42 protein-coding genes are annotated in these 45,745 nt (G+C 64.8%); 24 read left to right on the top strand and 18 right to left on the bottom strand.

Annotated elements, in window-relative coordinates; genetic code table 11:
• The 3 genes from Q3C01_RS24570 to Q3C01_RS24560 form a co-directional block, all read right to left on the bottom strand.
• Positions 1–2,258, bottom strand: a 2,258-nt coding sequence (locus tag Q3C01_RS24570; protein WP_458147876.1) for a chromosome segregation SMC family protein, incomplete at its 3' end; no start/stop codon positions are given.
• A gap of 197 nt (positions 2,259–2,455) precedes the next feature.
• A complete protein-coding gene (locus tag Q3C01_RS24565) occupies positions 2,456–3,112 on the bottom strand; it encodes a DsbA family protein (RefSeq protein WP_458147875.1) in 657 nt (218 codons plus the stop codon).
• 131 nt (positions 3,113–3,243) lie between these two features.
• Positions 3,244–3,723 (bottom strand): DUF721 domain-containing protein, encoded by a 480-nt coding sequence (locus tag Q3C01_RS24560; RefSeq protein ID WP_458147874.1) that lies wholly within the window; start codon positions 3,721–3,723, stop codon positions 3,244–3,246.
• Positions 3,724–3,874: 151 nt separating this feature from the next.
• On the opposite strand from Q3C01_RS24560, the gene mutY reads away from it, so the two are divergent.
• The 3 genes from mutY (at position 3,875) to Q3C01_RS24545 (ending at position 6,311) form a co-directional block, all read left to right on the top strand.
• Positions 3,875–5,014, top strand: a complete 1,140-nt coding sequence (mutY, locus tag Q3C01_RS24555) for an A/G-specific adenine glycosylase (RefSeq protein WP_458147873.1) — start codon at positions 3,875–3,877, stop codon at positions 5,012–5,014.
• 52 nt (positions 5,015–5,066) lie between these two features.
• Positions 5,067–5,486 carry a PaaI family thioesterase gene (locus Q3C01_RS24550; protein WP_458147872.1) on the top strand — a complete coding sequence of 140 codons (420 nt, stop codon included), beginning with the start codon at positions 5,067–5,069 and terminating at the stop codon, positions 5,484–5,486.
• Between the two features lie 387 nt (positions 5,487–5,873).
• Positions 5,874–6,311, top strand: coding sequence for a cupin domain-containing protein (locus tag Q3C01_RS24545; protein WP_458147871.1), 438 nt, complete (start codon positions 5,874–5,876; stop codon positions 6,309–6,311).
• A gap of 32 nt (positions 6,312–6,343) precedes the next feature.
• On the opposite strand, the gene Q3C01_RS24540 is transcribed toward Q3C01_RS24545, so the two are convergent.
• Positions 6,344–7,630, bottom strand: a complete 1,287-nt coding sequence (locus tag Q3C01_RS24540) for a flavin-dependent oxidoreductase (RefSeq protein WP_458147870.1) — start codon at positions 7,628–7,630, stop codon at positions 6,344–6,346.
• 126 nt (positions 7,631–7,756) lie between these two features.
• On the opposite strand from Q3C01_RS24540, the gene Q3C01_RS24535 reads away from it, so the two are divergent.
• Complete coding sequence (locus tag Q3C01_RS24535; RefSeq protein WP_458147869.1) at positions 7,757–8,377, top strand: glutathione S-transferase family protein; 621 nt, start codon at positions 7,757–7,759, stop codon at positions 8,375–8,377.
• A 100-nt stretch (positions 8,378–8,477) separates the two neighbouring features.
• On the opposite strand, the gene Q3C01_RS24530 is transcribed toward Q3C01_RS24535, so the two are convergent.
• On the bottom strand, positions 8,478–9,395 hold the full coding sequence (locus tag Q3C01_RS24530) for a LysR family transcriptional regulator (protein WP_458147868.1): 918 nt from the start codon (positions 9,393–9,395) through the stop codon (positions 8,478–8,480).
• Between the two features lie 91 nt (positions 9,396–9,486).
• On the opposite strand from Q3C01_RS24530, the gene Q3C01_RS24525 reads away from it, so the two are divergent.
• The gene (locus Q3C01_RS24525) at positions 9,487–9,930 is read left to right on the top strand and encodes a nuclear transport factor 2 family protein (RefSeq protein WP_458147867.1); all 444 of its coding nucleotides are present in this window, start codon (positions 9,487–9,489) and stop codon (positions 9,928–9,930) included.
• 316 nt (positions 9,931–10,246) lie between these two features.
• Complete coding sequence (locus Q3C01_RS24520) at positions 10,247–12,256, top strand: HAMP domain-containing methyl-accepting chemotaxis protein (protein WP_458147866.1); 2,010 nt, start codon at positions 10,247–10,249, stop codon at positions 12,254–12,256.
• A 62-nt stretch (positions 12,257–12,318) separates the two neighbouring features.
• Here the strand turns inward: Q3C01_RS24520 and Q3C01_RS24515 are convergent, their stop codons facing one another.
• The 3 genes from Q3C01_RS24515 to Q3C01_RS24505 form a co-directional block, all read right to left on the bottom strand.
• Positions 12,319–12,999: a glutathione S-transferase family protein gene (locus Q3C01_RS24515; protein ID WP_458147865.1), complete on the bottom strand. Its 681-nt coding sequence runs from the start codon at positions 12,997–12,999 to the stop codon at positions 12,319–12,321.
• Between the two features lie 131 nt (positions 13,000–13,130).
• Positions 13,131–13,457, bottom strand: a complete 327-nt coding sequence (locus tag Q3C01_RS24510) for a hypothetical protein (protein ID WP_458147864.1) — start codon at positions 13,455–13,457, stop codon at positions 13,131–13,133.
• A gap of 120 nt (positions 13,458–13,577) precedes the next feature.
• Positions 13,578–14,705 (bottom strand): site-specific DNA-methyltransferase, encoded by a 1,128-nt coding sequence (locus tag Q3C01_RS24505; protein ID WP_458147863.1) that lies wholly within the window; start codon positions 14,703–14,705, stop codon positions 13,578–13,580.
• Positions 14,706–15,108: 403 nt separating this feature from the next.
• Here Q3C01_RS24505 and ypfJ point away from each other — a divergent pair, with 403 nt between their 5' ends.
• Positions 15,109–16,059, top strand: a complete 951-nt coding sequence (ypfJ, locus tag Q3C01_RS24500) for a KPN_02809 family neutral zinc metallopeptidase (protein ID WP_458147862.1) — start codon at positions 15,109–15,111, stop codon at positions 16,057–16,059.
• A 149-nt stretch (positions 16,060–16,208) separates the two neighbouring features.
• Positions 16,209–16,772 (top strand): molybdenum cofactor biosynthesis protein B, encoded by a 564-nt coding sequence (moaB, locus tag Q3C01_RS24495; RefSeq protein WP_458147861.1) that lies wholly within the window; start codon positions 16,209–16,211, stop codon positions 16,770–16,772.
• Positions 16,773–16,873: 101 nt separating this feature from the next.
• Here moaB and Q3C01_RS24490 read toward each other — a convergent pair whose 3' ends face one another.
• The 3 genes from Q3C01_RS24490 to Q3C01_RS24480 form a co-directional block, all read right to left on the bottom strand.
• The gene (locus Q3C01_RS24490) at positions 16,874–17,023 is read right to left on the bottom strand and encodes a hypothetical protein (protein ID WP_458147860.1); all 150 of its coding nucleotides are present in this window, start codon (positions 17,021–17,023) and stop codon (positions 16,874–16,876) included.
• The gene (locus Q3C01_RS24485; RefSeq protein WP_458147859.1) at positions 17,023–17,991 is read right to left on the bottom strand and encodes a bifunctional helix-turn-helix transcriptional regulator/GNAT family N-acetyltransferase; all 969 of its coding nucleotides are present in this window, start codon (positions 17,989–17,991) and stop codon (positions 17,023–17,025) included. Before Q3C01_RS24485 ends, Q3C01_RS24490 begins: the two co-directional genes overlap by 1 nt.
• A 63-nt stretch (positions 17,992–18,054) precedes the next feature.
• The gene (locus Q3C01_RS24480; RefSeq protein WP_458147858.1) at positions 18,055–18,630 is read right to left on the bottom strand and encodes a glycosyltransferase family protein; all 576 of its coding nucleotides are present in this window, start codon (positions 18,628–18,630) and stop codon (positions 18,055–18,057) included.
• 507 nt (positions 18,631–19,137) lie between these two features.
• Between Q3C01_RS24480 and Q3C01_RS24475 the strand changes: the two genes are divergently transcribed.
• Positions 19,138–19,977 carry an RMD1 family protein gene (locus Q3C01_RS24475; protein WP_458147857.1) on the top strand — a complete coding sequence of 280 codons (840 nt, stop codon included), beginning with the start codon at positions 19,138–19,140 and terminating at the stop codon, positions 19,975–19,977.
• A 144-nt stretch (positions 19,978–20,121) separates the two neighbouring features.
• Positions 20,122–20,976: an adenylate/guanylate cyclase domain-containing protein gene (locus Q3C01_RS24470; RefSeq protein ID WP_458147856.1), complete on the top strand. Its 855-nt coding sequence runs from the start codon at positions 20,122–20,124 to the stop codon at positions 20,974–20,976.
• Positions 20,977–21,039: 63 nt separating this feature from the next.
• On the opposite strand, the gene Q3C01_RS24465 is transcribed toward Q3C01_RS24470, so the two are convergent.
• Complete coding sequence (locus Q3C01_RS24465) at positions 21,040–23,442, bottom strand: phosphoketolase family protein (RefSeq protein WP_458147855.1); 2,403 nt, start codon at positions 23,440–23,442, stop codon at positions 21,040–21,042.
• A 216-nt stretch (positions 23,443–23,658) separates the two neighbouring features.
• Between Q3C01_RS24465 and Q3C01_RS24460 the strand changes: the two genes are divergently transcribed.
• The 3 genes from Q3C01_RS24460 (at position 23,659) to Q3C01_RS24450 (ending at position 27,369) form a co-directional block, all read left to right on the top strand.
• The gene (locus tag Q3C01_RS24460) at positions 23,659–24,822 is read left to right on the top strand and encodes a PA0069 family radical SAM protein (protein ID WP_458147854.1); all 1,164 of its coding nucleotides are present in this window, start codon (positions 23,659–23,661) and stop codon (positions 24,820–24,822) included.
• A gap of 78 nt (positions 24,823–24,900) precedes the next feature.
• Positions 24,901–25,731, top strand: coding sequence for a ribonuclease HII (locus tag Q3C01_RS24455; RefSeq protein WP_458147853.1), 831 nt, complete (start codon positions 24,901–24,903; stop codon positions 25,729–25,731).
• A 129-nt stretch (positions 25,732–25,860) separates the two neighbouring features.
• Positions 25,861–27,369, top strand: a complete 1,509-nt coding sequence (locus Q3C01_RS24450) for a glycosyltransferase family 39 protein (protein ID WP_458147852.1) — start codon at positions 25,861–25,863, stop codon at positions 27,367–27,369.
• Between the two features lie 92 nt (positions 27,370–27,461).
• Here the strand turns inward: Q3C01_RS24450 and Q3C01_RS24445 are convergent, their stop codons facing one another.
• A complete protein-coding gene (locus Q3C01_RS24445) occupies positions 27,462–28,268 on the bottom strand; it encodes a uracil-DNA glycosylase (protein WP_458147851.1) in 807 nt (268 codons plus the stop codon).
• Between the two features lie 135 nt (positions 28,269–28,403).
• Between Q3C01_RS24445 and Q3C01_RS24440 the strand changes: the two genes are divergently transcribed.
• The 3 genes from Q3C01_RS24440 (at position 28,404) to Q3C01_RS24430 (ending at position 33,138) form a co-directional block, all read left to right on the top strand.
• Positions 28,404–30,065 (top strand): electron transfer flavoprotein-ubiquinone oxidoreductase, encoded by a 1,662-nt coding sequence (locus Q3C01_RS24440; protein WP_458147850.1) that lies wholly within the window; start codon positions 28,404–28,406, stop codon positions 30,063–30,065.
• A 283-nt stretch (positions 30,066–30,348) separates the two neighbouring features.
• The gene (locus Q3C01_RS24435) at positions 30,349–32,145 is read left to right on the top strand and encodes a tetratricopeptide repeat protein (protein ID WP_458147849.1); all 1,797 of its coding nucleotides are present in this window, start codon (positions 30,349–30,351) and stop codon (positions 32,143–32,145) included.
• A gap of 108 nt (positions 32,146–32,253) precedes the next feature.
• The gene (locus Q3C01_RS24430) at positions 32,254–33,138 is read left to right on the top strand and encodes a 4-(cytidine 5'-diphospho)-2-C-methyl-D-erythritol kinase (RefSeq protein ID WP_458147848.1); all 885 of its coding nucleotides are present in this window, start codon (positions 32,254–32,256) and stop codon (positions 33,136–33,138) included.
• Between the two features lie 101 nt (positions 33,139–33,239).
• Here Q3C01_RS24430 and Q3C01_RS24425 read toward each other — a convergent pair whose 3' ends face one another.
• From Q3C01_RS24425 to Q3C01_RS24415, 3 genes are read right to left on the bottom strand one after another with little or no spacing between them, the layout of a single operon-like run.
• Positions 33,240–34,127 carry an alpha/beta fold hydrolase gene (locus Q3C01_RS24425; protein WP_458147878.1) on the bottom strand — a complete coding sequence of 296 codons (888 nt, stop codon included), beginning with the start codon at positions 34,125–34,127 and terminating at the stop codon, positions 33,240–33,242.
• A gap of 11 nt (positions 34,128–34,138) precedes the next feature.
• Complete coding sequence (locus Q3C01_RS24420; protein ID WP_458147847.1) at positions 34,139–34,771, bottom strand: LysE family translocator; 633 nt, start codon at positions 34,769–34,771, stop codon at positions 34,139–34,141.
• 13 nt (positions 34,772–34,784) lie between these two features.
• Positions 34,785–35,792: a polyprenyl synthetase family protein gene (locus Q3C01_RS24415; protein ID WP_027524290.1), complete on the bottom strand. Its 1,008-nt coding sequence runs from the start codon at positions 35,790–35,792 to the stop codon at positions 34,785–34,787.
• A gap of 129 nt (positions 35,793–35,921) precedes the next feature.
• On the opposite strand from Q3C01_RS24415, the gene Q3C01_RS24410 reads away from it, so the two are divergent.
• From Q3C01_RS24410 to glyS, 6 genes are all read left to right on the top strand, one after another.
• On the top strand, positions 35,922–36,149 hold the full coding sequence (locus Q3C01_RS24410) for a putative signal transducing protein (RefSeq protein WP_027524291.1): 228 nt from the start codon (positions 35,922–35,924) through the stop codon (positions 36,147–36,149).
• On the top strand, positions 36,142–36,918 hold the full coding sequence (locus Q3C01_RS24405; RefSeq protein ID WP_458147846.1) for a tRNA1(Val) (adenine(37)-N6)-methyltransferase: 777 nt from the start codon (positions 36,142–36,144) through the stop codon (positions 36,916–36,918). Before Q3C01_RS24410 ends, Q3C01_RS24405 begins: the two co-directional genes overlap by 8 nt.
• Before the next feature lie 214 nt (positions 36,919–37,132).
• Positions 37,133–38,041: a S49 family peptidase gene (locus Q3C01_RS24400; RefSeq protein ID WP_458147845.1), complete on the top strand. Its 909-nt coding sequence runs from the start codon at positions 37,133–37,135 to the stop codon at positions 38,039–38,041.
• A gap of 104 nt (positions 38,042–38,145) precedes the next feature.
• The gene (locus Q3C01_RS24395; RefSeq protein WP_027524294.1) at positions 38,146–38,337 is read left to right on the top strand and encodes a hypothetical protein; all 192 of its coding nucleotides are present in this window, start codon (positions 38,146–38,148) and stop codon (positions 38,335–38,337) included.
• A 218-nt stretch (positions 38,338–38,555) separates the two neighbouring features.
• The gene (locus Q3C01_RS24390; protein WP_458147844.1) at positions 38,556–39,494 is read left to right on the top strand and encodes a glycine--tRNA ligase subunit alpha; all 939 of its coding nucleotides are present in this window, start codon (positions 38,556–38,558) and stop codon (positions 39,492–39,494) included.
• Positions 39,494–41,593: a glycine--tRNA ligase subunit beta gene (glyS, locus tag Q3C01_RS24385; RefSeq protein ID WP_458147843.1), complete on the top strand. Its 2,100-nt coding sequence runs from the start codon at positions 39,494–39,496 to the stop codon at positions 41,591–41,593. Before Q3C01_RS24390 ends, glyS begins: the two co-directional genes overlap by 1 nt.
• 251 nt (positions 41,594–41,844) lie before the next feature.
• On the opposite strand, the gene Q3C01_RS24380 is transcribed toward glyS, so the two are convergent.
• A complete protein-coding gene (locus Q3C01_RS24380; RefSeq protein WP_458147842.1) occupies positions 41,845–42,201 on the bottom strand; it encodes a DUF1236 domain-containing protein in 357 nt (118 codons plus the stop codon).
• Positions 42,202–42,451: 250 nt separating this feature from the next.
• Between Q3C01_RS24380 and Q3C01_RS24375 the strand changes: the two genes are divergently transcribed.
• A complete protein-coding gene (locus Q3C01_RS24375) occupies positions 42,452–42,607 on the top strand; it encodes a DUF3096 domain-containing protein (protein WP_458147841.1) in 156 nt (51 codons plus the stop codon).
• An 89-nt stretch (positions 42,608–42,696) separates the two neighbouring features.
• On the opposite strand, the gene Q3C01_RS24370 is transcribed toward Q3C01_RS24375, so the two are convergent.
• On the bottom strand, positions 42,697–42,933 hold the full coding sequence (locus Q3C01_RS24370; protein ID WP_458147879.1) for a hypothetical protein: 237 nt from the start codon (positions 42,931–42,933) through the stop codon (positions 42,697–42,699).
• On the opposite strand from Q3C01_RS24370, the gene ppdK reads away from it, so the two are divergent.
• Positions 42,842–45,703, top strand: a complete 2,862-nt coding sequence (gene ppdK, locus Q3C01_RS24365) for a pyruvate, phosphate dikinase (RefSeq protein WP_458147877.1) — start codon at positions 42,842–42,844, stop codon at positions 45,701–45,703. The two genes, Q3C01_RS24370 and ppdK, sit on opposite strands and share 92 nt — an antisense overlap.
• Positions 45,704–45,745 lie beyond the last annotated feature (42 nt).

Raw genomic sequence — 45,745 nt, 5'->3', positions numbered from 1 at the left:
CTGCGTACGGCGGCGAGCCGGACTTCGGTGTCTTCGCTCGACGGCAGCTCCGAGATCGCAGCCGCTGCGTATTCGTGTGCGGCCTCGGCCTCGGCGCGGTCGGCGGCGAGGCGGCTGTGCGCTTCCGACAGCGCCGACTTGCGCGCGGCGCGACGGTTGATCTCGCGCTCCGCCGTGGCATGGCGCTCGCGCGCGGCGTTAAGCTCGCGCTGCGCAGCGCGCCAGGCCTCACGTGTGGCGCCTTCCGTGCTGGCGGCCATCTGCAATTCGGCTTCCGCGTTCTCCAGCGCCTGGCGCTTGATCTGCGCGTCGATGCGGGCCTGCTCCAGCTCGTTCTCGATGTCCACGAGACGCGCGCGTTCGGCGAGCCGCCGCGCGGCGCCGGTCGGCGCGTGAGCCGCCGCGACAAAGCCGTCCCAGCGCCAGACATCGCCTTCCGGTGAGACCAGCCGCTGGCCGGTCTTGAGCTGCGAGACGAGCTCGGCGCCGCGCTCGCGCGGCACGACGCCGATCTGAGCCAGCCGGCGCGAAAGCTCGATCGGCGCCTGCACGTGGTCGGCGAGCGACACGACGCCCTCGGGGAGTGCCGGGTCGCCTTCGGTGACACCGGCATTGGTCCAGCGCATCGGCGCGGAGGGATCGACGGGCGCATCGAGGTCGTCGCCGAGCGCGGCGCCGATCGCCTTTTCGAAACCCTTGTCGACGGTGATGCCATCGATGATCGGCGGCCACAGATTCTTGGTCTCGCCGTTGACGATCTTGGAGATCGTGCGTGCCTCGGTCTCCAGCCGCTGCACGCGCTTGTCAGCCTCGTTCAGCGGCGAGCGCGAGGATTCCAGCGTCTGGCGAGCCGCGACATGCGCGGCTTCGCTGGCCTGCGCCGCGGCCTCCGAGGCCGCCAGCGTTTGCTCGGAGTTCTCGACGGCGGCGGTCAGCTCGTCGAGATCACCGAAGCCGCCGGTTTCCTCTGCGAGCTTCTGCTCCTCCGCCGCGACATTCGCGATCTCCTGGTCGAGCCGGGCGAGCTTGTCACGGTGGGTGCGGACGTTGGCTTCGAGTTGATTCCGCTTGGCGGTAAGGTCGGCAAGCGCCGTGGTCAGCTCAGAGAATTGCTGCTCGGCTTCGGCGAGCGTCGCCTCTGCCTCGGATACGCGCTCATCGACGCCGGAGCGCTTCTCGACGCGCGACTTGATCTCTTCCTTCAGCTCCAGATCCTCGGCGTCGAGCCGCTGAAGCGCGACGTCCGCGTCCATGGTCTGCTGCTGAGCGCGGGCGATGTCGCCCTCGAACTGGGTCAGCCGGCGCTCGAGCTCGGTGACGCGCTCCTTGGCGCGCTCTTCCTCGCGATCGAGCAGCTCGCGTGCATTGGTCAGCCGTTGCAGGCCTGCCGCGGCGCGCGCTTCCGCATCGCGCAGCGCCGGCATCCCGGCGGCGCGGATCGCCTGGATGCGGGCAGCTTCGGCCTGATGCTGGGTGCGCTCGGCCATCTCGCGAACCGCGAGATCATGGGTGCGGCCGGAATCATTGACCTCGGCATGCGCGCCGACCCAGCGCAGATGGAACAGCGTCGCCTCGGCCTTGCGCACCTTGGCCGCGACCTCGCGATAGCGCACGGCCTGGCGGGCTTGCTTCTTCAGGCCTTCCATCTGGCCGGAGAGCTGGCCGATCACGTCCTCGACCCGGGTGAGGTTGGTTTCGGCTGCCTTCAGCCGCAGCTCGGCCTCATGGCGGCGGGCGTGCAGGCCGGCGACGCCGGCGGCATCTTCCAGCACGCGGCGGCGCTGCTCGGGCTTGGCCTGAATGATCTCGCCGATCTTGCCCTGGTGGACGAGGGCCGGCGAGCGTGCGCCGGTGGCAGCATCGGCGAACAGGATCTGCACGTCGCGGGCGCGCACGTCACGGCCGTTGATGCGATAGACCGAGCCTGCCTCACGTTCGATGCGGCGGGAGATTTCGAGAAGCTGGCTGTCGTTCATCGCCGCCGGCGCGGTGCGATCGGCGTTGTCGATCGTCATCGTCACTTCGGCGTGGTTGCGCGCAGGGCGATTGCCGGAACCGGCGAAGATCACCGCATCCATATCGGCGGCGCGCAGCGATTTGTGCGAGGTTTCGCCCATCGCCCAGCGCAGCGCTTCGACGAGGTTCGACTTGCCGCAGCCATTCGGTCCGACGACCCCGGTGAGACCCGCTTCGATCAGGAAGTCGGTGGGCTCAACGAAGGACTTGAAGCCATGAAGGCGCAGGCGGGTGATCTTCATAAAACACGCTTCTCTGTTGGCAGGACGCGAATCTCCCTGCCGTGACAATACCATAGATGGCAAATGTCGGTGTCTGGGCTACCGCTACGAGCGGCTTATGCACAAGCGACAATGGCTGTGCCGGTGCTCAAGGGCAACCGGCCAGCAACGCTTTTCCCAAGGCTTTTGAGGCGCGAATCAGGATCAAAGCGTGAAGATCAGCTCTTCAACAGCGGATTGATCTTCTTCGCGAATTCCTCGAACGAGGCCTCGCCCTTGATCCTCTCGCCGTTGATGAAGAACGTCGGCGTCGAATCGACCTTCAGAACCTCGCTCGCATACTTCTGGTCGGCGGCGATCTTGTCGAGCAGCGCCTGGTCCTTCAGGCAGGCCTCGACCTGGCTCTGGGAGAGGCCCGCCTGCTTGCCGATCCGGGCAAGCGTCTCCGTGGTGTTCTTCGTCACCCAGTCGGCCTGCGAGCGGAACAGCATGTCGGTGACGGCGAAATATTTCGGCGCGTCGCCATTGGCGATGCAGCGCGCCAGCATCGAGCCGGCGGCGGCTTTGATGTCGAGCGGGAACTCGCGGAAGATGTAGCGCACCTTGCCGGTGTCGATGAATTCCTTCTTGATCTTCGGGAACACCTGCTCATTGAAGGCCGCGCAATGCGGGCAGGTCATCGAAGCAAATTCGGTGATGGTGACGGCGGCGTTGTCCGGACCGAGCGCCATGTCGGGCAGCGACACCGGCTTGGCGACATCGGAGGCACTCTGCGCCATGGCCTCGGTGATGAGCCGCAGCGGCGACAACCCGGCGGCCACGGCAAGTCCGGTCAGCGAAAGCATCGTGGTGAAGACGCGGCGGGTGATCATCAAAGGTCCAACTCCCGAAATTGGCGTGGGCACGCCCAAAGTTCCCCGATTGAGCGGCCTGTCGCTAGCTTGAAACGGCAATGGAGGCAATGGCGGGCCGCAACAACGGCTCCAGATTAACCGCGGAATGAGGCTCAATTTCGCTTGATTGCGGCACCCAGCCGGGCCAGCGCGTCACGCAATTGTTCATCTTCGATATTGCCGAGGGTCTCGGCTACCTTCGCCACCGCCCCGGCGTCAGGCGGGCGAGGCCGCGCCGGCCGGCCGCGGCTCGACAGGGGGGCCTGGCGGAAGGCGAGCCTGCCGACCGCGTTCCAGCCGAAGAAGCGGTTGACCCGCTCCAGTATCACGTCGGCGGAGTGCTGGATCTCCAGCGCCATCGGGCCCTCGACCCGCAGCACCAGCGTCGCCGGCTCCTGCGGCTGGCCCTCGACCGGCCGCGGCCATTGCATCTTCAACGGCTCCGAATGCGCGGCGATCTCGGATCCGGCGACCTCGCCCCAGCGCGTCACCAGTTCGCGCGCGGCAAAGCCCTGCTTGGCATAGGCTTCGGCAAAGACATCGTTGAGCAGAATCGACAGCGGCTTTGCGCTGATGGGACCGGGTTTGGACATGGGGCCTTATATCACCGGGCGATGCTGATCAGAAACTATCCGGCGCCCGCTGCGCTTTGTCCCGGCCCTTCACGCGAAGAAAGGCGTGGATGCCCGCGACAAGTGCGGGCATGACGTGGAGAGTTCGGTGCGACGTCGATACAGTGTCTGCATGAGCTCCAAACCCGCCCTGAAGGTGAAAGCGCAACCAGTTCAGCCGGAAGTCTCCGCGCGCCCTTTGGTGCTGCTCGAATGGTACGATCGCCATCGCCGCCGCCTGCCATGGCGCGCGGCAGCGGGCGAGACGCCCGATCCGTACCGCGTCTGGCTGTCGGAGATCATGCTCCAGCAGACCACGGTCAAGGCGGTCGGGCCCTACTTCGAAAAGTTCGTCGCGCGCTGGCCTGACGTCACGGCGCTCGGCCGCGCCTCGCAGGACGATGTGCTGCGGATGTGGGCGGGGCTCGGCTACTATTCGCGGGCACGCAATCTGCACGCCTGCGCGATTGCGGTCGCGCGCGAGCATGCGGGCATCTTTCCAGACACTGAGGAGGGCCTGCGCGCGCTGCCGGGGATCGGCCCCTACACGGCGGCGGCGATTGCGGCGATCGCGTTCGACCGCCGCGCCATGCCGGTCGATGGCAATATCGAACGGGTGGTGTCGCGGCTGTTCGCAGTCGAGGAGGAATTGCCGCAGGCAAAACCGTTGATCCAGCAACTGGCGGCGACGCTGCTCGCCGATTCTCGCGCCGGCGACGAGAAGTCTCGCGCCGGCGACAGCGCCCAGGCGCTGATGGATCTGGGCTCCTCGATCTGCACGCCGAAGAAACCGGCATGCTCGCTCTGTCCGTTGAACGAGGGTTGCGTCGCGCGGGCGCAAGGCACGCAGGAGACGTTTCCGCGCAAGGCGCCGAAGAAGAGCGGCGCGCTGCGCCGCGGCGCAGCTTTCGTCGTCGTCCGCGGCGACGAGCTGCTGGTCCGCTCGCGGCCCGAAAAGGGCTTGCTCGGCGGCATGACCGAGGTGCCGGGCTCGGACTGGCTCGCCGGCCAGGACGACAAGACGGCGCTTGCGCAGGCGCCTGAGATCAAGGGCCTCATGCGCTGGCAGCGCAAGCTGGGCGTGGTCACCCACGTGTTCACACATTTCCCGCTGGAGCTCGTGGTCTACACCGCCGAGGTCGACGGCCGCACCCGCGCGCCGGGGAGCATGCGCTGGGTCCCGATCGCAACCCTTGCGGATGAGGCGCTGCCCAACGTCATGCGCAAGGTGATCGCGCACGGGCTGGATCTTAAGCTCCGCACGCACTCCTGACAGCATGCTGGCAACAGCGCTGCCGTATCGGGAGGCGAAACGGAGGCTTCCGATGGTCAAGACCGCGCTCGACGATTTCAACATGCCGCCCTGTGCCAAGCTCCTCGGCTGGCGTCTCTTGGACGCCCGGCCCCACGAGGGCTGGATCAAGCTCGGCTTCGAGGGCAAGCCGGAGTTCTGCAATCCCGCCGGCTTCATCCAGGGAGGCCTGCTCTCGGCGATGCTCGACGATACGATGGGTCCGGCAGTGCTCGTGATGAGCGAGGGCAGGCTCTATACGACGACCGTCAGCATGACCGTGAACTTCCTCGCTCCGGCCAAACCCGGGCCGATCGTCGCTGAGGCCAAAGTCACCCAGCTCGGCAGGACGATCGGATTTGTCGAAGGTAAGCTGGTAGCCGAAGACGGCACGCTGCTTGCGACCGCCACCGCCAGCCAGCGTCTGCTCGATGCGGCAAGGGTGGTTCGCTGACAGGCGTAGTGGACCCTCTGCCCCTTCCTCGAGTAGGGCAAGGCCTCGGCACGTAATCGTACGGGGTCTACCCCCGCGTGCAACGAGAGGATTTGCTCGCCGATTCCTTGCGCTCGCAATGAGCGCGCCGGTCGGGGCCTGCTCAAACCGCGCGAGCATTTGGAATCGCGCATATTGTCGCAGCCGGAACAGAGACGGATGGATGCGGGGCAATCGGCAGGCAAATCGCGACGTTCGACGCATCGTCGGCATGGCTTGCGGCAAAGTGGCCACTTCATATTCTCTGCGGAAGCTTTGATTGTAGGTGGCTGTTGCCCGATAGAAAATTAACAAAAGTTAAACGGGGTTATTTTCAACCGTGCTTTATTTGAGGCCTTGAGGTGCGCCATGACGCTTGCGCTTATTGAGACCGGCCATTGCAACGTCGATCTCAAACCGTCCCCGATCGAGCCATCCTGGATCATTGAAGGAAACCCCGAAGCGCGTTCGCACCTGCTGTCGACCAGCGCGTGCGGCACCGCCACGACCCTGATCTGGTCCTGCACCGGGGGCAAGTTCAACTGGTACTACGATCTGGACGAGACGATCATGATCCTCGAAGGATCAATGGTGATCGAGAGCGACGGCATGCCGCCGAAACGCTACGGTGTCGGCGACGTCGTCTTTTTCCGCGAGGGTGCGCACGCCAAGTGGCACATCGAAAAGTATGTGAAAAAGGTCGCCTTCTTGCGCCAGACCAATCCGGTTGGACTTGGTTACGCCATCCGCGCCATCAATAAGCTCAAGCGGATGTCGTCGGTGTTGGGCAGTCGGCGCTCCACCTAACTCGCGCCCATCGACGTCATTGCGGATACCGCCTAGGTGCTCGCGCGCCTCGCATCGGCGGGCCGCGGCACGAGCGGCGGCTTGGCGTTGAGGGCCTCGACCTGGAAGCCGGCGACACGCTTGTAGTTCGCGGCGATGTCTTCCAGCTCCTTCTGCGACAGCACATCGGTGACGACCTCGTAGCCGTTGGGCGCGCGCTCCTCGACGAGCTGCATCACCTGCTCCGGGCCGTTCTTGCGGTTGAGCAGCACCAGATCGGTTGTCGCCGGCCGGCGCTCGGCCTCATAGGCCGATAGCGCTGCATTCGTCGGCCCGTGTGCAAGAATCTCGCGAGTGATGACGCGGGCATCGAGGATTGCCTGCGAGGCGCCATTCGAGCCGATCGGATACATCGGGTGCGCGGCATCGCCCATCAGGGTGACGCGGCCAAAGGTCCATTGCGAAACCGGATCGCGGTCGACCAGCGGATATTCGTAGGCGTGCGGGCAGTCCCTGATCAGGCCGGGCACGTCGAGCCAGTCGAACTGCCAGCTCTCGAACCACGGCAAGAACTCCTCCAGACGCGCGGTGCGGTTGTAGTCCTCCCGCCGCCACTGATAGGTCGGTGGCATATGCCGCTCGGCGACCCAGTTGACCTGGTGGTTGCCGGACGCGTCCGGCGCGTTGGTGATGGGATAGCAGACGAATTTCAGGATCTCGTGCCCGGCCATGATCATGGTGCGCCCGGAGAGGAAGGCCTTTGCCGGCGTCACGCCGCGCCAGAGGACGCGGCCGTTCCAGATCGGCGGCTCCTCCTGCGGGTAGAGTTTTTCACGCACGGCAGAGTGGATGCCATCGGCGGCGATCAGGAGCGCGCCTTCGTAAGCTCCGGCGGGCTTGCCGGTCGCCTTGTCGATGAACTCGGCGCGGACGCCGTCGGCCGTCTCCTGCCAGCCCGTGAGATGGTGGCTGGTCAGAATGTTCTCGCGGCCGAGCCGTTCGACCGCTGTGTCGAGCAGGAGCTGCTGGAGGATGCCGCGATGGATCGAGAATTGCGGCCATTTGTAGCCGGCCTCCAGCCCGCGCGGTTCGCTCCAGATCGGCTTGCCGTGCTTGGAGAAATAAGCGAGCTCGCGGGTGCGCACGCCGCTCGCATCGAGCTTCTCCATCAAGCCAAGCTCGATCAATTCGCGCACCGCATGCGGCAGCACGTTGATGCCGACGCCGAGCGGTTTCAGCTCGGCGACACTCTCGAACACCTTTGCAGGAATGCCGATTCCGTGCAGGCTGAGCGCAAGCGTCAGCCCGCCGATGCCGCCGCCGGCGATGAGGACCGTCATGTCAAAACCCCTCCGATTGGCGGCGTCTTCGCACGGGGAAGCCGCGGTGGGCAACAGCGAAGAGAGCGGCCTATGGACGCCGCGCCGACCTGCAGTTAACGTTGCCCTTTCGGTACGAGGTCTCCCATGCTCAAGCTCTACTACACCCCCGGCACCTGCGCGGTCGCTTCCCACATCGCCCTGGAAGAGGTCGGCGCCGACTACACGATCGAACGGATCGACTTCAAGGCCAACCAGCAGAACAGCCCGGACTACCTCGCGATCAATCCCAAGGGCCGCGTGCCGTCGCTGGTGACCGATCGCGGGGTCCTCACCGAGACGCCGGCGATGCTGGCCTACATCGCGCAAATGTTTCCCAAGGCCAAGCTCGCGCCGCTCGACGATGCCTTCGCATTCGCGCAAGCGCAGTCGTTCAATTCCTATCTGTGCTCGACGGTGCACGTGGCGCACGCCCACAAGATGCGCGGCGCGCGCTGGGCAGCGGAGGAGACTTCCTTCGCGGACATGAAGCGGATGATCCCGAAGACCATGGGGGCCTGCTTCTCGCTGATCGAGCAGAAGATGCTGAAGGGGCCGTGGGTGATGGGCGAGCAGTACACGATCTGCGATCCCTATCTCCATACGCTCTCGCTCTGGCTCGAAGGCGACAGCGTCGACATCAAGGCGACACCGAAGGTCGCCGATCATTTCAAGCGGATGTCCGAGCGGCCCGCCGTGCGCAAGGTGATGGACGCGCACAAGGCGTGAGAGACTTCGGGTTGTAGGGTGGGCAAAGGCGCGTAGCGCCGTGCCCGCCATCCCGCCTTGGCTGCAACAGAAGTGGTGGGCACGCTTCGCTTTGCCCACCCTACGAAGCTTTCCGCTTCTCCAAATCCCGTCCCGTCTCCAGCATCAGCCGTCGCAGCCAGATCGAGCCCGGATCCATCTGCGTGCGGGTCGGATAGAACATGAACTGCTCGTCGATCCCGGGATCGAGCGGCGGCGTCACGGTTGAGAGCGCAAGTTGCCTCGACAGCGCCGCGATCAGCCGGCGCGGCACGAAGGCGACGAGGTCGGTGCGGGCGGCGACATGCAGCGCCTCGAGATAGCCTGACACGACGAGCGCGATGTGCCGCTCGATGCCTTTGCTGCGCAGCCAGGTGTCGATCAGGTCCTCGCCCTGGCCGCGGATGATGACGGCGACGTGGCGCGCAGCGAGGAACGTCTCGCGCCGCTTCAGCCTAGCGCCGACGGGATGGCCGCGCCGCACGGCGAGCGCATCGCTGTCGGTATAGAGCAGCTGCCGGTGAAATCCCTTGAAGGCGTTGCCGATCGAGATCACGAGATCGATGGTGCGGGCGAACTCCGCGTGGAAGATTGCAGGTCCCCGCCACGGTACCACGTCGATGCGGACATTGGGCGCAAGGCGCGTCACCTTCTCCATCAAGGGGGGCATCAGAAGTTCGACGGCAAGGTCGGGCATCATCAAGCGGAATTGCCGCTCACTGCGCGCCGCATCGAATTCCTCTGCTACGAAGAGCCCGCGCACCTGGTCGAGCGCCTGCGCAAGCGGGGCGCGCAGGGCCTGCGCCCGCGGCGTCAGCTCCATCCGCGCGCCGGTACGCACCAGAAGCGGATCGCCGAAGATGTCGCGCAGGCGCTGCAGCGCGTGGCTGGTCGCAGGCTGCGACAGCCCGATCCTCAAGGCGGCGCGGCTGACATTCGTTTCGCGCAAGAGCGCGTCGAGCGCGTTCAGCAGGTTGAGGTCAAGCGAATTCAAATTCATGAAGCGAATAGATATCATAACAACTATCGATTGGAAGAATTTGCACGAGACGGCGATGATCCCCGCGAACTCAAGCAAGGGAGAAGCCGCCATGAGCGCCGCCGCCAACAAGAAACTGATGCAGGATATCTTCGCTGCCGCCGCGAACCCCGATCCCGCCGCGCGCGACCGCGCGCTGTTCATCGAACGCCTTGCCGACGACGCCAATTGGGTCGTGACCGGGCAATATTCATGGTCGCAAACCTTCACCGGGAAGGACGCCATCCTCAACGAGCTGCACGGCCGCGTCCGCTCGCGCCTTCGCGACCGCACGCGGACGGTGGCGCACCGCTTCATCGCCGACGGAGACGTCGTCGTGGTCGAGGCCAAGGGCGACAACGTCACCAAGGAAGGCGCTCGCTACGACAACGACTATTGCCTGGTGTTTCGCCTCGAGGACGGCAGGATCAAGGAGATCCGGGAATATTGCGACTCGGTCCTGACCGAGAAAGCGCTGGGGCCGTTTCCGCAAGCCTCGAGCGGGACCGCACGCTGATCCGGGTCGTATTGTGTCAGCGTTGCGGACAAGCGCCCGGGACGCGCCTGTTCGCACGAGCTTGCGTCCGATCCGTTTGCCGTTCGAGCCTTCGGCTGATCTTGTGTAAAACCGCCCGCCTGATCAATGCGTTGTCCTGCCCGGGTTCCACCGGCGTCCACGCGAAGCGAGAAGGACACAATTAACAAGTGTCGAGCATTGTGTCGCCGCGGACAATGAGTCGCCGGGCGGGCGATCAGCGGCTGCAAGGGTGTCGCCTGGCGATTTCAGGTTCGTCCGGCTGCCCCGCGTCTCTTGCTTGGGATGGACAGAGGAAATGGCGAGCGTTCGTTTAAAGATCAGGGGGCGTCTTTACGCCGGCTTCGCAGCTCTCGTGGCGGTTGGCCTGATCATGGCCGCGGTGGCCGTCTGGAACCTGTGGGCTGTGCAGGACCAGGTCGCAAAGGCATCGGCCCTCTCGGACAGCACGGCGCGGGTCCTGGAAATATCGAGCCACCTCCAGGCGATCCAGCGGGCCAACCTTCGCTATATCCACGACGGGAACGAGCCGTCTCTCAGGGAGGCTGGAGACCGGGAGGCCGCGGCGACCGAGCTGCTTCAGGTGGGCGCGAAAGCGACGCTCTCCGAGGAGCGGCGAAAGCTCTACAACGATCTCATCAGCGATATCGCGAAGATGCGGTCCCTGCGCGACGATCTCGGCGACGCCGTCAACGAGATGAGGACGGGCAGGGCGACCCTGTTGCCGGGTGGCGACGATCTGGCTGCAAAAGCCGCCAAGCTGGTCATCGCTGCGCGCATCTCCCACGATGCCGAAGTCGCGGCCGCGGTCGCGGATCTCGAATCCAAGATCGTTCTTGTCCGAATCGCGAACTGGCGTTTTCTGGCCTTGCGCGACAGCAAGGGGGCTTCCGCCTTCAGGACGAGCGTCGAGAATACGCAACAAAAACTCGCCGCGCTCGAGAGTGCCACGCTGCCGGAGGCGGTCCAGTCCGCGATCGCACCGGTTAAGGCATCGCTGACGATCAACAAGAACGCCTTCGAGACAACATCCGCTGCGATGCTCAAGGCGGACGACATCTACAACAACAACCTCGCGCCCCTGATCGTCCGAAGCATCGACAAGCTCAAGGTCGCGGAAAGCGGTTTGAAGACCGAAAATCAGGCATCGCGCGCAGCGGCCGAGGGTGTCATCGCGAGCACGACGTCGATCCAGGAGGCGGCCGGCGCCGTCGCCCTCCTGTTCGGTTGCATCGTCGCCTTCCTCATCGCCCGCAGCATCGTCGGACCGCTCACCGCGATGACCCGCGCGATGGGAGGGCTCGCCGGTGGCGACCTGAGGGTCGAGATTCCCGGACGCGGCAATCGCGACGAGATCGGTGACATGGCCAAGGCGATCCAGGTGTTCAAGGACAACATGGTCGAGACCGAGCGCATGCGCGCCGAGCAGAAGGAGCTAGAGGCGCGTCAGGCCGAGCAGCGCAAGGCCGACATGGTCAGGCTCGCCGATCAGTTCGAGCAGGCGGTCGGCGAGATCGTGGAGACGGTGTCGTCTGCGTCGGGCGAGCTCGAAGCCTCGGCCAGCACGCTGACCACCACGGCCTCGCGCGCCCAGGATCTGTCGACGGAGGTCGCAGCCGCCTCGCAGGAGGCCTCCGCCAATGTGCAGGCAGTTGCGTCCGCCACCGAGGAGCTCACCTCGTCGGTGGGCGAGATCGCACGCCAGGTGCAGGAATCGGCGCGCATCGCCAATGAAGCCGTGGCGCAGGCGGGCCGGACGAACGAGCGGGTCGGAGAGCTCTCGAGGGCGGCTGCCCGCATCGGCGACGTCGTCGAACTGATCAGCACGATCGCCGGCCAGACCAATCTTCTGGCGCTGAACGCCACCATCGAGGCCGCGCGTGCCGGCGAGGCCGGCCGCGGCTTTGCCGTCGTCGCCACCGAGGTCAAGGCATTGGCCGAGCAGACGGCGAAGGCGACCGGCGAAATTGCCCAGCAGGTCTCCGGCATCCAGGCGGCGACCGAGGAGTCGGTCGGCTCGATCCGGGAGATCGGCGGCACCATCGAGCGGCTGTCAGAGATCTCAGCCGCGGTCGCGGCAGCCGTGGAAGAGCAGGGTGCGGCGACGCAGGAGATCTCGCGCAACGTTCAGCACGCGGCGCGTGGAACGCAGCGGGTCTCGACCAATATCGGCGACGTGCAGCGCGGCGCCTCGGAGACAGGCTCGGCGTCCTCGCAGGTGCTGGCCTCCGCCAAGTCGCTATCGGCGGACAGCAGCCGGCTGAAGCTCGAGGTCGCCAAGTTCCTGAACTCGGTGCACGCCGCCTGATCGCTGGCGGCGCCGGCGGGAGCCGGGCCGCGCGGTGATGCGCGACCCGGGAGGACAGGCGGTCAGGCCACCTTCGTCTTCATGTGCTTGAACATGTTGTCGCGGGCCTCGTCGTCCATCACGGTCTTGAAGGCGAACTTGTCCTTCAGCGCGATGGCGCGCGCCGCCGCGGGCCGCGCGGAGATCTCGTCGACGAGACGCTTGACGTTCGGGTATTTCGCCGGTGCGTCCTCGCCGAGCACGAAGGCGGCCATGCGAGCCCAGCCCCACAGCGCCATGTCGACGATCGAGTAGCTGTCGCCGACCATGTAGCGGTGCTTCGCCAGATGATCGTCGAGGATCTGGTAGTGGCGGTGGCCTTCATACTGGTAGCGGTTGTGCGCGTAGTCCTGGTCCTTCGGCGAGAAGTGCCTGAAGTGCACGGCCTGTCCCGAATAGGGGCCGAGACCGGTGGCGATGAACATCAGCCATGACAGCGTCTGAGGGCGCAGGGCGGGCGCGGGCAGGAACTTGCCGGTCTTCTCGGCGAGATAGAGCAGGATGGCGTTGCTATCGAACACGATGGTGCCGTCGTCGTCGATCGCCGGCACCTTGGCGTTGGGATTGATCTTGAGGAATTCGGGCGTGAACTGCTCGCCCTTGCGGGTGTCGACCGCGACCGGCTCGAACGGCAGGGCAGACTCTTCCAGAAAAAGCGCAACCTTGGTCGGGTTCGGCGAGCCGTTGAAGTAGAATTTGAGCATCGAGAATCTCCCAAGTCCTTTCTGAGCCGAGATCGGACGCAGCATCATTGCCGCGGCGGCCCTCTCTTGCCCGAACCCTTGCGAAAAGCACAAGTGACGTGTTCGTGGATGGAGCCTGCACGCCGTGCAGGTCAGCCGGTGTAAACAAAGCCAATGATCGCCGCGATGATCACGCCGAGACCCGCAGCTTCCAGGCGGTGCGCAAGGCGCGTCGCGGCATGCACGTCAGATGCCCGCGCGGCGCGCTCGGAGCCTTTAGCATAACCGTGGACGATGACGTCGTGATTGAAGGTATCGTGAGCCTCGTTGCCGCTGGCGAGCCCGACGCTGACGAGCAGCACGCCGAACAGAGCGAGCCCGGCAAAGCCCAAAAGTCCGATCATCAACATCGGGAACATGCCGACCAGGAAGATCGGCAGCAGCGGCAGGAGTAGCAGTGTCTCGGACTGTCGTCGCATGGCTCGACCGGTCAAGACAGGAAGCCTATCTGGAATGTAGTCCGGGGAGCTCGGCCATTCAAGGAGCCGCGTCATTCCGGAGGCGCGCGATGCCCCGGAATGACGAAAAGGTGAGGGACGCTACTCCGCCATGCCGGAACGGATTTCGGCGCGCAGCTCGTCGATCAGCTTGAGGCCCTGCTTGGTCTCGACGTGCCAGTAGGTCCAGCCGTTGCAGGCGGCGGAGCCCTGCGCCACCGCGCCGATGCGGTGGATCGAGCCGACCTTGTCGCCCAGCATGATGGCGCCGTCGGCACGCACCAGCGCGCCGAGCTTCTTCTTGGCGTCGAACAGTTTTGATCCGGGCATGATCATGCCGCGCTCGATCAGCTCGGAGAACGCTACGCGCGGCGCCTCGCGTGCGGTCATGAACGGGGCGAGGCTCTCTTCCGGTAGCGGCTCGACGGCCGCGATCCGCTCCTCGGCCGCCTGCGCGTAAGTCCGTTCGCGCTCGAAGCCGATGTAGCTGCGGCCGAGCCTTTTGGCGACTGCGCCGGTGGTGCCGGTGCCGTTGAAGGGATCGATCACGAGATCGCCGGGCTTGGACGACGATAGCAGCACGCGCGCGAGCAGACCTTCCGGCTTCTGCGTCGGGTGAACCTTCTTGCCGTCGGTGCCCTTGAGGCGCTCCTCGCCGGTGCAGAGCGGGATCAGCCAGTCGGAGCGTGCCTGCACGTCCTCATTGGCCGCCTTCAGCGCTTCGTAGTTGAAGGTATAGCCCTTGGCCTTCTCGTCGCGCGCGGCCCAGATCATGGTCTCGTGCGCGTTGGTGAAACGGCGGCCGCGGAAATTCGGCATCGGATTGGACTTGCGCCACACGATGTCGTTCAGGAGCCAGAAGCCGAGGTCCTGCATGATCGCGCCGACGCGGAAGATATTATGATAGGAGCCGATCACCCAGATCGTCGCCGACGGCTTCATCACGCGGCGGCAGGCGAGCAGCCAGGCGCGGGTGAAGTCGTCATAGGCCGAAAACGAATCGAACTTGTCCCAAGCGTCGTTGACGGCATCGACATGGGATTCGTCGGGGCGCTTGAGATCGCCCTTGAGCTGAAGATTGTAGGGCGGATCTGCGAACACCAGATCGACCGAACCGGATGCCAGCTTCGACATCTCGGCGACGCAATCGCCGACGATGATGCGATGCGAGGCGGACTCAAAATTTGTGCGGGGCGCCCTTGCAGACGCCCCGCGACGCGACACAACCATGACTCAAGAACTCTGACTCAGGCGACGCTGTCGGCGACGCGGGACCAAACAACCGACTGGCCCCTACATTGACCGCGCAAAGTAAAAAACGACTTAACCCGCATTGTCTCGAGATTGCTTCGACATCGCGCAGTGCGTTCGCGAAGATGCGTGGATCACTCGTGTTTTGCAGCATATTTCGCGTTCGCGCAGCTGCAATCGCCTCGCGCGTGCGAAACTTTTTTGCGGAAAAATTGCTGCTCTACAGGAAAAAAATGCAGCCATGGGCGAGCTGTCGCACTAGGCAATTTTTGCCGAGCAGGATATTGATTAACAGATCGGAAATTTTACGTTTGTGACGCGGGTAGGTCTTGCGCTGTTGCGTGTCCCGCGGAAGCAATCAGGGACTCAAAGGGAAGCCGCCATGCGTTACGATGATTTCCGCCGCAGCGACGACATCGAGGATCGTCGCGACGAGGGTGGTGGTGGGTTTGGTGGTGGCGGCGGTGGTGGTTTCGGTTTGCCGATGGGCGGTGGCGGCCTCGGCATCGGCACCCTCATCGTGCTCGGCCTGCTCGGCTATGCCTTCGGCATCGATCCGCGCATCCTGATCGGCGGCGCCGAGATCCTCACCGGCGGCGGCCAGGCGCCGAGCTACCAGACCGATCGCCAGGCATCGGGCGGGCAGGTGAAGCGCGGCGCGCCGACCGACGAGATGGGCAGCATGATCTCCGGCATCCTGGGCGAGATCGACGATCGCTGGAGCGAGATCTTCCAGGCCAGCGGCCAGTCCTACACCGGTCCCAAGATCGTGCTGTTCCGCAACGCCACCAATGGCGGCCGCTGCGGCATGGCGCAATCGGCGATGGGACCGTTCTACTGCCCGCCTGACAAGACGATCTTCCTCGACACCGGCTTCTTTCGCGAGGTCGAGACCCGCTTCCGCGGCTGCTCCGGCAAGTCCGCCTGTAATTTCACGACCGCCTACATCATCGCCCATGAGGCCGGCCATCACATCCAGAATCTGCTCGGCATCATTCCCCGCGTGACGCGGCTGCAGCAGCAGGCCGGTTCCAAGGCCGAGGCCAACGCGCTCCAGGTGAAGGTGGAATTGCAGGCCGACTGTCTGTCCGGCGTCTGGGTCAACCGCGAGGCGAAGAAGCGTCCGAACTTCCTCGAACCGGGCGACATCGACGCGGCGCTCACCACGGCGAGCGCGATCGGCGACGACACGCTACAACGCCAGGCCACGGGCCGCGTCGTGCCTGATTCCTTCACCCACGGCTCGGCCGAGCAGCGCAAGCGCTGGTTCATGACCGGCTACCAGCAAGGCAGCGTGCAGGCCTGCAACACGTTCGGCGGCGGGTCGTTGTAGTCGGGAGAGTTTTGTGCCCCGGACGCAGCGCGGCATGAAATGCTGCGCTGCTGAGTGGGACCGATCTAGGCCGGTCTCTCAACAATGGGTCCCGGCTCTGCGACGCAGCGCCTTGCGCTGCATCGCGTCCGGGACACGAGGGAGCAACAATGTCCTCCATCGACGAAACAAAGCAATTCATCCCGCTCAACATCGCGGTGCTCACTGTCTCCGACACGCGCGCGCTCGCCGACGACAAGTCCGGCCAGACGCTGGCGGACAGGATTACGGCAGCCGGCCATCATCTCGCCGCGCGGGAGATCGTTACCGACGATGTCGAGGCGATCCGCGACGTCATCCGCCGCTGGATCGCGGACGCCGGCGTCGACGTCGTCATCACCACCGGCGGTACCGGCTTCACCGGGCGCGACGTGACGCCGGAGGCGATCGAGCCCTTGTTCGAGAAGCGAATGGACGGCTTCTCGATCGCGTTTCACATGATGAGCCACGCCAAGATCGGCACGTCGACGATCCAGAGCCGCGCCACCGCTGGAGTTGCCGGTGCGACCTACATCTTCTGCCTTCCGGGTTCGCCCGGCGCCTGCCGCGACGGCTGGGACGGCATCCTCGCTGCCCAACTCGACTATCGCACGCGCCCCTGCAACTTCGTCGAGATCATGCCACGCCTCGACGAGCATTTGCGCAGACCGAAAGCGCAAGGCGCGACGGTGTAATGACGCAGGCACGTGAGGAGCTCTTTCTTGAGCCAATCACGATGCTTTCCCTTCTCCCTTGCGAGCGAAGATGGCGCGATGCGCATCTCGCTCCGCTGAATTCACTCTTTCCTGGCCTTGAGTCTCAGCGACAGCCGCACCGCGCGCCATAGCTCGCGGCACGCATCGCGGTGCAGCCGTCGCGCGCGGCGTTTGTAGAGATCGACCAGTTCTGCCGTGACGTGGCGCGCAGCTTGGTGCCGCGCGCGCATCAGAGCTCGCGCTCCCAGGTTTCGCCGATCAAATTCTGGCCGAAGCTGCGATGCGGCTCGCTCGCCACCAGCTTGAAGCCGGCATCCTGATAGATCTTGCGTGCGCCGACCAGAATGCTTTGCGTCCACAGCGTCATCTGCCGATAGCCGCAGGCGCGCGCAAAGGCGACGCATTCGGCGACCAGCCGCTGGCCGACGCCGTGGCCGCGCGCCGTGGGGTCGAGCAGCAGGAGGCGCAGCTTGGCGACGTCGTCGCTCGCCTTCACCAGGAACACCGAGCCGACCGGGCGCCCCTCGATGTCGGCGATCCAGCAGCGCTCGCGCGAGGCGTCGTAAGAAGTCATGTATTTTGCGACGATCTCCGCAACGAGCGCCTCGAAGCCTGAATCAAAACCATATTCGCTGGCATAGAGCGCGCCGTGGCTCTGCACCACCCAGCCCATGTCGCCGGGCCGCGGATCGCGCAACGAGGCGGCCGCCGGGTGGGCGCGCGGCATCGCGAGCAATCGCTCGACCGTGTCCATCGCACCCGTCAGCCGATTGCGATCGGCATCGTTGAGCGGCCGCAGCATCGCGGCGACGTCCTCTTGCGACGAGCGCTCGAGCCTTGCGAAGGCCTGCCGGCCCCTCGCCGTCAGGCTCAGTTGATATTGCCGCCGATCGGTTGCGAGCGGCTTGCGCGCGATCAGGCCCGCGTCGTCGAAGTTCTGCACGATGCGGCTGAGATAGCCTGGGTCGAGCCCGAGCTCGATGCCGATCTCCTTGGCCGAGCGCTCGCCGCCATGGGCGAGCTCGTAGAGCACGCGCGCCTCGCTGAGCGAGAATGGCGTTTTCAGAAGCTGCTGGTCGAGCACGCCGAGCTTGCGGGTGTAGAAGCGGTTGAAGGCGCGAACCGCCTCCACCTGGTCGTCGGACACGTGTCCGGCAGAAGCGCCTGCGGGCAGGCTGGATGACATGCTTGGCGACATGGGGCACCTCCAATACTTGCCATTGTCAATTAATTAGTTGACTTTGGCAAGTATATTTCGGCCTCACGTCACCGTGACGATCTTGCTCCGCAACAGCGTTCGGGACGAGCGGCCGAGCCGCCGTAGCAACTGCGCCTCGGAACGGCGCGCCTGGGGCGGGTAGCCGCCGATCCGGTCGTAATGGTCGCGCGCAATCAGAAGCCCCTGATCGCCCAGGGGCCCCATGATTTTCCGCGCCACTAGGCGGATGATGTCGCGCAGGCTGGTATCATTGTAGGGCGAGCGCGCATAGCGGAAGACCGCCGCGCGGTCGCGTCCGCTGGCGGAGACCGCCTGGATGAACTGCGTGGTCTCTTCGATCCAGCCGGTCTCGAGCACCGCGCCGGCATGCAGGAACATCAGCCAGGGCGAACGCGCCTGGAGCGCCCCGGCGGCAAGCGCCGCGCCTTGCGTCGAGCCTTCGTAGCCGATGAAGCGGCAGCCCGCGACGTCGGCGACGCGCTCGATCACGCCGTTACGCGTGCCGTCGACCAGGAGAACTTCCTTGATCAGGCCGGCAGCGGCCCCGGGGACCAGCGCGGCCAGAGTTGCGACCGCCGGCTGTTCGACGCCTTCGGTCGGTATGATGACGCTCAGCATGATTGAGGCTTCAATGGTCTCAAGCTGTGGGAAAAGCGCAATTGTTATAGCGTATAACCGTGCGGCGGCGCCGGACGCAACGATTTGCCGGCGCGTTGGTGCTACGGTGTCGCAGAATGGTAAACCGTGCAGCCCTCCGCAGCCAAGCATGTCGCGCCAAGGCCGTAGTCTTGCGGCATCTTTCGGCGTCCCCGCGCTCCGCATGCGTGCGGCCGTTTTCATCGCGAAGCTTGTCCATGCGCGGCAAATCACATTCTTGCAAATTTCGGCCGCCATTGTAGTGCCCGGCGCTTTGCCGCAAGGGGTGAGCAATCATGCGAAAAGGTGATCTCATCGGTGCGAAATGCGGCGCCGGATTGCATCGGACCACGCTATCATCGCGAAGATGTGAGCGCGGCGAATATGCTGCATTATCTGCGATCGCGATCTTGAGCTCTTCGTTGGCTCCAGCACAGTCGCCTACCGCCTCACCGTAACGCCAAGCAGGATACCAAGCAGGATATTCGTGTGAATGCCGATCAACTGACTGTTGGCGTAACTGCAGCACCGTCCAGGGCGGACGCGGCACCTGGTTTGCGGATCCGTGCCGTGATGCTGGGCGACCGCATCAATGCGGCGGGCCTGGAGATCGGAACGCTGGTGTCGTCGACGCCGGTTGCGTTCCGCGTCCACGCCGGACTCGCCGTGATCTTTCGCTACGGCGTCGTGGTGCTGATCGGCCTCTTGCCCTCCGAAGAGAAGGTCCTGATCGACACATTGAAGCCGCGCGTGATTGGTGAGTTCAGCCCCTACGAGGAGGAGACCGCGCACGCGCAGCTCTGCAACGACGAGAACGCCGAAGTGATCCAGCCGGGCGGACCGATCTGCATCAGCAAATTCTCCGACGACCGGCTGCTTCTCATCGCTGATGCGCTCGCCAAGAGCACGGCGCTCGCCCGCGACGAGCGCCGCGTCGCCGCCGTCTTCGACGTCATCGAGCCGTTTGCGCGCGAGCTTGCTCAGCGCGGCCGCACGCCGCGCCGACGCAAGGGAATCCTGCAACTGATCGGCAACGCGCTGCTGGTGCAGCAGCGCGTCGCTGGCCGTGTCGCCGTCGCGGAGAAGCCCGACGTGCTCTGGGAGAAACCCGGGCTCGACCGCCTCTATTCGCGGCTCGAGGACGAGTATGAATTGAAGGAGCGCCTCGACACGCTCGAGCGCAAGCTTGCCGCGATTTCCGGGACCGCGAACGCGCTGACCGATATCATCGACACGCAGCGTTCACTGCGCCTCGAAGTGGCTGTGGTGGTGCTGATCGTGATCGAGGTCGTGATCGGCTGTATCCAGATCCTCGCCGGAACTCATTAGAACAAGGGACGTACTGTGTTGTTCCGACAGCGACGACTTTTGTGCAGGCGCAGCAAAGGACGCGATGGTCATGAACGCCACTAACCGCTGTCGCGCCGGTCGATGCCTAGTGCATTCGGCGGTCAGTAAGATACCATATGGTCGATGACTGAGGACAAGGTGAAACGGCGGCTGACGACTGTCCTGTGCGCGGATGTGCACGGCTATTCTCGCCTGATGGGAGCGGACGAAGCGGGAACGCTGGAGATGCTGCGCCGCTGCCGCACTGCCATTGCAGGATTGGTGGAGCGCCACGACGGGCGGATTGTGAATACATGGGGCGACGCCGTGATCGCCGAGTTCGCCAGCGTGGTCGAGGCCGTGCAATGCGCGGTCGAGATTCAGCAGGAAGTTTCCAGTCAGAATTCGGCCCCACCACCTCACGCGCCCCAGATGCGGTTTCGCATCGGCGTCAATCTGGGTGATGTGATGGTGGATGGTTCCGACATTTTTGGCGACGGGGTCAACATCGCGGCGCGGCTGCAAGAACTCGCCGAGCCCGGTGGCGTCGTGATCTCCGCTTCCGTCTACGATCAGGTGCACAACAAATTATCTCTTGGCTTTGACTGTCTCGGCCAGCAACAGATGAAGAACGTGGCCCCCGTAACCACCTATCGGGTGACCCTGGGCGGCGGAGCCGTTGGGCGAGGTGGCGCAAGCCCTGCTCCTCAGGTTGGAGCGGCTGCAGGCTCGGAAGCTGGTGCTCAAACGATTCGCGGCCGATACGAGCCGTCCAACTGGATGAGCTTCATCTCGGATCGTTGGGCGATCCTGCCTCGCCCCGTTGCAACAATTCTCACAGTTTCGGCCTTTCTGATTCTGATCAATGTTTTCACGGGTCTGCACAGAATCTGGTTTCATTGGCCAGTCGCAGCGCTGCTCTTCATTGCCGTCCTGCGGACGCTCCGGCACGGACCTGCGTCGGACAGAAATGAGAGGCGCCGAAGGACTCGGGACTGAGCGGCTCGGCCCGCTGGGGAGAGGTGTCCCCAAGATGGCTAATCGTCTTGATCTCATCGCGTTTTAAGCCCGCGTCGTCCCGCCCGCACCGCTCGGCCACACCCAGTCGCGGATCTCCGGCATGTCCTCGCCGTGCTCGCGCACGTGGCGCGAATGTTTGAGCAGGGCATCGCGGAACTGCTGCTTGATCTGCGCGGCTTTCGTCGCGAGATCAGGTACGCGCTCGATCGCCTCGATTGCCAGATGATAGCGATCGAGCTCGTTGAGCACGACCATGTCGAACGGTGTCGTCGTGGTGCCTTCCTCGGCAAAGCCGCGCACATGCATGCCGGCATGGTTGGCGCGGCTGTAGGTCAGGCGATGGATGAGATATGGATAGCCGTGATAGGCGAAGATCACCGGCTTGTCGTGCGTGAACAGCGAGTCGAAATCGCGATCGGAAAGGCCGTGCGGATGCTGCTCCTTCGGTTGCAGCGTCATGAGATCGACGACGTTGACGACGCGGATCTTCAGATCGGGCAGCGCCTTCCGCAACAGATCGACCGCTGCGAGCGTTTCCACCGTCGGCACGTCGCCGGCGCAGGCCATCACGACGTCAGGCTCGCCATCGGCATCTTCCGTGCCGGCCCAGGTCCAGATGCCGATACCGGCATCGCAATGCGTCGCCGCATCTTGCATGGTGAGCCATTGCGGCGCGGGCTGCTTGCCGGCAACGATCACGTTGATGCGGTCATAGGTGCGCAGGCAGTGATCGGCGACCCACAGCAGCGTGTTGGCGTCCGGCGGGAAATAGACGCGGACGATGTCCGCTTTCTTGTTGGTGACGAGATCGACGAAGCCGGGATCCTGATGGCTGAAGCCATTATGGTCCTGGCGCCAGACATGCGAGGTCAAGAGATAGTTGAGCGAGGCGATCGGCCGCCGCCAGGTCAGCTCGCGCGATACCTTCAGCCATTTGGCGTGCTGGTTGAACATCGAATCGACGATGTGGATGAAGGCTTCATAGCAGGAGAAGAAGCCGTGGCGTCCGGTGAGCAGATAGCCTTCGAGCCAGCCCTGGCAGAGATGCTCGCTCAAGACCTCCATGACACGCCCATCCTGGGCGAGGTGGACGTCATAAGGCTCGGTCGGCTCCATCCAGACCCGTTCGGTCGCCTCGAATACGGCGTCAAGCCGGTTTGACGCGGTCTCGTCCGGGCCCATGATGCGGAAGTTGCGGGCATCCGCATTCAGCCTGACGACGTCGCGCAGGAATTTGCCAAGCTCGCGCGTCGCCTCGGCGACCGTCTTGCCCGGCTGCTTCACCTCGACGGCAAAGTTGCGGAAATCGGGCAGCTTCAGCTCGCGCTTCAGCAGCCCGCCATTACCGTGCGGATTTGCGCCCATGCGGCGGTCGCCGGTGGGGGCGAGGGCCTGCAATTCGGGAACAAGCGTGCCGTGGGGGTCGAACAGCTCCTCCGGCGCGTAGCTCTTCATCCAGGCTTCGAGCACTTTCAGATGCGCCGGATTTTCGCGGCAATTGGCAACCGGCACCTGGTGGGCACGCCAAAAGCCCTCGACCTTCAGCCCGTCGACCTCCTTTGGTCCGGTCCAGCCCTTCGGTGAGCGCAGCACGATCATCGGCCAGCGCGGCCGCTCGATCGTGGTCTTTGTTTCGCGCACATGCTGCTGAATCGAGCGGATGCTCGCCAGCGCCACGTCGAGCGCGTCCGCCATGATCCTGTGCATCGTTTTGGGATCATCACCCTCGACGAACAGCGGCTCGTGGCCTAGCCCACGGAACAGATCGCGGATCTCCCCGTGGCGCATCCGTCCGAGCACGGTGGGGTTGGCGATCTTGTAGCCGTTGAGATGCAGGATCGGCAGCACCGCGCCGTCATGCGCAGGATTCAAAAACTTGTTCGAATGCCAGGACGCGGCAAGCGGCCCTGTCTCAGCCTCGCCGTCACCGACGACGCAGGCGACGATCAGCTCGGGATTGTCGAGCGCGGCGCCATAGGCGTGCACCAGCGCGTAGCCGAGCTCGCCGCCTTCATGGATCGAGCCCGGCGTCTCCGGCGCCGCGTGACTCGGAATGCCACCGGGGAAGGAGAACTGCCTGAACAGCTTGCGCAATCCGTCCGCATCGCGCCCGATGTCTGGATAGATTTCGCTATAGCTGCCTTCGAGATAGGTATTGGCGACCATGCCCGGGCCGCCATGGCCGGGGCCGCAGATATAGAGGACGCTGAGATCGAGCGTGCGGATCGCGCGGTTCAGATGGGCATAGATGAAGTTCAGCCCCGGCGTCGTCCCCCAATGGCCGAGCAGGCGCGGCTTGATGTGCTCGGGGCGGAGCGGCTCGCGCAGCAGCGGATTGTCCAAAAGGTAGATTTGTCCGACGGATAAGTAGTTGGCGGCGCGCCAGTAGCGATCGAGCAGGTCGAGGTCGCCTCCGCTGGCGCGCGCTTGTTGTTGGCTTGTCATGATGGGCTGCCCTTGTTGCGACGACCGTCACCAACCCGGTTCCCGGGCGATCGATCCCGTTTCTACCGGCGGCATCAAACGGCAACGCGGCCGGCAACCCTTGAGCGAGGTCAAAATTCGGTGCGCTAAGTTTGGGCGGCTACTTTGCATGGGGTTGTTTTGCGGCTTTTACGTTCTTGTTCTTGATTTGTTCCGATCGCGTGCTATCTTGGTTTCATGAGTCGAGCATCCTCTCATGCCCTCAAGCACCCGCCGGTCACGGCGCCCTCCGAGCCGGCGGGTGCGCCTTCCGCGTTTCCTGAGCTTGCCGTCGCGATCGACCGCGAGCGCAGGCGCGGGCGGGGCGCCCAATCCAACGCCAGCGGCCGTTATGAGGCCGAGGCGCGCGTCGCCTTCGATGACGGCTGGCAGAGCCTCGAGGAACTGCCGCCGTTCAAGACCACCGTGGCCGTCGACAACTCGCGCAAGGTAATCACCCGGAACGACTCCCCCGACATCGGCTTTGACCGTTCCATCAATCCCTACCGCGGCTGCGAGCACGGTTGCGTCTATTGCTTCGCGCGGCCGACCCACGCCTATCTCGGGCTCTCGCCTGGGCTCGACTTCGAGTCGAAACTGTTCGCCAAGCCCGAGGCGCCGGCGCTGCTCGAGAAGGAACTTGCCGCGACCGGCTATGAGCCGCGGATGATCGCTATCGGCACCAACACTGATCCCTATCAGCCGATCGAGCGTGAGCGCAAAATCATGCGCGGCATCCTGGAGGTGCTGGAGAGCGCCGGCCATCCCGTCGGCATCGTCACCAAATCGGCTCTGGTGACGCGCGACATCGATATCCTCTCGCGCATGGCCAAGCGCAACCTCGCCAAGGTCGCGATCTCGGTGACGACGCTCGATCCGAAGCTGGCGCGCACCATGGAGCCGCGCGCCTCCACGCCGCCCAAGCGTCTGGAGGTGCTGAAGCAGCTTACGGAGGCCGGTATCCCGACGACCGTGATGGTCGCTCCCGTGATCCCTGCGCTGAACGATTCCGAGATCGAACGCATCTTGGATGCGGCCGCGCATGCCGGCGTCAAGGAAGCCTCCTATGTGCTGCTGCGGCTGCCGCTCGAGGTCCGCGACCTCTTCCGTGAATGGCTGATGGCGAACTACCCGGATCGCTACCGCCACGTCTTCACCCTGATCCGCGACATGCGCGGCGGTCGCGACTACGACTCGAAATGGGGCGAGCGGATGAAGGGCACCGGTCCAATGGCCTGGACCATCGGTCGCCGCTTCGAGATAGCCTGCGAGCGGCTAGGTCTGAACAAGCGCAGGTCGAAGCTGACCACCGATCACTTCGCCAAGCCGAAGCGCGGCGGCGAGCAGCTCAGCCTGTTCTGACTCAGGCGGGTCTGAATAACGGGAATATCCGAGGTTCCCGGTTGCGCAGGCCGGACCTGCGTGCGCACGATCGCGGCCATGATTCGGGACAAGTCCGCCAGCAAGCCGGCCAGGAAAGCCGCGAAGAAAGAGCCCAAAGCGGCCGCGAAGGAACCTAAGGGCGCCGAAAAGGCCGCCAAGGGTATCATCACCATCGCGCCGCCGAGCTTTCGCCGCGAGCGCGCGTTGATCAAGCGCGGCGTCTGGCCGGTTGCCGGTTGCGACGAGGCGGGACGGGGGCCGCTGGCCGGGCCTGTGGTGGCGGCCGCCGTGATCCTCGACCCAAACCGGATCCCGCGAGGCATTGACGATTCCAAGCGCCTGACGGCCGAGGAGCGCGAAAAGCTGTTCGACAAGATCTGCGCAACCGCGCAGGTCTCGGTCGCCGTCGCCTCGCCGGCGCGTATCGACCGCGACAATATATTGCGCGCCTCGCTCTGGGCGCTGAAGCGCGCGGTGGTGGCGCTGCCAGAGTCGCCCCGCCACGTCTTCGTCGACGGTCGCGACAGGCTCGATACGGCCTGCGACTGCGAGGCCGTGATCGGCGGGGATGGCCTGGTGCTCTCGATCGCGGCCGCCTCGATCATTGCCAAGGTGACGCGCGACCGGCTGATGTGCGCACTGGCAGCCGATTGTCCGGGCTACGGTTTCGAGCAGCACAAGGGCTACGCCGTACCGGAGCACCTGAACGCGCTCGACCGCCTCGGTCCCTCGATCCACCACCGCAGCTTCTTCGCCCCCGTCGTCGCGGCGCGCGAGAAGCACATGCCCTGGACGGTCGAACCCGGGCGCGACCTGTTCACGGCCGTGGATGAGGCGGTTGTGCAGGTTGAGGCAGAGGTACCGGTCGACGTTTCGGCCAATCTCTAGCGGCGGGTTTCACCTCTATCCGTAAGAACGGGGAGAGGGAGACGAGTTGGTTGCCACGGCGCGCAGCGCGCTTTATCAGACATGGACGCGCCGGCTTGGACGGGTTGGCTGCATCATTTCGGACCTTGCATGCGGTTTACCTCCCTGGTCATCGAGCTGATCCGCGCCCGGCCGCGGCTGGTGGTGTGGATCGTGGTGCTGCTCCAGGCCGCGATGTGGCTGTTCGTGGCGCTGATCTTCTATCGCAGCCCACCCGGCAATCTCGCCACGCTGCTTGCCTTTGGCCGCGAATATCAGGTCGGCACCGGGCTCGGGCCGCCGCTGGCCTTCTGGCTCGCCGACATCGCCTATCGCGCCGCCGGCAACCACATGATCGGCGTCTATGTGCTGGCCGAGCTCTGCGAGATCGCGACCTTCATCGCGCTTTATCATCTGGCGCGCGCGGTGGTCGGCACGCAGCAGGCGGTGCTCGCCGTGCTTTTGACCATGACGGTGCTGGCGTTCTCCTCGCCCGCGCTCGACTTCGGTCCGATGGTGCTGGCGCGCCCGCTCTGGGCGCTGCTCCTCTTGCACTCCTGGCAGTTGATCGGCCAGCGCCGCGGCAACGCCTGGTTCGCCTGGTCGATCGCCGCCGGGCTGCTGCTGCTGACGACGCCCGCTGCCATTGGTCTGTTGCTGCTGCTCGTCATCTTCGCGGTCGCGACCGAAGGCGGCCGAAAAACGCTGCGCGTGCTCGATCCGATCTATGCGCTCGTCGTCGTTGCCGTGCTGGTCCTACCCTATGCGATCTGGCTGATGCGTGCCGAGACGCTGTCCATGCCGGCCTTGCCGCAGCTTGAGGATTTGAAGCTACGTACGATCAACACAGCCTGGCTGTTCGGCGGCCTCTTGCTCGGCGCGGTTGCGATTCCGGTGCTGACCTTCCTCAACACGACGTGGTTCGCCGGCAAGAGCGAGGACGCGCCCATCATCTACCGGCCGCCGGTCGAGCCGCTGGCGCGCAACTTCGTCTACTTCTTTGCGCTCGCGCCCGCGCTCGGTGCGGTCCTGATCTCCGGCCTGCTCGGGCTCGATAGCGTGGCGGGCGGGGCAGGCCTCGTACTGCTGATGTCGGGCCTCGCCGTGATCGTCGCCGCCGGCGACCTGATCGCGATGCGCCGCGCCCGCGTGCTGCGCACGGTGTGGGCGGCCGCCGTCGCCGCGCCCGCTGCGGGCATCGTGCTGGCGGTTCTCCTGATGCCCTGGGCCGGGACCAGCGAGATCACGACCTCGATGCCTGCGCGTGCGATCTCGGACTTTTTCGACGACAGCTTTGCTCGCCGCACCAACCAGCGTCTGCGCGCGGTCGCCGGCGAGACGCAGCTTGCGAGCCTGATCGCGCTGCATTCCGGCCGGCCACATCTGCTCATCGACGCCGAGCCGCAGCGCACGCCCTGGTTCACACCGGCGAGGTTCAGCGAGACTGGCGGCGTCGTGGTCTGGCGCGCCTCCGATACCGCCGGCACCCCGCCGCCGGAGATCGCCAAACGCTTCCCCGGCATCGTGCCCGAAGTGCCGCGCGCCTTCGAATGGCTGGTGAACGGCCGTCAGCCGCTGCTGCGCATCGGCTGGGCCATCGTGCGCCCGAAGGGGACGTGAGGAGCTCTCGTGCCCCGGACGCAGCGCGGCATGAAATGCTGCGCTGCTGAGCCGGGGCCTATCTCTCCGCACAGCCGGGACACGAGTGCGAGCTACCCCGCCAGCACTTTCGCAATCGCGCGCAGATCCTGCCAGGCCAGCCGCTTGTAGGACGGCGAGCGCAGCAGATAGGCCGGATGGAATGTCGGCAGCGCGCGGATGACGCGCTCGCCCGTGTCGTAGTCGAACCAGCGACCGCGCGTGCGCATGATGCCTTCGCGCGTCGAGAGCAGCGTCTGTGTCGAGGGATTGCCGAGCGTCACCAGCACGTCGGGATTCACGAGCTCGATCTGGCGCTGGATGAAGGGCAGGCAGGTTTGCGTCTCCTGCGGCGTCGGCGTGCGGTTGCCGGGCGGCCGCCACGGGATGACGTTGGCAATATAGACCTTGCTGCGATCGAGCCCGATCGCGCCAATCATGCGATCGAGCAGCTTTCCCGAGCGCCCGACGAAGGGCAGTCCTTCGATGTCCTCATCACGACCCGGCGCTTCGCCGACGAACATGATGCGCGCTTGCGGGTTGCCGTCGGCGAACACCAGCCGCGTCGCGGTGTTCTTCAAAGCGCAGCCGTCGAAATTCTGCATCAGCTCGCGTAGCGCCTCCAGCGTCGGTGCGGTCCGCGCGGCCTCGCGCGCCGAGGCGATCGCAACGTCAGGCGCGGGCGCAGCCTCGCCGCGCATCACGGCCGGCGCTGCAATGGGCCTCGGCGCTTCGACCGGCTGAACCGCGCGTGCGGCCGGGGGCGGCGCCTCCGGCTCGGCCAGGCGATCGATCGGTTCCTCGGCAAGCGCGCAATCGACGCCGGCCTCCAGATAGAAGGCCAGCAGCTCGCGGACGGTGGGGGCGGGTTCGCTGATCATGGCTACTTATGACATTTAGGTCAGTTTAGGGGGCCTTGCATCCCAGCGAAACGCATTTCCGAGGTTGTCCTGCCCGGAAAAATCGGAAACAAGAGGGCGCAAACGACCAAGGACCGTCTCAAGGGCTGAGATCAGATGAGCACCGAAGAACTTCCTCCGCGCGAATCCATGGAATTCGACGTCGTCATCGTCGGCGCCGGCCCCTCGGGCCTGTCGGCCGCGATCCGGCTGAAGCAGCTCAACGCCGATCTCAACATCGTCGTGGTGGAGAAGGGCTCGGAAGTCGGCGCGCATATTCTCTCAGGCGCCGTGATCGATCCCGCCGGCCTCGACAAGCTTATTCCCGACTGGCGGAATGATCCCGACTGCTCGCTAAAGACAGAGGTCAAGGACGACCGCTTCTACTGGATGACGGCGGGCGGCGCGATCAAGCTGCCGAACTTCATGATGCCGCCGCTGATGAACAATCATCATTGCTACATCGGTTCGCTCGGCAATGTCTGTCGCTGGCTGGCGCGGAAAGCCGAAGCGCTCGGCGTCGAAATCTACCCGGGCTTTGCGGCTGCCGAGGTGCTCTACGACGAGAACGGTACGGTGAAGGGCATCGCCACCGGCGACATGGGCATCGCCAAGGACGGCTCGCTGAAGGACTCCTTTACCCGCGGTATGGAATTGCTCGGCAAGTACACGTTGTTCGCCGAAGGCGCCCGCGGCAGCCTCACCAAGCAACTCATCGCCAAGTTCGCATTGGATGCCAAGAGCGAGCCGGCGAAATTCGGCATCGGCCTGAAGGAGGTCTGGCAGATCGATCCGGCCAAGCATCAGAAGGGAATGATCCAGCATTCCTTCGGCTGGCCGCTCGGCATGAAGACCGGCGGCGGCTCTTTCCTCTATCATTACGACGACAATCTCGTGGCCGTCGGCTTCGTCGTGCATCTCAACTACGACGATCCCTATCTGTCGCCGTTCGATGAGTTCCAGCGCTTCAAGACCCATCCCTCGATCCGCGGCACCTTTGAAGGCGGCAAGCGGCTCGCCTATGGCGCGCGCGCCATCACCGAGGGCGGCTACCAATCGGTGCCGAAGCTCAGCTTTCCCGGTGGTGCGCTGATCGGTTGTGCCGCGGGCTTCGTCAACGTGCCGCGCATCAAGGGCGTGCACAACGCGATGGGCTCGGGCATGCTCGCTGCCGAGCATGTCGCCGCCGCGCTCGCCGCGGGCCGTGCCAATGACGAGCTCGCCGAATATGAGAATGCATGGCGATCTTCCCCGGTCGGCAAGGACCTGTTCCTGGTGCGCAACGTCAAGCCGCTATGGTCGAAGTTCGGCACCGTGCTCGGTGTCGCGCTCGGCGGCTTCGACATGTGGTGCAACACGCTGTTCGGTGTCTCGCTGTTCGGCACGCAGTCGCACGCCAAGCCCGACCGCGCCACGCTCGATCCGGCGAAGAGCCACGCACCGAAAAACTATCCCAAGCCCGACGGCAAGATCTCCTTCGACAAGCTCTCGTCGGTGTTCCTGTCCAACACCAACCACGAAGAGGACCAGCCGGTTCATCTCAGGGTTGCCGACATGAACCTTCAGAAGACCTCGGAACACGACATCTTTGCCGGCCCCTCGAACCGTTACTGCCCGGCCGGCGTCTATGAATGGGTGGAGGAGGGCGCGGCTCCGCGCTTCCAGATCAACGCCCAGAACTGCGTCCATTGCAAAACCTGCGACGTGAAGGATCCGAACGGCAACATCACCTGGGTTCCGCCGGAGGGCGGCGGCGGCCCGAACTACGAGGCCATGTAGGATTCGGGCAAACTGCCGCACGATTGCGTGAGGGAGCGGTGACCACGGATCGCCGTCCGCGGCCACGATAAGGCCATAGTAAAAGCGTCTTGGGCAGGATCTTGGGGCGGACTGGGCCGGTAACGGGCGAGCGCCGAATCGGCTTCCGAAAACCCCGCCGAATCCTTGCGATTGGGCGCCAAAAGCGGCATTGTTCCCGGCCATGACGGTTCCGGGTCCCGATGCTACCGGTCGCGTTTGCAAGCGAGACGACCCCGACTTTCCAAACTTAAGGCGAGCCCTGATGTTTTCAAATCGTTTCAACCGCTGGACTGCTGCTGCCATCGCCCTTGCCGGTTCTGCGATCGTGGCGGTCCCCGGCGCGGTCCTGGCGCAGACGCCGGATCATCCAGCCGACACCGCGGTGCAGTTTCCGACCCGGAACGATTTGAAGTCGCTCACCGGCGCGGGCAGCTATCTCGCCGCCCGCCACGCCAGCGTCGAACGCGACGCCTCGTCCGCGGCCGCCTTCTACCGCTCGGCGCTGCGCACCGATCCCAAGAACAACGAGCTGCTCGACCGCGCCTTCATCTCCTCCGTCGCAGATGGCGACATCGACGAAGCCGTCAAGCTCGCCGAGCGCATCCTGACCATCGACAAGTCGAACCGCGTCGCGCGCCTCGTCGTCGGCGTGCACGACCTGAAGATGAAGAAATACGCGACCGCCCAGAGCAACATCAACCAGTCGATCCGCGGGCCGATCACCGATCTCGTTGCGACGCTGTTGTCCGGCTGGGCCGCCTATGGCGCGGGCGACTCGAAGGCCGCCGTCTCCAGCATCGACAAGCTGACCGGCCCTGAATGGTATCCGCTGTTCAAGGATCTCCATGCGGGCTTGATCCTCGAACTCGCCGGCAAGGAGAAGGACGCCGGAGTCCGCTTCGAGCGCGCCTACAAGCTCGACGATTCCATGCTGCGCATCACCGAAGCCTATGCGCGCTGGCTGTCGCGCAACAAGGATGCGGCCGCCGCGACCACCGTCTACGAGGCCTTCGACAAGAAGCTCGCCCGTCATCCGCTGATCCAGGAAGGCCTGCGCGAGGCCCGCGCCGGCAAGAAGATGCCGCCGCTGATCGATTCCGCGCAAGCAGGTGCGGCCGAAGCGCTCTACGGCATCGGTGCTACGCTGACCCGCCGCGGCGGGGAGGACCTTGCGCTGGTCTATCTCCAGCTCGCGCTGTATCTCCAGCCGAGCCATCCGCTCGCGCTGCTCTCGCTCGCCGACCTCTATGAATCGGTGAAGCGGCCGCAGATGGCGATCAAGATCTATGAGCGCGTGCCGGCGAGCTCGCCGTTGAAGCGCAACGCGCAGATCCAGCTCGCGGTCGATCTCGACTCCGCCGACAAGACCGACGAGTCGATCAAGATCCTCAAATCCGTGGTCCTGGAAGATCCCAAGGATCTCGAAGCCATCATGGCGCTCGGCAATATCGAGCGCGGTCGCAAGAAGTTCGGTGATTGCGGCGCGACATATTCGCAAGGCATCGAGGTGCTGCCTGCCGGCGCCGACAAGTCCAACAGCGTCTGGTACTACTACCGCGGCATCTGCGAGGAGCGCTCCAAGCAGTGGGGCAAGGCGGAAGCCGACATGAAGAAGGCGCTCGAGCTCCAGCCCGACCAGCCGCATGTCCTCAACTATCTTGGCTATTCCTGGATCGACCAGGGCGTCAACCTCGACGACGGCATGAAGATGATCAAGCGCGCCGTCGAGCAGCGTCCCGACGACGGCTACATCGTCGACTCGCTCGGCTGGGCCTACTACCGCATCGGCAATTACGAGGAGGCGGTGAAGAACCTCGAGCGTGCGATCGACCTGAAGCCCGAGGATCCCACCATCAACGACCATCTCGGTGATGCCTATTGGCGCATCGGCCGCACGCTGGAGGCCAAATTCCAGTGGTCGCACGCGCGCGATCTGAAACCCGAGCCGGACGATCTGCCGAAGATCGAGGCCAAGATCGCCAACGGTCTCACCGACGACAATTCGAACTCTTCGGCCGCGCAGGCAGAGAAGAAGAAGGACGACGGCAAGGGCGGCTGATCGGGCCGCGCATGATCCGGAAAGGTGTGCAACGGTTTTCCCTCGCGACAACCGCGTAGCGTTTGCGCGGAGATCATGCGCAAATGAGAGTTTGGGGGTTGGTCGCCGATGTCGGCGTTGATTGAAGAAGGGCGCGCGAAGGTCAATTTGAGCCTTCGCGTCGTCGGCCGTCGCACCGACGGCTATCATGATCTCGAAAGCGTTGTCGCATTCGCCGATTGCGCCGATCGTCTTGTGCTCGAGCCGGGCGAAGAGCTGAAGCTCACCACCACGGGCCCATTGGCTGCAGCCTGCGGCGAGACCGCCGACAATCTCGTGCTCAAGGCGGCAAGGCTTCTCACTGAGGCCGTGCCGAACCTGAAGCTCGGTGCCTTCGCGCTCGACAAGGTGCTGCCCGTCGCAGCCGGTATCGGCGGCGGCTCGGCGGATGCTGCGGCGGCAATGCGCCTGCTCGCGCGCCTCAACAATCTCTCGCTCGATGATCCCCGCTTGCATGAGGTCGCGCTTGCGACCGGCGCCGATGTGCCGGTGTGCCTGCTGTCGCGCGCCTGCGACATGACCGGGGTCGGCGAGCAGCTCCTGCCGCTGATGCTGCCGAGCATGCCCAGCGTCATGGTGAACCCGCGCGTCCCGGTGGCGACCAAGGACGTGTTCCAGGCGCTGGGCCTGCGCAATGGTGAACTTTTGGTCGGCGCCACCGACGTCCTCGAAGCGCCGGCCTGGCCGGGGGAAGGCGCCTCGACCGCCGACTGGGTCGACGTGCTTTCGACCGTTGCCAACGATCTCGAGGCCCCCGCAATGCGCATCGAGCCGGTGATCGGCGAGGTGCTGGACGCTTTGCGCGCCCGTGCCGGCGTCAAGCTCGCCCGTATGTCGGGTTCGGGCGCGACCTGCTTTGCGATCTTCGGCGGACCTGCCGAGGCGCATGCCGCAGCCGAGACGATCCGCCGCGACCACCCCGACTGGTGGGTGCATGCGGGGACGCTGAGTTAAGCAGAGCCGTCGTAGGGTGGGCAAAGCGCAAGCGTGCCCACCACTTCCATTACCCGATCTGGATGCATGGTGGGCGCGGCGCTGTCGCGCCTTTGCCCACCCTACCGCGGCTGAGCCAAGCCTCCGCCCTCGGTGACCCCGAGAAACCGGCTGATCGCGTCGAGCACCTCTTGCGCCCGGTCATGATGCAGCCAGTGTCCCGCGCCGGAGACCATTTCGACGCGCGCCTTCTGGAAGTAGCGCTCCAGCCCTGCCGCCCTGGAGCCGGCGAGGAAGCTTTCATCGGCATTCAGGAGCAGCGTCGGGCAGGCGATACGCGCCCAGAGCGCGACATGATCATCTGGCCATAGCCGCTGCGGCGCCGTCACGCGCTGGTAGGGATCGAACTTCCAGCGATAGGTGCTATCGTCGTTTTGTCGCACCCCGTGCGTTGCAAGGTGCAGCGCCAGCTCGCGCGACAGGCGTTTGTTGTAAGTTCTCATCTGCGCCGCAGCGTCCTCGATCGTGCGGTACGAGCGCGGTGCGCGGTCATGCAATTTGTCGAGCTGGCCGACCCATTTGGTGATGCGCTCGTGCGTGGGAGCCTTTTGCGCATCCGGCAAGACGGTCACGCCGTCGAGAACCACCAGCGCCGATACCTGCTCCGGAAACGATCCCGCATAGATCAGGCTCACCATGCCGCCCATCGAATGGCCGACGAGGATCACCTGTGGCGCGGCGGTGGCCCGGACGAGCTGTGCCAGATCGTACACATACTCGGTCAGCGCGTAGCTGCCGCCTTTGGTCCAGTCGGAATCGCCGTGGCCGCGAAGGTCGGGCGCGAGCACGTGAAAACGAGACTGCAACGCGCGCGCGATGACGTCCCAGCTCCGGCAATGATCGCGGCCGCCATGGACCAGGATGACGACTGGCGCGCCCTCATTGCCCCAATCGGCATAATGCAGCCGCAGGCCATGAGACTCGTAGAAGCGACTCATTGGAGCGAGCATCATGCCACGACCTAGCTCTGCACCGGCCGCCTCGCCAGCGCGAGGGAGAGGCCGAGACCTGCGATGAAAACGCCGGAGCCTTGGGTGAGACGCTGCATGAGACGCGGTCGGCCGATCAGTTGCGTGCGGGTGAGGGAGGCCATCAGCACGACGACGACATCGATGAGCGTGTTCAGCGTCACCGAGATCGCGCCGAGCAGAATGAATTGCAGCGTGGGGCTGGCGACGGACGGATCGAGAAACTGCGGGATGAACGCCAGGAAGAACGCCGCGGTCTTCGGGTTCAGCGCCTCGACCAGCACGCCGTCGCCAAAGGCGCGCTTGCCGCCGACGGGCTCGCGCTCCAGCGACTGAAGCTGGCCCGCGCTGCGGAAGGTCCGGATACCGAGCCAGACGAGATACAGCGCGCCCACGAACTTCACGGCGGCGAAGAGTTCGGCGCTCGCAAGGATGATCGCCGAGATGCCGAGGCTGCCGGCGACCACATGGACCATGCCGCCCAGCGCCGTGCCGGCAGTCGAGGCGAATCCGCTTGTTCGCCCTTCCGACAAGGTCCGCGCTGCGACGTAGAAGATGCCGGGACCGGGAACGAGCGCAATGACGAGGGCGGCGGCGAGGAACAGCCAGTAATTCGCGTCGATCATTTGCGGGAGGCCGCTAGTGCGACCGTGCGAGGCAGAACGCCACCACCTGCTCCAGCGCGCTCTTCATCGGCGAGGGCGGGAACAGCGCCAGCGCATCCACGGCCATCGCGCCGTAGTGTTGGGCGCGGCTCAGCGTGTCCTCGAGCGCGCGGTGCTTGTTCATCAACCCGATGGCGTGATCGAGATCGGTGTCCCCAATCTCGCCGCGCTCCAGCGCCCGTATCCAGAAGGCGCGCTCGGTGTCATTGCCGCGGCGGAAGGCGAGCACCACGGGCAACGTGATCTTGCCCTCGCGGAAATCGTCGCCGGTGTTCTTGCCGAGCTTGGCGCTCTTGCCGCCATAGTCGAGTACGTCATCGACGAGCTGGAAGGCGATGCCGAGATTCATGCCGACCGAGCGGCAGGCAGTCTGCTCGGCCTTCGGGCGGTTGGCGAGCACGGGTCCGACCTCGCAGGCGGCCGCGAACAATTCTGCGGTCTTGGCCCGGATCACGGCGAGATATTCGTCCTCGGTGGTCGCCGTGTTCTTGGCGGCCGCAAGCTGCATCACCTCGCCCTCGGCGATGGTCGCAGCCGCTGCCGAGAGGATGTCGAGCGCCCGCAGCGAGCCGACCTCGACCATCATGCGGAAGGCTTGTCCGAGCAGGAAGTCGCCGACCAGAACGCTCGCCTCGTTGCCCCACAGCATGCGCGCCGACAATTTGCCGCGGCGCATCTCGCTCTCGTCGACGACGTCGTCGTGCAGCAGGGTTGCGGTATGCATGAACTCGACGGAGGCGGCGAGCTTGATATGGCCGTCGCCCGTGTAGCCGGCGAGGTTGGCCATGGCGAGGGTGAGCATCGGCCGCAGGCGCTTACCGCCGGAGGAGATCAGGTGGTTGGCGACCTCCGGGATCATGGTCACCTCGGAGCCGGTCCGCGACAGGATGGTCGCATTGACCCGCTCCATGTCGGGGGCGACAAGGGCAACCAGCTCTTCGATCGACGCGCCGGGAGTTTCGAAAGGTACGATTACGGCCACGCCGGTCTCCAATATTTGCCCGGGAAGGGCTATTCTGACGACAAGACAATAGAAACTGCGGGCGGACGCGGCAAGTGCCGCGGAACCATTGACATTTCCGCCCACCCCGGGTCAGGCAGGAGGCTCGTTTTGCGCGAACTGGTTCGGACCAACGACATGGTGCTGGTGTCGGCGATCGGCGCATTGCTCGACGGCGCCAATATCCACCACCTGGTGCTGGATCAGAACATGAGCATCATCGAGGGCTCGCTCGGCATCCTGCCACGGCGGATCCTGGTCCATGAGGATGACGCCAGCGAGGCGCGGCAGCTCCTGACCGAGGCCGGCCTCAGCCACGAATTGCGCGGCGATGACTGAGCTCGCCCCGAACGTCGATGAGGTCACCGAGGACGCGTTCCTGGACGGGCAATTGCGGCTGATGCAGAAGCGGTCCGGCCACCGCGCCGGGCACGATGCGATTCTGCTGGCTGCGGCGACCGCGGCCAAGGCAGGCGACCGCGCCGTCGATTTCGGTGCTGGCGTCGGCGCGGCGGGGCTGGCGCTGGCGCGTCGCGTCCCCGGGATCAGCCTGGTGCTGGTCGAGATCGATCCGGAGCTTGCCAGCCTTGCGGGCGCCAACGCGGCTGCGAATGTGATTGAAGTCGAGGCGATCGTACTCGACGTCACGGCGGGTGCAGAGAGCTTCGCGGCAAGCGGCCTTCTGCCTGATAGTGTCGACGTTGTCCTGATGAATCCGCCCTTCAACGATGCCGTGCGCCATCGCGGCTCTCCGGACCAGGCGCGTCACGTCGCCCATGTCGCGTCGGCGGAGACGCTGCATGCCTGGGTGCATGCAGCGCGGCGCATTCTCAAGTCCGGTGGTGCGCTGACCTTGATCTGGCGCGCAGATGGGATAGCAGACGTACTGACAGCGCTGTCACGCGGCTTCGGCAGCCTCTCGGTGTTGCCGGTTCATGGCGACCCGGAGAAGCCTGCGATCCGCGTGCTGGTCCGCGCCATCAAAGGCGGCAGGGCGCCGACCCGTATCCTGCCGAGCCTGATGCTCAACGAGGAGTCACGCGTGCCTAAAAAAGAGTTACGGGACGTGCTTGCTGGGAGGGCGGTGCTGCCGTTGGGAACAGCTTGAAGATTTACTGGGGAAGCGAGTTCGACTGCTGGTCCTGTGCTGCGGTGAAGCGAATCGCCGTGAACAGCGCGCCCATCAGCATGATCAGCAGATAGATCTTCATGGTGTTCTCCGCTGCCTCATAGCAGCCTCCCAACGGAGACTTTGCAAAACACGTTCCAGGCACTTCCAATGACAGTCGCGTGATAAGAAATGGTTAAGACGAGGTAACGGCATGGCCGAACAATTGAACGATCCAAATACGTCCGGCCTGCTCGACAGATGCATGGAATATCTTCCGGCGCGCTTTCGCCCCGGCGCGGCGGTCGTGCCGGTGGTGCGGCTCGCCGGGGTGATCGGCGCGGTGACGCCGCTGCGTCCGGGCATGACGCTCGCAGGCGTCGCGCGGGTGCTTGAGCGCGCCTTTTCGGTCCGCAATGCCAAGGCGGTGGCGCTCGTCATCAATTCGCCCGGTGGCTCGCCGGTGCAGTCGCGCCAGATCTATCTGCGCATCAAGCAGCTTGCGGCCGAGAAGAAGCTCAAGGTCTTGGTGTTCGTCGAGGACGTCGCGGCCTCCGGCGGCTACATGATCGCCTGCGCGGGCGATGAGATCTTCTGTGATCCCTCCTCGATCCTCGGCTCGATCGGCGTGGTCGGCGGCAGTTTCGGCTTCCAGGAGGCGATCAAGCGGCTCGGCATCGAGCGGCGGCTCTATACCGCCGGCGAGCACAAGGCGATGCTCGATCCGTTCCTGCCCGAAAACCCCGACGACGTGGCGCGGCTGAAGAAGCTCCAGCGCGAGATCCACGCGATCTTCATCGCGCTCGTGAAGGAGAGCCGGGGCGCGCGTCTGAATGGCGGCGAGGACACGCTGTTCACGGGCGAATATTGGGCGGGCGACACCGCAATCTCGCTGGGCCTCGCCGATGGGATCGGCGACCTCCGCTCAACTCTTCGTGCCCGCTATGGCGAGAAGGTTCTCACCCCCGTGATCGCGCAGCCGACCGGGCTGTTGTCGGGCCTGTTCGGCCGCAAAGCGCCCGGCGCAGGCCAGCTTTCGGCCCTGGAAGGTATGGCCGGGCTGCCGGATGAAGTGATTTCGGCGCTGGAAACGCGTGCGATTTGGGCAAGATTCGGGTTCTAGCAGCTGCTGGCCCGCGCCATTTGGTCCGAACCAAGCCAATTGCGGCGCGGGCCCGTCTGCGCGAGAATGCGCTCGGGGGCTGAGCATTGAACAAGGATCGACCGATGCCGCCGTTCGTTGCATTCGCGGGCGTCCTGGGCGGGCTAGCCGTGGTCCGCTGGGCCTACAAAACTGCTGTCCGGATCAACCAGGAACTGGAGGAGATGCGCCTGTCACGCGTCGCCGAAGCCGCACGCATGGGGGAAATCCAGACGCTGAAGCGCGACCCGGTCACCGGGGCGTACCGCCCGGGGTAGCCGCTGCCGTAGGGTGGGCAAAGCGAAGCGTGCCCACCACTTCTGAAGAGGTTAGCGAAAGATGGTGGGCACGGCGCAAGAGCGCCTTTGCCCATCCTACCGCATCCCTCGAAGTGGCGGGCTGATTGGCCCGAAGCCGCCCCGGTCGCCTTGATTCCCACCGCCGCCGTCGATACGGTCCCGCGCGATTCAACCCCCCGCGAAAGCCTGACCTGACGATGGACGCCTCATTGCCCGCCCATATGCGCCCGGACCGCTCGTTCCAGGGCCTGATCCTGGCGCTGCAACGTTATTGGGCGGATTACGGCTGCGTGATCCTCCAGCCCTACGACATGGAGGTCGGTGCCGGCACCTTCCATCCTGCGACCACCCTGCGCGCGCTCGGCCCGAAGCCGTGGAATGCCGCCTATGTGCAGCCCTCGCGCCGGCCGAAGGACGGCCGCTACGGCGAGAACCCCAACCGGCTCCAGCACTATTACCAGTTCCAGGTGATCCTCAAGCCGTCGCCGCCGGACCTCCAGGAGCTGTATCTCAAGTCGCTCGCCGCGATCGGCATCGATTCCGCCGTTCACGACATCCGCTTCGTCGAGGACGACTGGGAGAGCCCGACGCTGGGTGCGTGGGGCCTCGGCTGGGAATGCTGGTGCGACGGTATGGAAGTGTCGCAGTTCACCTACTTCCAGCAGGTCGCCGGCGTCGAATGCGCGCCGGTCGCGGGTGAGCTCACCTATGGGCTCGAGCGGCTTGCCTGCTACCTGCAGGGCGTCGACCGCATCATGGATCTCAACTTCAACGGCCGCGAAGGCGACCAGAAGGTCTCTTACAAGGACGTCTTCTTCCAGGCTGAGCAGGAATATTCGCGGCACAATTTCGAATATGCCGACACCGCGATGCTGTTCGAGCAGTTCAAGATGGCCGAGGAAGCCTGCAAGAAATATCTGGCGGCCGGCTGGCGCGAAGGCGGCAATCGGAGGGAGCACCTGATGGCGCTGCCGGCCTATGATCAGTGCATCAAGGCGAGCCACGTCTTCAATCTGCTTGATGCGCGCGGCGTGATCTCGGTGACCGAGCGGCAGAGCTACATTTTCAGGGTGCGCGAGCTTGCAAAGGCCTGCGGCGAAGCCTGGGTGCACACCGAAGCGGGCGGAGTGGCCTGATGCCCGATTTGTTGCTGGAGCTGTTCTCCGAGGAAATCCCTGCGCGCATGCAGGCGAAGGCGGCCGACGACCTGCGTCGCATGGTCACCGACAAGCTCGTTGCCGAGGGGCTCGTCTATGAAGGCGCGAAAGCGTTCGCGACGCCGCGTCGCCTTGCGCTCACCGTGCATGGCATCCCCGTGCGCCAGCCTGACCTGAAGGAAGAGCGCCGTGGTCCGCGCGTCGGCGGGCCCGAGCCCGCGATCCAGGGGTTCTTGAAAGCCACGGGCCTTGCCTCGCTGAACGAGGCGAAGATTCAGAGCGACAAGAAGGGCGACTTCTACATCGCGCTGATCGAGAAGCCGGGCCGCGCGGCGATCGACGTGATCGCCGAGATCCTCCCCGTGATCATCCGCACCTTCCCCTGGCCGAAATCGATGCGCTGGGGCGCGCGCTCGGCCAAGTCAGGCTCGCTCAACTGGGTGCGTCCGCTGCACGCGATCACCGCGACCTTCGGCCTCGAGACCGAAGAGCCTGATGTGGTGAATTTTTCCATCGACGGCATCGAGACCGGCCAGACCACCTACGGCCATCGCTTCCTGGCGCCAGCCGCAATCAACGTGCGCCGCTTCGAGGACTACGAGGCGAAACTGCTCGACGCCAAGGTCGTGCTCGATCCGGAGCGCCGCAAGGATTCGATCCTGACCGATGCCAAGCAGCTAGCCTTCGCGCAGGGTTTTGAGCTGGTCGAAGACCAGAACCTGCTCGACGAGGTCGCGGGTCTCGTCGAATGGCCGGTCGTGCTGATGGGCTCGTTCGACCAGGAATTCCTGTCGATCCCGGCGGAAGTGATCCGCGCCACCATCCGCAACAACCAGAAGTGCTTCGTGGTGAGCGATCCCAAAACGGGCAAGCTCGCGAGCAAGTTCATCCTGGTTGCGAATATCGAGGCGATCGACGCTGGCAAGGCGATCGTCGCCGGCAACGAGCGCGTGATCCGCGCACGGCTCTCGGACGCAAAATTCTTCTACGAGACCGATCTCAAGACGAAGCTCGAGGACCGGCTGCCGAAATTCGAGCAGATCGTGTTCCACGAGAAGCTCGGCACGCAGGCAGAGCGCATCAAGCGCATCGAGCGACTAGCGGCCGAGATCGCGCCACTCGTCAGCGCCGATGTCGCCAAGGCAACGCGCGCCGCGCATCTGGCGAAGGCGGATCTGCTGACGGAAGTGGTCGGCGAATTCCCTGAGGTCCAGGGCCTGATGGGCAAGTACTACGCGCTGGCCCAGGGCGAGGATGCCTCGGTCGCTGCCGCCTGCGAGGAGCACTACAAGCCGCAAGGTCCCGCCGATCGCGTGCCGACGGATCCGGTGAGCGTCGCGGTGGCACTCGCGGACAAGCTCGATACGCTCGCCGGCTTCTGGGCGATCGACGAGAAGCCGACCGGGAGCAAGGACCCCTATGCGCTGCGCCGCGCGGCGCTCGGCGTGATCCGGTTGATTGCCGAGAACACGCTTCGCCTGTCGCTCCTGAAGGTGGCCGCGTCAGCACTTGCCGGTTTGTCGATGAAGCCCGCGGATGCGCAGAAGATCCCGAACGATCTTCTTGCCTTCTTCGCCGACCGCCTCAAGGTCCAGCTCCGTGAGCAGGGCGCGCGGCATGATCTCGTCGACGCTGTGTTCGCGCTCGGCGGCCAGGACGATCTCCTGATGATCGTTCGCCGTGTCGAGGCGCTCGGCAAATTCCTCGACTCCGACGACGGCAAGAACCTGCTTGCCGGCACGAAGCGTGCCAGCAACATCCTCTCGATCGAGGAGAAGAAGGACAAGCGCAGCTTCGATGGTGCACCGGATGCTGCGCTCTACAGCCTGCCTGAAGAGAAGGCGCTCGCAAAGGCGATCGGCGAGGTCAAGGCGGAAGCAAGTGCAGCCGTCGCCAAGGAAGATTTTGCCGCCGCCATGAGCGCGATAGCAAAACTCCGTCCGCCGGTCGATGCCTTCTTCGACAAGGTCCGTGTCAACGACGAGGACCCGAAGGTTCGTGAGAACCGCCTGAAGCTTCTGAACGAAATCCGCAGTGCCACGCGTGCGGTGGCGGACTTCTCGAAGATCCAGGATTGAGGCGCGCGTGCCCCGGACGCAGCGCAGGGCTTCTTTAGCGGTGCGCTGCTGAGCCGGGGCCCATGCAGCGTGCACACAGGCTCTGTGTCCCGGGTCTGCGCTTCGCTTGCCCGGGACACAAGATCACGCGAAAAAGCCCCGCCCGGCGGGGGGATGACCGGGCAGGGCCTGATGTCCGAAAACTCTATTCGCGCCAAGACTTACGATGACAAGGCTTGCTACTGACAAGCCCAGTGTGGCGCGCCGGACATCTAGTCGAGGACCTCGACGATGCGACGCGAGCGCGGCTCGACCAGCACGGTCTCTCCGTTCACGACGGTGTAGCGATAGGTCGTCGGGCCGAAACGCTGCGGCACGTCGTAATAGGTGATGCCGGTCTCCGGCAGCACCCTGCCGACCACGATGCGGTCTGGTACGCTGAAGGCCGGTACGCGCTGCTCGACGACGTAATCGCGAAACGCCGGACGTTGTTCGACGGCGATGCCAGGGCTGCGTTCGACCACGGTGGGCGGCGCGCGGCCGATCGTGACGTCGGCTTGCGCCTGCGCCGCGACGGGCGCGCCGAGCGCGACGCCAAGCGCTGCAAGTGCAAGAATCCTGTTCCGCATAGGCAACTCCTCACGAAGATGATTCGGCGCCACGCCAGCGGCGCGACCCGGGTTGCCAATGCATGCACCCTGCCCAATGTTCCGAAAGATTGAGCGTCGCATCCGCGGCAATTTCAGGCAGTTTTCGCGAAGGGGGGAACTCAAGTATGTGCTCGTGCGTCTCTACTCGCGGAACCGGGGCAGGTATGATCCGCCCGCGATTCGCATCACCCTGAAGGCTCACTCGCCCAAGCCTCGAGAAAGATATTTCATGCACCTTACCGTCGCCCACATCTCGCCAATCATGTCGCTGATCGCGGGCGTGCTCATCCTGATCATGCCTCGGCTTCTCAACCTGATCGTCGCGATATTTCTGATCCTGAACGGCGCGATCGGGCTTGGCCTTTTGAGGTGGCTGCATCTGTAGGGCATGATCCGGATCCGTAGGGCCGCGTTAGCGTAAAGTGTGTGCAGCGGTTTTCCTCGCGACAAACGCGGAACGCGTTTGCGCGGAGATCATGCCCAAACCATAACGTCGTTCATTTTCCGGAACTGTTCGACTTGCGCGAGCCCGCCCAAAGTGGTGTAAGGCCCGCGATTTCCCATCCCTCTCGCAGGTTGTGTGCAAGCCATGGCCAAAGCCGCCTCGAAGCCTAAGAAAATACCAGCGAAATCAAAGCCCTCCGCAAAGGCGAAAGCCACGCCGGCGGCCCGCAAGGCGCTGCCGAAAAACGCCGTGAAGAGCCCGGCCAAGGCTGCTCCGAAGCCCGTCGCCAAGCCGGCGGCCAAGGCAGTGAGCAAGCCTGCGAACAAGGCGGCTGCGAAGCCGGCACCCGCAGCCAAGGCGGGCAAGTGGGTCTACACCTTTGGTGACGGCAAGGCAGAGGGCAAATCCGAGATGCGCGACCTGCTCGGCGGCAAGGGCGCGAACCTTGCCGAGATGGCCAATCTCGGCCTGCCCGTGCCTCCGGGCTTCACCATCCCGACCTCGGTCTGCACCTATTTTTACGCGCACGAGAAGAGCTATCCGAAGGAATTGAAAGCGCAGGTCGAGAAGGCGCTCGACTATGTCGGCAAGCTGACCGGCAAGGCGTTCGGCGATGCCAAGAACCCGCTGCTCGTCTCGGTGCGCTCCGGCGCGCGCGCCTCGATGCCGGGCATGATGGACACCGTGCTCAATCTCGGCCTCAACGACGAGACCGTGGAAGCGCTGTCGGAGCTGTCGGGCGACCGCCGCTTTGCCTATGACAGCTATCGCCGCTTCATCACCATGTATTCCGACGTGGTGCTCGGCTTCGAACATCACCACTTCGAGGAAATCCTCGATACCTTCAAGGACAGCCAGGGCTACGCGCTCGACACCGACCTCACCGCTGAGGACTGGGTCGACCTGGTGGGCAAGTACAAGGATGCGGTGGCGCACGAGACCGGCAAGGAATTTCCGCAGGATCCGCACGACCAGCTCTGGGGTGCGATCGGCGCCGTGTTCTCATCCTGGATGAACGCGCGCGCGGTGACCTACCGCAAGCTGCACGACATTCCGGAATCCTGGGGCACTGCGGTCAACGTGCAGGCCATGGTGTTCGGCAACATGGGCGAGACGTCGGCGACCGGCGTCGCCTTCACCCGCAACCCCTCGACCGGCGAGAGCAAGCTCTACGGCGAATTCCTGATCAACGCGCAGGGCGAGGACGTGGTGGCCGGTATCCGCACGCCGCAGGACATCACCGAGGATGCTCGGAAAGAGTCCGGTTCCGACAAGCCGTCGATGGAAACGGCGATGCCGGAGGCGTTCAAGGAGCTGACGCGCATCTACACGCAGCTCGAGAAGCACTACCGCGACATGCAGGACATGGAGTTCACCGTCGAGCGCGGCAAGCTCTGGATGCTGCAGACCCGCGGCGGCAAGCGCACAGCGAAGGCGGCGCTGCGTATCGCGGTCGAACTCGCCAATGAGGGTCTGATCTCGAAGAAGGAAGCGGTGACGCGCATCGATCCGGCTTCACTCGATCAACTGCTGCATCCGACCATCGATCCCGATGCCAAGCGCGACGTGATCGCGACAGGCTTGCCGGCTTCGCCCGGTGCTGCTTCGGGTGAGATCGTGTTTTCCTCCGACGAAGCCGCCAAGCTTCAGGCCGACGGACGCAAGGTCATCCTCGTCCGCATCGAGACCAGCCCTGAAGACATCCACGGCATGCACGCGGCCGAGGGCATCCTCACCACCCGCGGCGGCATGACCTCGCACGCGGCGGTGGTCGCGCGCGGCATGGGCAAGCCTTGCGTCTCCGGCTGCGGCACCATCCGTGTCGATTACGGCCGCGGCACTATGAGCATCGGCTCGCGCACCTTCAAGACCGGCGACGTCATCACCATCGACGGCTCGCTCGGCCAGGTGCTCGCCGGCCGCATGCCAATGATCGAGCCGGAGCTGTCCGGCGAGTTCGGTACGCTGATGAACTGGGCTGACCAGGTCCGCAAGATCGGCGTGCGCGTCAACGCCGATACGCCGGAGGATGCGCGCACCGCGCTGAAGTTCGGCGCGCAGGGCATTGGTCTATGCCGCACCGAGCACATGTTCTTCGAGGAGACGCGCATCCGCACGGTGCGTGAGATGATCCTCTCCGAGGACGAGCAGTCGCGCCGCGCTGCGCTTGCAAAGCTCCTGCCCATGCAGCGCGCCGACTTCGTCGAGCTGTTCGAGATCATGAAGGGCTTGCCCGTCACGATCCGGCTGCTCGATCCGCCGCTGCACGAGTTCCTGCCGCACACCCACGCCGAGGTCGAGGAGGTGGCGCGCGCGATGAACACCGATCCACGCCGCCTGGCTGACCGCGCGCGCGAGCTCTCGGAGTTCAACCCGATGCTCGGGTTCCGCGGCTGTCGCATCGCGATCGCATACCCCGAGATCGCCGAGATGCAGGCGCGCGCGATCTTCGAGGCCGCGGTCGAGGCGCAGCGGCGCACCGGCAAGGCCGTTGGCCTGGAGGTGATGGTGCCGCTGATCGCGACCAAGGCCGAGCTCGACCTCGTCAAGGCGCGCATCGATGCCACCGCCCAGGCGGTGATGCGCGACACCAACAAAAAGCTCGCCTATCAGGTCGGCACCATGATCGAGTTGCCGCGCGCCTGCCTGCTCGCGGCCGAGATCGCGCAGTCGGCCGAGTTCTTCTCCTTCGGCACCAACGATCTGACGCAGACCACCTACGGCATCAGCCGCGACGACGCTGCGAGCTTCCTCGGTCCGTACGTGACCAAGGGAATCCTCTCGATCGATCCCTTCATCGCGCTCGATCAGGAAGGCGTCGGCGAACTCGTCAAGATCGGCGTCGCGCGCGGCCGCAAGACGCGCGCTTCGCTCAAGGTCGGCATCTGCGGCGAGCACGGCGGCGATCCCGCCTCGGTGGCGTTCTGTCACGCGATCGGCCTCGACTACGTCTCCTGCTCGCCCTATCGCGTGCCGATCGCACGCCTTGCGGCAGCCCAGGCTGCGCTCGGCAAGGCGATATTAAGCCAGGCGTGAAGCGAGACTGAAAAGGACAACGAAAGAGGCGGGGTCAGTGCT

Source organism: Bradyrhizobium sp. UFLA05-109 (assembly GCF_054185165.1).
Note: the sequence above shows the minus strand (reverse complement) of the source record. Positions and strands in the feature narration are given on the sequence as shown.

Bases quoted from the DNA above. Each gene is read 5' to 3' on its own strand.
- Q3C01_RS24560 (WP_458147874.1), bottom strand. From the start codon at position 3,723: ATGTCCAAACCCGGTCCCATCAGCGCAAAGCCGCTGTCGATTCTGCTC.
- mutY (WP_458147873.1), top strand. From the start codon at position 3,875: ATGAGCTCCAAACCCGCCCTGAAGGTGAAAGCGCAACCAGTTCAGCCG.
- Q3C01_RS24550 (WP_458147872.1), top strand. From the start codon at position 5,067: ATGGTCAAGACCGCGCTCGACGATTTCAACATGCCGCCCTGTGCCAAG.
- Q3C01_RS24545 (WP_458147871.1), top strand. From the start codon at position 5,874: ATGACGCTTGCGCTTATTGAGACCGGCCATTGCAACGTCGATCTCAAA.
- Q3C01_RS24540 (WP_458147870.1), bottom strand. From the start codon at position 7,630: ATGACGGTCCTCATCGCCGGCGGCGGCATCGGCGGGCTGACGCTTGCG.
- Q3C01_RS24535 (WP_458147869.1), top strand. From the start codon at position 7,757: ATGCTCAAGCTCTACTACACCCCCGGCACCTGCGCGGTCGCTTCCCAC.
- Q3C01_RS24530 (WP_458147868.1), bottom strand. From the start codon at position 9,395: ATGAATTTGAATTCGCTTGACCTCAACCTGCTGAACGCGCTCGACGCG.
- Q3C01_RS24525 (WP_458147867.1), top strand. From the start codon at position 9,487: ATGAGCGCCGCCGCCAACAAGAAACTGATGCAGGATATCTTCGCTGCC.
- Q3C01_RS24520 (WP_458147866.1), top strand. From the start codon at position 10,247: ATGGCGAGCGTTCGTTTAAAGATCAGGGGGCGTCTTTACGCCGGCTTC.
- Q3C01_RS24515 (WP_458147865.1), bottom strand. From the start codon at position 12,999: ATGCTCAAATTCTACTTCAACGGCTCGCCGAACCCGACCAAGGTTGCG.
- Q3C01_RS24510 (WP_458147864.1), bottom strand. From the start codon at position 13,457: ATGCGACGACAGTCCGAGACACTGCTACTCCTGCCGCTGCTGCCGATC.
- Q3C01_RS24505 (WP_458147863.1), bottom strand. From the start codon at position 14,705: ATGGTTGTGTCGCGTCGCGGGGCGTCTGCAAGGGCGCCCCGCACAAAT.
- ypfJ (WP_458147862.1), top strand. From the start codon at position 15,109: ATGCGTTACGATGATTTCCGCCGCAGCGACGACATCGAGGATCGTCGC.
- moaB (WP_458147861.1), top strand. From the start codon at position 16,209: ATGTCCTCCATCGACGAAACAAAGCAATTCATCCCGCTCAACATCGCG.
- Q3C01_RS24490 (WP_458147860.1), bottom strand. From the start codon at position 17,023: ATGCGCGCGCGGCACCAAGCTGCGCGCCACGTCACGGCAGAACTGGTC.
- Q3C01_RS24485 (WP_458147859.1), bottom strand. From the start codon at position 17,991: ATGTCGCCAAGCATGTCATCCAGCCTGCCCGCAGGCGCTTCTGCCGGA.
- Q3C01_RS24480 (WP_458147858.1), bottom strand. From the start codon at position 18,630: ATGCTGAGCGTCATCATACCGACCGAAGGCGTCGAACAGCCGGCGGTC.
- Q3C01_RS24470 (WP_458147856.1), top strand. From the start codon at position 20,122: ATGACTGAGGACAAGGTGAAACGGCGGCTGACGACTGTCCTGTGCGCG.
- Q3C01_RS24465 (WP_458147855.1), bottom strand. From the start codon at position 23,442: ATGACAAGCCAACAACAAGCGCGCGCCAGCGGAGGCGACCTCGACCTG.
- Q3C01_RS24460 (WP_458147854.1), top strand. From the start codon at position 23,659: ATGAGTCGAGCATCCTCTCATGCCCTCAAGCACCCGCCGGTCACGGCG.
- Q3C01_RS24455 (WP_458147853.1), top strand. From the start codon at position 24,901: ATGATTCGGGACAAGTCCGCCAGCAAGCCGGCCAGGAAAGCCGCGAAG.
- Q3C01_RS24450 (WP_458147852.1), top strand. From the start codon at position 25,861: ATGCGGTTTACCTCCCTGGTCATCGAGCTGATCCGCGCCCGGCCGCGG.
- Q3C01_RS24445 (WP_458147851.1), bottom strand. From the start codon at position 28,268: ATGATCAGCGAACCCGCCCCCACCGTCCGCGAGCTGCTGGCCTTCTAT.
- Q3C01_RS24440 (WP_458147850.1), top strand. From the start codon at position 28,404: ATGAGCACCGAAGAACTTCCTCCGCGCGAATCCATGGAATTCGACGTC.
- Q3C01_RS24435 (WP_458147849.1), top strand. From the start codon at position 30,349: ATGTTTTCAAATCGTTTCAACCGCTGGACTGCTGCTGCCATCGCCCTT.
- Q3C01_RS24430 (WP_458147848.1), top strand. From the start codon at position 32,254: ATGTCGGCGTTGATTGAAGAAGGGCGCGCGAAGGTCAATTTGAGCCTT.
- Q3C01_RS24425 (WP_458147878.1), bottom strand. From the start codon at position 34,127: ATGCTCGCTCCAATGAGTCGCTTCTACGAGTCTCATGGCCTGCGGCTG.
- Q3C01_RS24420 (WP_458147847.1), bottom strand. From the start codon at position 34,771: ATGATCGACGCGAATTACTGGCTGTTCCTCGCCGCCGCCCTCGTCATT.
- Q3C01_RS24405 (WP_458147846.1), top strand. From the start codon at position 36,142: ATGACTGAGCTCGCCCCGAACGTCGATGAGGTCACCGAGGACGCGTTC.
- Q3C01_RS24400 (WP_458147845.1), top strand. From the start codon at position 37,133: ATGGCCGAACAATTGAACGATCCAAATACGTCCGGCCTGCTCGACAGA.
- Q3C01_RS24395 (WP_027524294.1), top strand. From the start codon at position 38,146: ATGCCGCCGTTCGTTGCATTCGCGGGCGTCCTGGGCGGGCTAGCCGTG.
- Q3C01_RS24390 (WP_458147844.1), top strand. From the start codon at position 38,556: ATGGACGCCTCATTGCCCGCCCATATGCGCCCGGACCGCTCGTTCCAG.
- glyS (WP_458147843.1), top strand. From the start codon at position 39,494: ATGCCCGATTTGTTGCTGGAGCTGTTCTCCGAGGAAATCCCTGCGCGC.
- Q3C01_RS24380 (WP_458147842.1), bottom strand. From the start codon at position 42,201: ATGCGGAACAGGATTCTTGCACTTGCAGCGCTTGGCGTCGCGCTCGGC.
- Q3C01_RS24375 (WP_458147841.1), top strand. From the start codon at position 42,452: ATGCACCTTACCGTCGCCCACATCTCGCCAATCATGTCGCTGATCGCG.